This is a genomic window from Pseudomonas sp. GW823-FHT02F05, assembly GCF_058797315.1.
Genome location: NZ_JBXAJM010000009.1, coordinates 55,489 through 111,953, shown reverse-complemented (window position 1 = coordinate 111,953; position 56,465 = coordinate 55,489). Strand labels below are relative to the sequence as shown.

Below are 56,465 nucleotides of genomic sequence, written 5' to 3'. Positions count from 1 at the left end.
GAAGTCTTCACGAGCGTGAGCACCACGGGATTCTTTACGAACCTCGGCGGCGATCGCCGTCGCTTCAGCCACTTCCAGCAGGTTTTGCAGTTCAAGGGCTTCGATACGAGCGGTGTTGAACGCCTGGCTCTTATCGTTGATCTTGACGTTGGCGATGCGCGTGCGCAGGTCAGCCAACTGGGCGATGCCCTTCTGCATGTATTCGCCGGTACGGAACACACCGAAGTAGTTCTGCATGCAGCTTTGCAGCTCGCGACGCAGGGTTGCTACGTCTTCGCCATCAGTGCGCTCGTTCAGAGCGTTCAGACGCGCCAGGGCAGCTTCGATGTTGGCGTCGGTGGCGTCATCGTATTCGATGCCGTCAGTCAGCGCTTTTTCCAAGTGCAGGCCGGCCGCGCGACCGAATACCACCAGGTCAAGCAGCGAGTTGCCGCCCAGGCGGTTGGCACCGTGAACCGATACGCAAGCCACTTCGCCTACCGCGAACAGACCATGGATGATCTCGTCCTCGCCTTCGGCGTTCTGGGTGATTGCCTGGCCGTGAATGTTGGTCGGCACGCCGCCCATCATATAGTGGCAAGTTGGAACCACCGGAACCGGAGCAACTACCGGGTCAACGTGGGCAAAGGTCTTGGACAGCTCGCAGATACCAGGCAGGCGGCTGTGCAGCACTTCTTCGCCCAGGTGATCGAGCTTGAGCAGTACGTGGTCGCCATTCGGGCCACAGCCGTTACCGGCGATGATCTCTTTAACCATCGAACGAGCCACAACGTCACGACCCGCCAAGTCTTTGGCGTTCGGAGCATAACGCTCCATGAAACGCTCGCCGTGCTTGTTGATCAGGTAACCACCTTCACCACGGCAACCTTCGGTCACCAGTACACCGGCGCCGGCGATGCCGGTCGGGTGGAACTGCCACATTTCGATGTCTTGTACCGGTACGCCAGCACGCAGGGCCATGCCGACGCCGTCACCGGTGTTGATCAGGGCATTAGTGGTCGACGCGTAGATACGACCTGCACCACCGGTCGCCAGCACAGTAGCCTTGGCGCGGATGTAGGTGGTTTCACCAGTTTCGATGCAGATGGCGATCACACCGACGAACTCGCCTTGTGCGTTCTTGACCAGGTCTACCGCGTAGTACTCGTTCAGGAACGTGGTACCGGCTTTCAGGTTGCCTTGGTAAAGGGTATGCAGCAGCGCGTGACCGGTACGGTCGGACGCAGCGCAGGTACGGGCAGCCTGCCCGCCTTTACCGTAGTCCTTCGACTGGCCGCCGAATGGACGCTGGTAGATACGGCCTTGCTCGGTACGGGAGAACGGCAGACCCATGTGGTCCAGCTCGAACACCGCGGCCGGGCCTTCCTGACACATGTATTCGATAGCGTCCTGGTCACCGATGTAGTCGGAACCCTTGACGGTATCGTACATGTGCCAGCGCCAGTCATCGTTCGGGTCGGCGGAGGCGATGGCGCATGTGATGCCACCCTGGGCCGATACGGTGTGCGAGCGCGTCGGGAACACCTTGGTGATCACGGCAGTCTTGTGACCGCCCTGGGCCAGCTGCAGCGCAGCGCGCATGCCCGCACCGCCGCCACCAATAATGATGGCGTCGAATGAAATAGTTGGAATGTTAGCCATGAATCAGATACCCCAAAGAATCTGCACACCCCAGACGAAGTAAGCGAACATCGCAACGCCGCATACTGCCTGGAAGAGGAAACGTACTGCAGTCGCGGACTTGCCCAGCGCCATCGGCGTCAGGTAGTCAGTCGCGATGGTCCACATGCCAACCCAGGCGTGAGCGCCCAGGGCTACAAGGGCCAGCAGACTGAAGATTCGCATCGCATTGTGGGAAAACAGGCCGTGCCATTGCTCATAGCCTATGCCCGGGTTTGCGACGAGGTATCCGATCAGGAAAATGAAATAAGCCGCGAGAACGACCGCAGACACACGCTGTGCCATCCAGTCATAGAGGCCCGAACGCGACAGATTCGTTACGCTGGTTACCATATCCAAACTCCTGCCAGAACGATCAGCACCACGGAAATGGCGACGATGATTTTCGAGCCCAGGCGGCCGCCTTCCAGCGTCTCACCGATGCCCATGTCCATGATCAAGTGGCGCACACCGGCTACCAGGTGATACAGAAGAGAGGACAGGAGGCCCCATGCTACGAACTTGGCCAGCGGGCTGGTCAAGCATGCCTTCACCTCGGCGTATCCTTCCTCGGAACCCAGGGATTTGCTCAATGCATAAAGCATGATGCCCAAGCCCAGGAACAGGATGATGCCGGAAACACGGTGCAGGAACGACGTAACGCCGGTGATGGGGAGTTTGATGGTCCTTAGGTCTAGGTTTACAGGTCGTTGGCTATTCACGGCTTTTTTTCACACTGAAGAGCCCCTAACAATCAGGGCAAAGTTGTTGGGGAGTGCGACTGGTCAGGTAAGCACCACCCAGGGAGTGCGACCCCCAATGAAAGCAAGCCCAAAAGCCCTTGGCGGTCGGTGGCCGAGTATAGACAGTTAGGTTACTAATGACAACGCGCACACCTCACCCTAATAGCTGATTGCGCTGGCGGGATAAAAGGCGTAAATGGCAGTCAATTTCGACGAAAAAGTACGGTTAAAGCCTTCTGGCGCAAGACTTTAGGCAAATTGACATCTGGATTTATATCAATATAGTGGTGCGGGCCCTGCGTGGGGGGTCTGTCTGATGATTTGAAGCATAAATAGGAGGCCACATGGCTGACAAAAAAGCGCAGTTGATCATCGAGGGCGCAGCCCCCGTCGAGCTGCCCATTTTAACCGGCACCGTTGGTCCCGATGTTATCGACGTACGGGGCCTGACGGCCACGGGCCGTTTTACTTTCGACCCAGGCTTCATGTCGACCGCTTCCTGCGAGTCGAAGATCACCTATATCGATGGTGACAATGGCATTCTGCTTCATCGCGGCTACCCGATCGAGCAACTGGCTGAAAAGTCGGACTACCTGGAAACCTGCTACCTGCTGCTAAATGGCGAATTGCCAACAGCCGAGCAGAAAGCCCAGTTCGTCAGCACCGTGAAGAACCACACCATGGTTCACGAGCAGTTGAAGACCTTCTTCAACGGCTTCCGTCGCGACGCCCACCCGATGGCCGTCATGTGCGGTGTAGTAGGCGCCCTGTCGGCCTTCTATCACGACTCCCTGGACATCAATAACCCGCAGCATCGCGAAATTTCCGCGATCCGCCTGGTTGCCAAGATGCCTACCCTGGCCGCAATGGTTTACAAGTACTCCATGGGCCAACCCATGATGTACCCGCGCAACGACCTGACGTACGCGGAAAACTTCCTGCACATGATGTTCAACACCCCGTGCGAGATCAAACCGATCAGCCCGGTGCTCGCCAAGGCCATGGACCGGATCTTCATCCTCCACGCCGACCACGAGCAGAACGCTTCCACCTCTACCGTGCGCCTGGCGGGCTCTTCGGGTGCCAACCCGTTCGCCTGTATTGCCGCCGGTATCGCCGCACTGTGGGGCCCTGCCCACGGCGGTGCGAACGAAGCCGTATTGACCATGCTCGATGAAATCGGCGATGTGTCCAACATCGACACCTTCATCGCCAAGGCCAAGGACAAGAACGATCCGTTCAAGTTGATGGGCTTCGGTCACCGGGTCTACAAAAACCGCGACCCGCGCGCTACCGTCATGAAGCAGACCTGCGACGAAGTGTTGAAGGAACTGGGCATCAAGAACGATCCGCAACTCGAACTGGCCATGCGCCTGGAAGAGATCGCCCTGACCGACCCGTACTTCATCGAACGCTCGCTGTACCCGAACGTCGACTTCTACTCGGGGATCATCCTCAAGGCGATCGGCATTCCAACCAGCATGTTCACCGTAATCTTCGCCCTGGCGCGGACCGTGGGCTGGATCTCCCACTGGAAAGAAATGCTCTCCAGCCCGTACAAGATTGGCCGCCCGCGCCAGCTGTACACCGGCTACGAGTCGCGTGACATCACCAAGCTGGAAGACCGCAAGTAAGCATTCAACTGCTTAGCTGCATTGAGAACGGCCTCCCTTAGTGGAGGCCGTTTTTGTTGGTGTGGCCTGATCTACCGTCATCGCAGGCAAGCCAGCTCCCACATTGGACCGCATTCCAACAAAAGGACACGGCCCAGCGTGGGAGCCGGGCTCGCCCGCGATGAGGCCAGCCCAGGCAACACAAAACACCCAGGCAAAAAAATACCCCGGCCTTGTGACCGGGGTATCTCTTATGCAGCTGACGACTTAGTGATTAACCGCCCCACTCGCCCCAAGGCCAGTCTGCGAACGCACGAACTGTGGGAAGTACAGCGCACGCTCTTTCTCTGCCGCCGCCGACTTGTCGGTGATGGAGAAGAACCAGATGCCGACGAACGCAATGATCATCGAGAACAGCGCCGGGTACTCGTACGGGAAGATCGCCTTTTCATGGTGCAGGATCGACACCCAGATGGTCGGGCCGAGGATCATCAAGCCCACGGCGCTGATCAAGCCCAGCCAGCCGCCAATCATGGCGCCGCGGGTGGTGAGGTTTTTCCAGTACATGGAAAGCAGCAGCACCGGGAAGTTACAGCTGGCAGCGATGGAGAACGCCAGGCCGACCATGAACGCAATGTTCTGGCTTTCGAACAGGATACCCAGGCCGATGGCCAATACACCCAAGGCTACGGTGGTGATCTTCGACACGCGAATCTCATCTTTCTCGTTGGCTTTGCCTTTCTTGATCACGCTGGCATACAGGTCATGGGACACCGCCGAAGCACCCGCCAGGGTCAAGCCGGCAACCACCGCCAGGATGGTGGCAAACGCCACGGCCGAGATGAAGCCCAGGAAGATACTGCCACCCACCGCGTTGGCCAGATGCACCGCCGCCATGTTGTTACCACCAAGCAAGGCGCCCGCTGCATCCTTGAACGCCGGGTTGGTGCTGACCAGCAGGATCGCACCGAAACCGATGATGAAGGTCAGGATATAGAAGTAGCCGATGAAGCCGGTTGCGTACAGCACGCTCTTACGCGCTTCCTTGGCGTCGCTTACCGTGAAGAAGCGCATCAGGATGTGCGGCAGGCCAGCAGTACCAAACATCAGTGCCAGGCCCAGGGAGAATGCCGAGATCGGGTCCTTCACCAGGCCGCCGGGGCTCATGATCGCTTCACCTTTGGGGTGAACCTTGATCGCCTCGGAGAACAGCATGTTGAAGTCGAAGTTGACGTGCTTCATCACCATCAGCGCCATGAACGAGGCACCGGACAGCAACAGTACCGCCTTGATGATCTGCACCCAGGTGGTCGCCAACATGCCGCCGAACAGCACGTACAGGCACATCAGGATACCCACCAGGATCACCGCCACATGGTAATCAAGGCCAAACAGCAGCTGGATCAGCTTGCCCGCGCCAACCATCTGCGCGATCAGGTAGAACGCCACCACCACCAGCGAGCCACACGCCGACAGGCTGCGGATCTGGGTTTGCCCCAGGCGATAGGACGCCACGTCGGCAAAGGTGTATTTGCCCAGGTTACGCAAGCGCTCGGCGATCAGGAACAGAATGATCGGCCAGCCCACAAGGAAGCCGATCGAGTAGATCAAGCCGTCGTAACCGGAGGTGAACACCAGCGCGGAAATCCCCAGGAAGGACGCCGCCGACATGTAGTCACCGGCAATCGCCAGACCGTTCTGGAAACCGGTGATCTTGCCGCCCGCCGCATAGTAGTCCGCCGCCGACTTGTTGCGCTTGGACGCCCAATAAGTGATGCACAGGGTGGCGCCGACAAACGCGACGAACATCACAATGGCCGAGATGTTCAGCGGTTGCTTGTGCACTTCACCGGTCAATGCGTCCGCCGCCCAAACGGCAGGAGCCAACAGCGAAGCACCGAATAGAGCCAATAGACGCCGGATCATTGCGCAGCCTCCTTGAGAATCGCATTGTTCAGGTCGTCAAATTCGCCGTTGGCCCGACGCACGTAGATGCCGGTGAGAATGAAGGCCGACACAATCAGCCCGACGCCCAGGGGAATGCCCCAGGTAATCGAGGAACCAGGGCTGATCTTGGCCCCCAGCACTTGTGGCCCGTAGGCAATCAACAGGATGAAAGCGGAGTAAAGCCCTAGCATGATCGCCGAGAGAATCCAGGCGAACCTTTCCCTTTTCCTGACCAGCTCCTTGAAACGCGGGCTGTTTTGAATCGAGAGGTAAATGCTGTCGTTCATTGTTTTTATCCTCGCAGCACAGCTTTTTATTATTTTGGAACGTATCCACTGTATGCGGCTGCGCAATGGGTTCCAGACGACCTTAGTAGTAGATCGAGCTTAGCGAGGATTTGTAAAAAGTGTAGGAGCGAGCTTGCTCGCGAAAAACGTCAACGATAACGCGTTCATTCTGGATGATCGCGGTGCCTGTGCGTTCTTCGCGAGCAAGCTCGCTCCTACAATTGGGGCGGGGTTATTTAGCAGTCCATTCGGCGACGCGCTCGGGGTGCTTGGCTACCCAGTCCTTGGCCGCGGCGTCCGGCTTGGCGCCTTCTTGAATCGCCAGCATGACTTCACCGATTTCATCCTTGGAGGCCCACTGGAATTTCTTCAGGAAGGCTGCGACTTCCGGCGCTTTCTTCTCCAGGCCCTTGCTGCCGATGCTGTTGACGGTTTCAGCAGCACCATAAATCCCTTTTGGGTCGTCCAGGAAACGCAGTTTCCACTTGGCGAACATCCAGTGCGGCACCCAACCGGTGACCGCAATCGACTCCTGCTTGTCTTCGGCGCGGGTCAGTTCGGCAATCATCGCCGCACCCGAGCTGGCTTGCAGTTTGTAGTCCAGGCCATATTGCTTGATAGCTTCGTCGGTCTTGAGCATTACGCCTGAACCGGCGTCGATGCCGACGATCTTGTTCTTGAAGGTGGTATCGGTCTTGAGGTCTTCAATGGACTTGGCCTTGACGTATTCAGGCACGATCAGGCCGATCTTGGCGTCTTTGAAGTTGGGGCCGTAGTCGACCACCTTGTCCTTGTTCTTGGTCCAGTATTCACCGTGGGTTACAGGTAGCCAGGCGGAAAGCATGGCATCGAGTTTGCCGGTGGCGACGCCCTGCCACATGATCCCGGTGGCAACCGCTTGCAGTTTTACGTCGTAGCCGAGCTTTTGCTTGATCACCTCTGCCGCCACGTGAGTAGTGGCCACGCTGTCGGACCAGCCGTCCACGTAGCCGATGCTCAGGGTCTTGCTGTCGGCACTGGCCAGTGTGGAGCCCATCGCAACTACCAGAGTGGCAGCTGCGCCCAAGAGTCGTCGCATCTTCATAGTACTTCCCCGAAAGTGCTGCGCCCGACGGATGCCGAGCGACGTCAAACTGTTGTTATAGGGTGCACCGCGCCCCCTTCACGCGCATCGATCCGGTTGCTGAGGCATCAGTGGAGTACTGACAGTTTTATCTTCAACCTGCGTAGGCATTTGCCCTGCTCTGTCAGCGACCTTGGTTGAGCAGGAAACGACATCACATCGCCAGCAGGATGCTTTGTAGGCGTTATCGCCAGAATCCCGCCCGAAGTTTGCATGTCAAAATTATGCAGCCCCACAGGGCTGCGGCAAATCCGGGTAAGATGCGCGCCTTTGCTCCCCCAGATAAGCCGACCATGCCCGCGACTGCCCGCTTCCCTGCCCTGCCCTATTTCTTCGCCTTGATCCTCGGCGTGCTTGCCCTTGTCGGCTATTGGTACGGCCTCGGCCGGCCCGTGGTGTTGCCAGACGTCGCCAGCGCCAGCCATAAGCTGCAATGTGCGTCCTACACACCGTTCGACAAAGACCAATCCCCATTCGATCAACCGTTCGCGTTGCGCCCCGAGCGCATGGACGCCGACCTCGCGCTACTGGCTACGCGCTTTGAATGCATTCGCACCTACTCCATGACCGGCCTGGAGGCCCTGCCGGACATGGCGCGCAAGCATGGGTTGAAAGTCATGGCCGGGGCCTGGGTCAGCAGCGACCCCGTGGCGACCGAAAAAGAGATCAACGAGTTGATCGCGGCGGCCAACGCCAGCCCGGACGTGGTGACCTCGGTGATCGTCGGCAACGAAGCCCTGCTGCGCAAGGAAGTCACCGCCAAGCAACTGGTGGCGCTGATCCATCAGGTTAAAAGCCAAATCAAGCAGCCCGTCACCTATGCCGATGTCTGGGAGTTCTGGTTGCAACACCCGGAAATCGAGCCTGCGGTGGACTTCCTGACCATTCACCTGTTGCCGTATTGGGAAGATGAGCCGTCCGGCATCGACCAGGCGCTCAAGCACGTGGGCGATGTGCGCCAGACCTTCGGCCATAAATTCGCGCCCAAGGACATCGTGATCGGCGAAACCGGCTGGCCCAGCGAAGGCCGGCAGCGCGAAACCGCCGTGCCCAGCCGGGTCAATGAGGCCAGGTTCATGCGCGGCTTCGTGGCCATGGCCGAAGCCAATGGCTGGCGCTACAACCTGATCGAAGCCTTTGACCAGCCGTGGAAACGTGCGAGTGAAGGCGCAGTGGGCGGTTATTGGGGGCTGTTCGATGCAGACCGTCAGGACAAAGGTATCCTCGCCGGCCCGGTGACCAATGTGCCGTACTGGCGGCTGTGGCTGGGCGTCGGCGGGCTCATCCTGCTGGGCACCCTGGTGCTCGGCGGCCGCGTTCGCAGCACTCGCTCTGCGTTAATACTGCCGTTGCTAGGGGCCGTCGCAGCGTGCTCCATCGGCAGTTGGGCCGAACTGACCCGCGTCACTGCGCGTTTCAACGATGAATGGCTATGGGCAGGCTTGCTGGTGGTCTTGAACCTGCTGGTGCTGGCTCATACCGCCCTGGCCCTCAGCGCCCGGCAAGGCTGGCGTGAGCGCGGGTTCAACTGGCTGGAGCAGCGCGCCGGCTGGTTGATGGCAATCGCCGGGTTTGCCGGTGCGGTGATGATGCTGGCGCTGGTGTTTGACCCGCGCTATCGCAGCTTTCCAAGCGCAGCGCTGGTGTTGCCGGCCCTGGTGTACCTGATACGCCCGGTGACCGGGCCACGTCGGGAGATTGCGTTGCTGGCCTTTATCATCGGTGCCGGCGTTGCGCCGCAGTTGTACCGTGAAGGGCTGCTGAACCAGCAGGCCTGGGGTTGGGCAGTGGTCAGCGTGCTGATGGTTGCGGCTTTGTGGCGTTGCTTGCGAGTGCGCAAGGCGTAACACCGCTATCGCAGGCAAGCCAGCTCCCACAGTTGCCCGTGCTCACAGATAGAAATGTGTGAACACAGTCAACTGTGGGAGCTGGCTTGCCTGCGATGAGGCCACATCAGGCGCCGCGAGGCTTCCTGACCAACCGCAACCCCGCAATCACCACCGCGAACACCGCAAACGTCGTGTTGTACAGCGCCAGCGCCGGCAACCCGAACACCAACCCCACCACCGCCAACGCCCACCCCGCACGCCCCGGTACAAAAAAGCCCAGCACCGAAGTGATCAACGCCGCCCACCCCAGCAGCTTGAAATGAATCATCAAACCCAGGTTCGAACGCACCTGGCATTCCCAGCGGCTGGCCTCATCAGCGCAGATGCCAACCCATTGCCCATCCTCCATGAAGCCATAGCGTGCGGCATAACTGGCGGCCAGCCATAACGGCAGGGCAATAAGCAGCAGGATCAACGGCAAACGACGGGACATGGGGCACTCCGATAGGCAAAAACGGCGCCCAGCTTAATCCCACGGCGGCCGTTAGCAAGGTGTTCGCATAGATATCTGTTCAACAAAGCATGGCAAAGTGTATCGTCTCGCTACTATTACCCCGATTCCGACGTTTTTTCCGACTTTTCGTGCCGAGTGCTGGCACTTCGGTGACAAGGCGGTGGTCATAGCCTGCGAACTTCATTCAGCCCGTTCCTCTTAGGGATTAAGTCATGCTCCGTTCCTTGCGCTGTGCTGCCTTGCTGGGCAGCCTATTTTTGAGTGCGTCAGCACTGGCCGTCGATATCGACCAAGCCAGCTATGGCTACCCTTTGACCAACCCGTTCGAAGCGACCATCGCCACCACACCTCCCGATCTGCGGCCAACCCTGCCGACAGACGACGACATCAACCAGTCCGACTACACCCTGACGATGCGCCCCGAGCGCGAGTTCAGCCTGCCGGACAATTTCTGGGCGGTGAAGAAACTCACCTACCGCATTGCCAAGCAGGACCGCGCCGCGCCTTTGATCTTCCTGATCGCCGGCACCGGTGCACGCTTTGACAGCAGCATTAACGAATACCTGAAAAAGCTGTATTACCAGGCCGGCTACCATGTGGTGCAGCTCTCCTCGCCAACCAGCTTCGACTTCATCAGCGCCGCTTCGCGCTTCGCCACCCCGGGCATCACCCAGGAAGACGCCGAAGACATGTACCGCGTGATGCAAGCCGTACGCGCGCAGAACGCCTCGTTGCCCGTGACCGATTTCTACCTCACCGGCTACAGCCTGGGCGCCCTGGATGCGGCGTTTGTCAGCAAGCTGGATGAGACCCGCCGCAGCTTCAACTTCAAGAAAGTGCTGCTGCTCAACCCGCCGGTCAACCTCTACACCTCGATCACCAACCTCGACAAGCTGGTACAGACCGAGGTCAAGGGCATCAACAACAGCACCACCTTCTATGAGTTGGTGCTGAGCAAACTGACGCGTTACTTCCAGCAAAAAGGCTACATCGACCTCAACGATGCCCTGCTTTATGACTTCCAGCAGTCCAAGCAGCACCTGACCAACGAACAGATGGCCATGCTGATCGGCACCTCGTTCCGCTTCTCGGCCGCCGACATTGCCTTCACTTCGGACTTGATCAACCGACGTGGCCTGATTATTCCGCCCAAGTACCCGATTACCGAAGGCACCAGCCTCACGCCGTTCCTCAAGCGTGCCCTGCAGTGTGACTTCGACTGCTACCTCACCGAACAAGTGATCCCGATGTGGCGCGCGCGTTCCGATGGCGGCAGCCTGCTGCAACTGATCGACCAGGTCAGCCTCTACGCCCTCAAGGACTACCTGCGCGACAGCCCGAAAATCGCCGTGATGCATAACGCCGACGACGTGATCCTCGGCCCTGGCGACCTGGGTTTCCTGCGTAAAACCTTCGGCGATCGCTTGACCGTCTACCCGCTGGGCGGCCACTGCGGCAACCTCAATTACCGCGTCAACGCCGACGCCATGCTGGAGTTCTTCCGTGGCTAAATATCTTCTGCTGCTCGCCGCACTGATGTGCGCAGGCGTGGCCAATGCCGACAACAGCAAGGCCCAAGAACCCGTCAAGGTCGATGCCGACGGCTTCAAGGAGCCGCTGACCAAGCTCAAGTTCAACCCAGGCTTGGACCAGCGCGAATTCGAGCGTTCCACGCTCACCGCGCTCAACGTCTACGACCCACTGGAGTCGTGGAACCGCCGCGTGTACCACTTCAACTATCGCTTCGACCAGTGGGTGTTCCTGCCGGTGGTGAACGGTTACCGCTATGTTACGCCGAGCTTTCTGCGCACCGGCGTGAGCAACTTCTTCAACAACCTGGGCGATGTGCCCAACCTGATGAACAGCTTGTTGCAGCTCAAGGGCCACCGCTCGCTGGAAACCACCGGGCGCCTGCTGGTCAACACCACCATTGGCATCGCGGGCCTGTGGGACCCGGCCACCGCCATGGGCCTGCCGCGCCAGAGCGAAGACTTCGGCCAGACCCTGGGCTTCTACGGTGTACCGGGTGGCGCCTACCTGATGCTGCCGATTTTCGGGCCGTCGAACCTGCGTGATACCGGCGGCCTGCTGGTGGACTACAGCGCCGAATCGCAGATCAACTTCCTCAACGTGTCTGAAGTCAGCTCCAACCATCCGGAAGTCTGGGCCCTGCGCGCCGTCGACAAGCGCTACCAGACCAGCTTCCGCTACGGCCAGATGAACTCGCCGTTCGAGTATGAGAAGGTGCGGTATATCTACACCGAATCGCGCAAGTTGCAGATTGCCGAGTAAACAGCAGCGATAAAAAAAGGCCATTCGATTGAATGGCCTTTTTTATGCCTGCGGTTTCACCCTCGCAGTGCTTTCCAACCTTTACCTGCCACGCTGACCACTGCCAGGACGACTGCGCCGGCGATGATCCCCGCCACCGCATTGAGCAGCGTTGGCATCAGCCACGCCAACGCGCCGGTGCTCTGGCTCACGGTTTCGATCCAGTGATGCACCACGGGCACGCCATGGGTGAGGATACCGCCACCAACCATGAACATCGCCGCCGTGCCGATCACCGACAAGCTCTTCATCATGTAGGGGGCCGCGCTCAGGATCGCGCCGCCAATACTGCGCGCCACCTGGCCCGGCTTCTGCGTCAGCCACAGCCCCAGGTCGTCGAGCTTGACGATACCGGCCACCAATCCATATACGCCGATGGTCATGACAATGGCGATACCCGACAGCACGATCACCTGCTGCGTGAGCTGCGCGTCGGCGACGATGCCGAGGGTGATGGCAATGATTTCGGCGGACAGAATGAAGTCGGTACGGATCGCGCCCTTGATCTTGTCTTTCTCGAACGCCACCAGATCGGTTGCCGGGTCGGCCACCGCTTCAGCCAACTGTGCGTGTTCGGCTTGATCTTCAGCCGTGCTGTGCAGGAATTTGTGCGCGAGCTTTTCGAAGCCCTCGAAACACAGATAGGCACCGCCAAGCATCAACAGTGGTATCACCGCCCAGGGTGCAAAGGCGCTGATCAACAGGGCCGTCGGCACCAGGATCAGCTTGTTGATAAACGAGCCCTTGGCCACCGCCCACACCACCGGGATTTCTCGCTCGGCGCGCACGCCGGAGACCTGCTGGGCGTTCAGTGCAAGGTCATCGCCCAGCACGCCCGATGTCTTCTTGGCGGCCATTTTTGTCATCAGCGCGACGTCATCGAGTACCGCCGCGATATCGTCAATCAACACCAACAAGCTGCTTCCTGCCATGAACCGGACTTCCGTTAGAGAGAGATGGCGCGAGCATAGCGCGGCGCAAGGCCTTGCGGGCAGATTGTTGAGGCTTGCGGATGGCCGGTGCTACCATGCGCAACCGCCTGTCATGGCAAGGAAACGTCTGGTTTATGAGCAGCATTCGCGAGCGCAACAAAGAAAAAATCCTGCGGGCGGCGAGCGAGGAGTTTGCCGACAAGGGCTTCGCCGCGACCAAAACCAGCGACATCGCCGCCAAGGCCGGGCTGCCCAAGCCCAACGTCTATTACTACTTCAAGTCCAAGGACAACCTTTACCGCGAGGTGCTCGAAAGCATTATCGAGCCGATCCTGGCCGCCTCCACGCCGTTCAACCCCGAAGGCGAGCCCAAGGAAGTATTGAGCAACTACATCCGCTCCAAAATCCGCATCTCCCGCGACCTGCCGTTCGCCTCCAAGGTGTTCGCCAGCGAAATCATGCACGGCGCCCCACACCTGAGCGCCGACCAGGTTGAGCAGCTCAACGCTCAGGCCAAGCACAATATCGACTGCATTCAGAGCTGGGTTGACCGTGGCCTGATCGCCGCGATCGACCCCAACCACCTGATGTTCAGCATCTGGGCAGCCACCCAGACCTATGCCGATTTCGACTGGCAGATCTCGGCGGTAACCGGCAAGGCCAAGCTGGATGAGGCCGATTATGAGGCGGCGGCGCAGACGATTATTCGGTTGGTGCTCAAGGGATGTGAGCCGGATTGATAGACCGCGGCGAGGCTATCGCAGGCAAGCCAGCTTCCACACGGATTTGCGCCGGACACAAAATGTAAAATGGTCACAATCCCCTGTGGGAGCGGGCTTGCCCGCGATAGCCTACTCACAGTCAGAACGATTCAAGCCGACACCCCCGCATCCGCCATCAACCCCACTCCCTCTATCGCCGTGATCGCACACTGCTCGTCAATATCGGACGTGTCCCCGCTGATCCCGATCGCACCCAGCACCATGCCGCTCTGATCCCGAATCAATACCCCACCCGGCGCCGGCACGACGCTGCCCTGCCCCAGGCTGTTCAACGCCGCGATAAACGCCGGGCGCTGTTGGGCGTCCAGCGCCAGCAAACGTGAACCCTTGCCCAGGGCAATGGCGCCCCAGGCCTTGCCGATGGCGATTTGCGGCCGTAGCAGGCTGGCGCCGTCTTCGCGTTGCAGGGTGACCAGGTGGCCGCCGCTGTCGAGCACGGCGATGGTCAGTGGCGCAGCCGAAATGGTGCGGCCTGCGGTAAGGGCCTGGGTGGCCAGTTGGGTGGCGAGTTTCAAGGTTAAAGCGCTCATGGGTGCCGTCCTTATCTTGTTATGGGTAACGCGGTGAGGTCTGTTTGATCAGATGCTCGATCACACAAATAGAACACAATGATGTTTATTTTTGTATACAATATTTTCCAACAAAGGCTCCACACGTCGAAAAAAGCGCTTCCGACGAACGCAAAGGTCAGTTTACGAAAGGCATTGACCAACGCCGCTCGCCGTGAATACACTTTGGACAGACACCACTTGTATACAATTACAAAACGCAAGAGGCACCAAAACCATGAGCAAAATGAGAGCAATCGAAGCCGCCGTCCTGGTGATGCGCCGTGAAGGTGTGGATACCGCCTTCGGTATCCCAGGCGCCGCGATCAACCCGCTGTATTCGGCCTTGCAGAAGGTGGGTGGCATCGATCACATCCTTGCTCGCCACGTTGAAGGCGCCTCGCACATGGCCGAGGGCTACACCCGTACCAAGGCCGGCAACATCGGCGTGTGCATCGGCACGTCGGGACCGGCGGGTACCGACATGGTCACCGGCCTGTACAGCGCCTCGGCCGACTCGATCCCGATCCTGTGCATTACCGGCCAAGCCCCCCGCGCCCGGATGCACAAGGAAGACTTCCAGGCCGTGGACATCACCAGCATCGTCAAGCCGGTGACCAAGTGGGCAACCACAGTGCTGGAACCCGGCCAAGTGCCTTACGCGTTCCAGAAGGCCTTCTATGAAATGCGCTCCGGCCGTCCCGGCCCGGTGCTGATCGACCTGCCGTTCGACGTACAGATGGCCGAGATCGAGTTCGACATCGACGCCTACCAGCCGCTGCCGCTGGCCAAGCCGCTGGCGACCCGTGTGCAAGTGGAAAAAGCCCTGGCTCTGCTCGACGCAGCCGAACGCCCATTGCTGGTGAGCGGTGGCGGCGTGATCAACGCCGACGCCAGCGAGTTGCTGGTGGAGTTCGCTGAGCTGACCGGCATCCCGGTGATCCCGACCCTGATGGGCTGGGGCACTATCCCGGACGACCACCCGCTGATGGTGGGCATGGTCGGCCTGCAAACCTCGCACCGCTACGGCAACGCGACGATGCTCAAGTCAGACGTGGTGCTGGGCATCGGCAACCGCTGGGCCAACCGTCACACCGGTTCGGTAGAGGTGTACACCGAAGGCCGTAAATTCATTCATGTCGACATCGAACCGACCCAGATTGGCCGCGTGTTCACACCGGACCTGGGCATCGTTTCCGACGCCGGCTCCGCGCTGACGATGTTCATTGAAGTGGCCCGCGAGTGGAAAGCCGCCGGCAAGCTCAAGGACCGCAGTGCCTGGTTGCATGACTGCCAACAACGCAAGGCCACCCTGCACCGCAAGACTCACTTCGACAACGTGCCGGTCAAGCCGCAACGCGTTTACGAAGAGATGAACCAGGTGTTCGGCAAAGACACCTGCTACGTCAGCACCATCGGCCTGTCGCAGATTGCCGGCGCGCAATTCTTGCATGTGTACAAGCCACGCCACTGGATCAACTGCGGCCAGGCTGGCCCACTGGGCTGGACCATTCCCGCAGCGCTGGGCGTGGTCAAGGCCGACCCGAGCCGAAAAGTGGTGGCCTTGTCGGGCGACTATGACTTCCAGTTCATGATCGAAGAACTGGCGGTGGGCGCGCAGTTCAAGCTGCCGTACATCCATGTGGTAGTGAACAACTCTTACCTGGGCCTGATCCGTCAGGCCCAGCGTGGGTTCGAGATGGACTACTGCGTGCAGCTGTCCTTCGACAACCTCAACGCCCCCGAACTCAACGGCTATGGCGTCGACCATGTGGCGGTTGCCGAGGGCTTGGGCTGCAAGGCTCTGCGTGTGTTCGAGCCAGGCCAGATCCAACCGGCCTTGCGCCGCGCCCAAGAGATGATCGAAGAATTCAAGGTGCCGGTGATCGTTGAGATTATTCTGGAGCGGGTGACCAATATTTCCATGGGCACCGAGATCAACGCCGTCAATGAATTCGAAGACCTGGCCCTGGTCGGCAACGACGCGCCGACTGCCATTTCCCTGCTCGATTAAGGAGAACCCTATGCCGCGCTTTGCTGCCAACCTGTCCATGCTGTTTACCGAACAGGATTTCCTTGCCCGCTTCAAAGCGGCTGCCGATGCCGGCTTCCAGGGCGTGGAGTACCTCTTCCCGTATGAGTTCAGCTCTGCCGACATCAAGGCGCAGTTGGACGCCAACGGCCTGACCCAGGTGTTGTTCAACCTGCCTGCAGGTGACTGGGCCAAGGGCGAGCGCGGCCTGGCTTGCCACCCGGACCGGGTCGAGGAGTTCCGTGCCGGGGTCAAACTGGCAATCGCCTATGCCCAGGTCTTGGGCAACACCCAGGTCAATTGCCTGGCGGGAATCCGGCCACAAGGCGTCGATGACGAGACCGTGGAAAAGACCTTTGTCGCCAACCTCAAGTACGCCGCCGAGAAGCTGCAAGCGGCGGGTATCAAGCTGGTGATGGAGATGATCAACACCCGCGACATTCCCGGCTTCTACCTCAACAACACGGCGCAGGCCCTGTCGATTCGCGAGCAAGTGGGCAGCGCCAATCTGTTCCTGCAATACGACATCTACCACATGCAAATCATGGAAGGCGACCTGGCGCGGACCATGGCGGCGCACCTCGGCGAGATCAATCACATTCAGCTGGCGGACAACCCTGGGCGCAACGAACCAGGTACCGGCGAGATCAACTACCGCTTCCTGTTCGAGCATCTGGACCGCATTGGTTACGCGGGTTGGGTCGGCTGTGAGTACAAGCCGTTGACCACTACCGAGGCGGGTTTGGGTTGGCTCAAAACCCACAACGCCATCTGACACAACACAAAACAAAACAATGTGGGAGCTGGCTTGCCTGCGATGCAGACACCTCGCTGTATCAGGCATACGGGGGTGATGCCATCGCAGGCAAGCCAGCGCACACACTAAAAGAGGTTTTTGATCATGGCTAAAATCGGATTTATCGGCACCGGCATCATGGGCCAACCCATGGCCGCCAACCTGCAGAAAGCAGGCCATCAACTGTTTCTCTCCGAACATCACGGCAAGGCTCCGGCTGAACTGATCAGCGCCGGCGCCGTGGCGCTGGCCAACCCGCAACAAGTGGCCCAGGAAGCCGAGTTCATCATCGTCATGGTGCCCGACACCCCACAAGTCGATGACGTGCTGTTTCGCGCCGACGGCGTGGCTGCGGGCCTGTCGCCGAACAAGGTGGTGATCGACATGAGCTCGATCTCCCCTACTGCGACCAAAGCATTCGCCGCCAAGGTCAACCAGGCCGGCGCGCATTACCTGGATGCCCCGGTGTCCGGTGGTGAAGTCGGTGCCAAGGCCGGCACCTTGAGCATCATGGTCGGCGGCGAACCGCAGACGTTCGAACGCGCGCTGCCGCTGTTCCAGAGCATGGGCAAAAACATCACCCTGGTAGGCGGCAATGGCGATGGCCAGACCGCCAAGGTGGCCAACCAGATCATCGTTGCCCTGAACATCCAGGCGGTGGCCGAAGCGTTGTTGTTCGCCTCCAAAAACGGCGCCGACCCGGCCAAAGTGCGTGAAGCGCTGATGGGTGGCTTTGCATCGTCCAAGATCCTGGAAGTGCACGGCGAGCGCATGATCAAGGGCACCTTCGATCCGGGCTTCCGTATCAACCTGCACCAGAAGGACCTGAACCTGGCCCTCGCCGGCGCCAAGGAACTGGGGATCAACCTGCCGAACACCGCCGGCACCCAGCAAGTGTTCAGCACCTGCACGGCACTTGGCGGCGGCAACTGGGACCACTCGGCACTGATCAAGGGCCTGGAGCATATGGCGAATTTCTCGATTCGCGATAAATAACCCACACCGCTGATCGTTCCCACGCTCCGCGTGGGAATGCCTCTTGTGACGCTCCGCGTCACGCTTTGGGCGCAGAGCGTCCCGGACTGCATTCCCACGCAGAGCGTGGGAACGATCGCAGAGCGTGGGAACGATCGCTGCACCTCTAATAACAAGAATCCCCCGGGAGCCCGCTTATGTCGGTCGATCCGCAACACCTGCTTCGCGAGCTGTTTGCCACAGCCATCGATGCCGCCCACCCCCGGCAAGTCCTTGAACCCTACCTGCCTGCCGACCGCAGTGGCCGTGTGATCGTGATCGGCGCCGGTAAAGCCGCGGCCGCCATGGCATTGGTCGTGGAAGATTGTTGGCAGGGCGAAGTCTCGGGCCTGGTGGTCACGCGCTATGGCCATGGCGCGCCATGCAAAAAAATCGAAGTGGTCGAAGCCGCCCACCCGGTTCCGGATGCGGCCGGCCTGGCCGTAGCCCAGCGCGTGCTGGAACTGATCAGCCATCTGGGTGAAGACGACCGTGTGATTTTCCTGCTCTCCGGCGGTGGCTCGGCACTACTCGCCCTGCCCGCCGAGGGCATCACCCTGGCGGACAAACAAGCCATCAACAAAGCCCTGCTTAAATCCGGCGCCACCATTGGCGAGATGAATTGCGTGCGCAAGCACCTCTCGGCCATCAAGGGCGGGCGCTTGGCCAAGGCTGCGTGGCCGGCCACGGTGTACACCTACGCGATCTCCGATGTACCGGGCGACCAGGCCACGGTGATTGCCTCGGGCCCGACCGTCGGTGACCCTAGCACCTCGCAACAGGCCCTGGCGATCCTCAAGCGTTACCACATCGACACCCCCGCTTCGGTGCGCAGTTGGTTGCAGAACCCGGCCTCGGAAACCGTCAAGCCTGGCGATCCGGTGCTTGCCCGCAGCCACTTCCAATTGATCGCCCGCCCGCAGCAATCCCTGGAAGCGGTGGCGGTCAAAGTGCGCCAGGCCGGTTTCAGCCCGCTGATCCTCGGTGATCTGGAAGGCGAAGCCCGCGATGTGGCCAAGGTACACGCCGGCATCGCCCGGCAGATCGTGCAGCACGGCCAGCCACTGGCGGCACCGTGCGTGATCCTTTCGGGGGGCGAAACCACCGTCACCGTACGCGGCAACGGCCGTGGCGGGCGCAATGCGGAATTCCTGCTCAGCCTCACCGACAGCCTCAAGGGCCTGCCCGGCGTGTACGCCCTGGCCGGCGATACCGATGGCATCGACGGTTCAGAAGACAACGCCGGCGCGATCATGACCCCCTGCAGCTACCGCCGTGCCGAAGCCCTGGGCTTGTCGGCCAGTGATGAGCTGGACAACAACAACGGCTACGGCTATTTCGCCGCCCTGGGCGACTTGATCGTCACCGAGCCGACGCGCACCAACGTCAACGACTTCCGCGCCATCCTGATCCTCGAGACTGCCAACCATGACGCCTGACAAGAAGGTCAAAATCCTCGCCACTCTGGGCCCGGCCACCGACGGTATCGACGATATCCGCGAGCTGGTGGAGGCCGGGGTAAATATCTTCCGTCTCAACTTCAGCCACGGCGACCACGCCGACCATGCCCAGCGCTACCAGTGGATTCGCCAGGTCGAGCGCCAGCTCAACTACCCGCTCGGTATCCTCATGGACCTGCAAGGGCCGAAGCTGCGGGTGGGACGCTTTGCCGAAGGCAAGGTGCAGCTCGTACGCGGCCAGGCCCTGCGCCTGGACCTGGATGAAACCCTGGGCGACCAACGCCGGGTCAACCTGCCCCACCCGGAAATCATCGCGGCCCTGGAGCCGGGTATGGACCTGCTGCTCGACGACGGCAAGCTGCGCCTGCGCGTAATCACCAAGCATGCCGATGCCATCGACACCACCGTGCTCAATGGCGGCGAACTGTCTGACCGCAAAGGTGTGAACGTCCCACAAGCGCTGTTGGAACTGAGCCCACTCACCACCAAGGACCGCCGCGACCTGAGCTTCGGCCTGGAGCTGGGTGTGGACTGGGTGGCGCTGTCGTTTGTGCAGCGCCCGGAAGACATCCGCGAAGCCCGCGAGCTGATCGGCGATAAAGCATTTTTGATGGCCAAGATCGAAAAGCCTTCGGCGGTGCAACGGTTGCGTGAAATCGCCGAACTGAGTGACGCGATCATGGTGGCCCGGGGTGATCTGGGCGTGGAAGTGCCGGCCGAGAGCGTGCCGCAGATCCAGAAAGACATCATCAGCACCTGCCGCCAACTGGGTAAGCCGGTGGTGGTGGCCACGCAGATGCTCGAATCCATGCGCTTCTCGCCGGCACCCACCCGCGCCGAAGTCACCGATGTCGCCAACGCGGTGGCCGAAGGTGCAGATGCGGTGATGCTGTCGGCGGAAACCGCCTCGGGCGAGTACCCGCTGGAAGCGGTGCAGATGATGAGCAAGATCATCCGCCAGGTGGAAAACGGCCCGGACTACCAGGCACAGCTGGATGTCAGCCGGCCCAAGGCAGATGCCACGGTGTCGGACGCCATCAGCTGCGCGATCCGCCGCATCAGCAGCATCCTGCCGGTGGCGGTGCTGGTGAACTACAGCGAGTCCGGCAGTTCCAGCTTGCGCGCGGCGCGGGAGCGGCCCGTGGCGCCGATCCTCAACCTCACACCCAACCTGTCCACGGCGCGGCGCCTGAGCGTGGCGTGGGGCGTGCACTCGGTGGTCAATGATCGGCTGCGCCAGGTGGATGAGGTGTGTTCCACCGCACTGGAAATTGCCCAGGCCCAGGGCATGGCGCAGCGTGGCGATACCTTGGTGATTACCGCAGGGGTGCCGTTCGGGCAGCCGGGGTCCACCAATTCGCTGCGTATAGAGACGCTGATTTAGCGCCTGTCAGGGCCTCATCGCGGGCAAGCCCGGCTCCCACATTTGATCGAGTTTGCATGTCGAACATCAATCAAATGTGGGAGCTGGCTTGCCTGCGATGAGGGCAACTCGGTCTTATTGACTCAACCCAAATGCACAACCCAACCTGCCCCGACTGGGCCGAAGCCCTGCTCAACGGCTTCAGCCAAATCTTCCTGCAGCGCCACCCGCTGTGCGGCCTGCTGTGCCTGCTGGCGATCCTGATCGGTGCCCCGGCCTTGCTTGGCGGTGCCTTGCTGGGGGGCGTCGCAGGGTTGCTCACGGCCCAGCGCCGGGGGTATCCCAAAGCCGAGCGCCAGGCCGGGCTGTATAGCTACAACGGCGTATTGCTGGGCCTGTTGATCAGCCAGCACTTTGCCTGGTCGGCGCTGGTGCCGCCGCTGATCCTGGCGTGCGGCGGCTTGAGTGCCATCCTCACTCGGCACTGGTTGAAACACGCGACCCAACCCCTGGATTTGCCAGCGTACACCGCGCCCTTTGTTGGCCTGGGCTGGTTGCTGCTCGGCCAGGCCCCGGAGAACACCCTTGCGCTGAGCGAGCCCGACACTGTCGCTGTACTGGCAGCACCCTTCACCGGCCTTGGGCAAATCATGCTGCTGGATCAGCCCCTGGCGGGTGTGCTGATCGCCCTGGGCTTGCTGCTGGCCGACCGTCGCGCCGTCGCGTGGGCCTTGGGCGGCGCCACTCTCGGCATGCTGGCCGGCCTGTGGTTGAACGACCCCACTGGCGCCCTGCTCGGCCTGCATAGCTATAACCCCGCGCTGGCCGCGCTGGCCCTGTGCTCGTCGCGTCGCCAGCCTTGGTTGCCACTGCTGGGTATCGGCCTGGCCATCCTGCTCACCCCTGGCTTTTGCGGCCTGCACCTGCCCGCGCTGACCGCGCCATTTATTCTCGCGTGCTGGCTGGTGCGCGCCGGTCAGCGAATGCTGCACAAGCCTCACATGGACAGCCCGTTCGAATCGCCCTAGGCTTGCTCGATATTCGTTTCAGGCAGGGTTTATGGACAGCAACAACGACTGGCGCCAGCGCCTCTACATCATGGTGTTCCAAAGCGACACCGTCGCCGGGCGGCGCTTTGACGGCATCCTGCTGCTGATCATCCTCGCCAGCCTGGTGATCGTGATGCTCGACAGCATCGACACAATCCATCAGAACTACGCCGACGTGCTGGCCTATATCGAGTGGGGCTTCACGCTGATCTTCGCCATCGAGTACGGCCTGCGCCTGTATTGCTCGCCCAAGCCGCTGCGCTATGCCTTCAGCTTTTATGGCTTGGTGGACCTGCTCGCCATCGTCCCCGGCATCCTCGCGCTGTACTACAGCGACGCCCAGTATCTGCTGATCATCCGCATCATCCGGATGCTGCGCATCTTCCGCGTGCTCAAGCTCAGCCCGTATCTCAAGCAGGCCAACTACCTGATGGCGGCGCTGCGCGGCAGCAAGCAGAAGATCGTGGTGTTCCTGGTCAGCGTGTGCACCCTGGTGACGGTGTTCGGCACCTTGATGTACGTGATCGAAGGCCCGGAACATGGCTTTACCAGTATCCCCAAGGGCATCTACTGGGCGATCGTCACCCTGACCACCGTGGGCTTCGGCGATATCGTGCCCAAGACGCCCCTGGGCCAGGTGATTTCTTCGCTGGTGATGATCACCGGTTACTCGATCATCGCCGTGCCGACGGGTATTTTTACCGCTGAACTGGCCAGTGCCATGCGCGGCGAACAGCTGCATACCGACTGCCCAGTGTGCAAGAAGGACAGCCATGAACCCAACGCCGCGTTTTGCGCGCGCTGTGGCAGCAATCTGTTTCGCAAACTGGAATAAGCAAAGTTCGTTTTAATCTTTAAAGCTCTATGCAGGCCCGGCTATAGTCGCTGGCAAATTGCCTCCCTCTTCTCGAACAACAAGGAATGAGCAGTGAAAAAAATCCTCAGCGCCTCTCTACTGGCCGCCGGCCTGGCCTTGGCGGGCTCCGCCCAGGCAGCGACCACCCTGCTCAACGTCTCCTACGACGTGATGCGCGACTTCTACAAGGACTACAACGCCGCTTTCCAGAAGCACTGGGCAGCCGAGCATCCGGACGACAAGCTGACGCTGCAGATGTCCTTCGGTGGCTCCAGCAAACAAGCGCGCTCAGTGATCGACGGCCTGCCCGCCGACGTGATCACCATGAACATGGCTACCGATATCAATGCCCTGGTCGACAACGGCAAGCTGGTGCCGGACAACTGGGTGACACGCTTGCCGAACAACAGTGCGCCATTCACCTCAGCCACGGTGTTTATTGTGCGCAAAGGTAACCCCAAGGCGTTGAAAGACTGGCCCGACCTGCTCAAGGACGGCGTGCAGGTAATCGTGCCCAACCCTAAGACCTCGGGTAACGGCCGCTACACCTATCTGTCGGCCTGGGGTTACGTGCTGAAGAACGGCGGCGATGAAGAAAAGGCCAAGACCTTCGTTGGCAAGTTGTTCAAGCAAGCGCCAGTGCTGGACACCGGTGGCCGCGCCGCCACCACCACCTTCATGACCAACCAGATTGGCGACGTGCTGGTGACCTTTGAAAACGAAGCAGAAATGATCGCCCGCGAGTTTGGCCGTGATCAGTTCGAAGTGGTCTATCCAAGCGTTTCCGCCGAAGCCGAACCGCCGGTGTCGGTGGTGGATAAAGTGGTCGAGAAAAAAGGCAGCCGTGCCGTGGCCGAGGACTACCTCAAGTATCTGTGGTCGCCCGAAGGCCAGGAAATTGCGGCCAACAACTACCTGCGCCCACGGGACCCGAAGGTGCTGGCAAAGTACACCGACCGGTTCCCCAAGGTGGACTTCCTGTCGGTGGAGAAGACCTTCGGCGACTGGCGCACAGTGCAAAAGACCCATTTCAATGATGGCGGGGTGTTTGACCAGATCTACTCTGGCCAATAACCCATCTGACTGAATCAACTCGGTCAAACCTGTGGGAGCTGGCTTGCCTGCGAAAGCGATCTATCAGTCATATTTCTGGTGACTGGTGCACCGCCATCGCAGGCAAGCCAGCTCCCACTTTTTTGCGTAGGGCAGATGTGTCTGAATGTATCATCAGCCGGCATAAGTGATATCACCACAAGCAGCCTACTCACTTGAGAGCCTTGTCTTTACTCTCTCACGCCATCGTCCTTCGCCTTTATGAGTACACCATGAACGCAACCTCTCACGCTGCAGGCACCATGACCCGGGGCATGGTCATGCTGTTCGCGTTTTGCTGCGGCGCCATCGTCGCCAACATCTACTACGCGCAACCGATCATCGAGCTGATTGCCCCAGACATTGGCCTGACGCCGGCAATGGCCAGCCTGATCGTGTCCCTCACGCAAATCGGCTATGCCCTGGGCCTGTTTTTCCTGGTGCCTCTGGGCGACCTGCTGGAAAACCGCAAGCTGATGATCACCACCACCGTCGTGGCGATCGCCAGCCTGTTGGGTGCGGCGTTTATCGAACAGCCGAACCTGTTCTTGCTGGTGTCGCTGCTGATCGGTTTCAGTTCCGTCTCGGTGCAGATCCTGATTCCGCTGGCCGCACACCTGGCGCCGGCCGAATCCCGGGGCCGGGTGGTCGGCAGCATCATGGGCGGCCTGCTGCTGGGCATCCTGCTGGCACGGCCGGTGTCGAGCGTGGTGGCCGACCACTTCGGTTGGCGTGCGATGTTCATGGCGGCCGCCGCACTGATGGCGTTTATCAGCGTGGTGCTGATGCTGACAATCCCCAAGCGCCAGCCCGATCACAGTGCCAGCTACGGCCAGTTGCTGCGCTCCCTGGGCACCCTGTTGCGTGAGCAACCGCTGTTGCGCCAGCGGGCGTTCTACCAGGGTTGCATGTTCGCCGCCTTCAGCCTGTTCTGGACTGCCGTACCACTGGAACTGGCGCGTAACCACGGCCTGAGCCAAAGCGAAATCGCACTGTTTGCCCTGGTCGGTGCCCTTGGCGCCATCGCCGCGCCCATGGCCGGTCGCCTGGCCGATGCCGGCCATACCCACCGCGCCTCGTTGCTGGCGATGCTGTTTGGCGCGCTGAGTTTCCTCCCGGCGTTGGTACACCCGCTCTACAGCGTGATCGGCCTGGCAGTCACCGGTGTGGTTCTGGACTTCTGCGTGCAGATGAATATGGTCCTCGGCCAGCGCGCCATCTACGCCCTCGATGCCAACAGCCGCAGCCGCCTGAACGCGCTGTACATGACCAGCATTTTTATCGGCGGTGCGTTCGGTTCGGCGATTGCCAGCAGCGTGTATGAACATGGCGGCTGGTTGGCCGTCATGCTGGTGGGCAGCGCATTTGCGCTAGTGGCCTTGTTGCGCTTCCTGAGTGCGTCACGTAAAGCCGCGTTGGCCACTGCCCAAGCGTCCTGACGGGGCCTTCGGCGCATAAAAACGTTTCACAACGCACAACGGGGCGGGACTTAATCAATCATTGAGTAAGTCCCGCCCCGCGTTGCGTCAAACAATCGCGCCCCCTGCCGCCCCTGTATAGTGCTCAACGAAGTTCAGCGCTACCTTGCCGTCGCGTGCCATTTGCGACAGGTCGATCTTGTCTTTCTCCGTATTGAAGTCCACCAACAAGTCGGCATGGGTGCGTATTGAGAAATATGAGCTCCGTCTCCGGGTTTTATCTGGGCGCTGGCATTACCCATGCACTACTGGGTCAGGTGTTCACGCTGTGCCCGTGCTCCAGGCAACACAGCAAGCGTTCGACGGTATGCGCCAACGGGCCGGAATTATCCAATACGAACAACCCCGCGCCATGACCGGCAATCAATTCGGCAGTGAACCGCGCATTGCGCGCGAGGCGCTCCTCGATATCCGCCAATGACTCCCGCCCACGCGCAATCAGACGCTGGCGCAGCACCGCTTGGTCCACCGTCAGCAGCAATACCAGCAAGGTCGGATAACGCTCACGGGTTTGCGCCAGGTGCGCACGGGAACCGTTGACCAGAACGTCGTCCCCCGCGGCCAGCCAACCGTCGATTTCCCTGGGGATGCCGTAGGACAAGCCATTAGCCTGCCAGCTCAAGGCAAATGCGCCCTCGGCCTCCATGGCCGCAAACTGCTCGGGGCTCACACCTTGCGCCGCTTCGCCCACCGCCTCCGCGGACCGAGTGATCACCCGTCGCACCATGCGGCACCCACGCTCAACCAGACGTGGGCGTGCGGCATCCAGCAGACTGTCTTTGCCCGAACCCGATGGCCCGATGAGATAGATCAACCTGCCTGCCATTAAAAACCCTCTTCGCTTGTCCCCAGACAGGTGCATCCCCGGGACCACTGCGCAGCGCCTGGTTTGCACCCGGGCGGCCACGTCGTAATAGTCGTAGGAAAGTATACCTAGCAATCCTTCCCACGCCAGGCCAGCGATAGCCACATCACTACAGCGCACTGCGCATTCGGCGCATGCGTCGGGCTTTAATTGCTTGGCCCTACCGTGATCTACACAGTGCGTTTGAAAGCCATGAAAAAGGCGACCCTCAGGCCTAATGCCAGTCAGTTAAGAGCTAGAGCAGACAACCAGTGACTTGTGGCGAGGGAGCTTGCTCCCGCTGGACTGCGTAGCAGTCCCATTTTTGGGGCCGCTTCGCGCCCCAGCGGGAGCAAGCTCCCTCGCCACAGTTACCGATTCTGTCTTAACTGACTGGCATTAACCCTCAGGCCGCCTTTTGTCATTGCGCGTACTGCTTGCTCAACCCCGGCGGCACGCCTTGCACGTTGGTCTCTTCCCATGGCCCGTTGGGGCTGATGGAGCGGCTCCAGCCGTTGCTCCAACGGTAGTAAGTGCGCTGGCGGTAGAAGGTGTCAGGCTGATCGTCGAGCACGTACACCTGCATCTTGCCGTCCCAGTGGCTGGCGGCGCCCGGCGGTGGGGCAAAGGTCGGCGACTTGCTTGGCAGGGGTTTGGCCGGTGGCGTCACCGGGCCGGAAGGTTTGGTGCTGGGCTTGGTGTTCGGCTGGGTCGAGGGGCCAGACGGTGGAATAGTCGGGCCGGTCGGCGCCGGAGGTGGGCGGTGGACCGCACAGGCGCTCAGGCCGAGTACCAGGCTGAGCAAGGTGATGCGTGCAAATGCGGTCATGGGTGTGTCCTCAGAATTACTGGTCCGGAGTGTCGATGGTCAGTTGCTGCAACGCAGTGGTGCTGCTGGCCAACGGTTGGCTGCGGCCGATCCATTCGCCAGTGGTCGGTTGGCCGGCCCGGGATATGCGCGCAACCAGTTGGACTTCGGGGAAGTTGGACAGTTTCAACTGCGGCATCATCGCGTCGGCATCGCCCAGTTCGACGGTGACCGGCAATGCGTCGACGGTCACACGCTTGGCAGCCAAGGGCGCCGGGGGGCCGTTTACGGCGCGGGCAAAGATGAACACGCTGTCGCCTGGCAGGACGTTGGCCTTCACTTCGGCAGATAAGTCCACCCGCACGGTCAGTAGCGCCTTGGGCGCCTGGGCGACGCTGCCACCGCTCTCCTTGAGCTTCTCTGCCGCGCGATCAATCCCGCCTTGCAGGGCGACACGGGAATTGTCTTCTGGCGGCAGTTGCGCGAGCAGGCGGTTCCAGTAGTCGATGGCTTCCTGATAACGCTGGCCCTCAAAGGCAGCGATACCCAACAGGCCAAGACTGGTGACTTCCTTGGGATCGAGCTTCAAGGCTTCGTCGGTCAGCGCCTGAACCTGAGGCGACCATTGTTTGTTGTCAGCAAAGTACTGCGCCTGGGCCCATTGCCCGAGCAGTTCCGGTTGGCGCCCGGCCAACGCAACCGTACGTTCAAAGACTTTGGCGGCATCGCCGGCACGGTCTTGGGCCATATAGGCGCGCCCAAGGAAGTACAAACCTTCTGCCGAATCCGGTTGTGCAGCGGCGGCGCGTTCCAGGCGGCGGGTCATGTCGGCCATGGACACCGGCGGTTGGGAAAACTCACGGGTCAGTTCAACCTTGTCGCTCGCGCCATAATGCAGGTACAGCGCAACGCCCAGCACAGGCACCAGAAACGCCGCCAAAAACGGCAGCGGTTTGCCTAACCGCGATTCGCGGGGCTTTTCCACACCTTCAGTGTCGGCCAGCAACTCACGGGCCGCTTCGGCGCGGCCGGTGTCGAGCTGCGCGGTATTCAACACACCTTCGTCCTGCTGCGCTTGCAGCTCGGCGACGCGTTCCTGGTACAGCGCCACGTTCAACGCGGTGCGATCCTCTTCACGCTGGGCACGACGGCCACGCAACACAGGGATCAACAGGAAACTCAGGGCAATCAGTAGCAGCAAACCGGCTGCGAGCCAGAAATCAATCATCAGTCTTGGTGTCCAGCAATTGGTCGAGGCGTTTACGCTCTTCAGGGGACAGCGCATCGGCGCCATCAATCGGTGCGACACGGCGCCGACGCACGATCACGGCCATTACCACCACACCGGCCAGCAGCAGCCCGGCCGGGCCAAACCACAGCAGCGCGGTCTTGCCGGTGAGTGCCGGTTTGTAGCGTACGAAATCACCGTAGCGGTCGACCATGAAGTCGATGATCTGCTGGTCGTCCTTGCCCTCCCCCAGCATGCGGAAAATCTCTCTGCGCAGGTCGGTGGCGATCGGGGCGTTGGAGTCGGCGATGTCCTGGTTCTGGCATTTGGGGCAGCGCAGTTCCTTGGTCAGGTCGCGGAAACGCTCACGCTGCGCGTCGTTGGCGAATTCATAGGTGTCGATGGCGGCGTGGGCCACGCCGGCCAGGCCCAGGGCTAAAACGGCAGCGGTCAACCAACGCTTCATGGCTTGGCCTCATCGACCAGGGCCTGGTACTTGGCGGCCAGTTGCTCACGCCACACCGTTTCGTCGATCACACCGACGTACTTGTCGCGGATCACACCTTTGGCGTCGATGAAGAAAGTTTCCGGCGCGCCGTACACACCCAGGTTCAATCCCAGGTTGCCGTCTTCGTCGCGGATATCCAGCTGGTACGGGTTATGAAATTCCGCCAACCACTTCAAGGCCGACGCATTGTCGTCCTTGTAGTTGATGCCGTAGATCACCACACCCTTCTCGGCCAGCTTGTTCAGCACCGGGTGTTCGACGCGGCAAGAGATGCACCAGGTGGCCCACACGTTGACCAGCGCCGGCTTGCCCTGCAAGTCTGCCTGGGTCAGGGTCTTGTCACCCTGCACCGTTGGCAGGTTGAAGGCGGGGAACGGCTTGCCAATCATCGCCGAAGGCAGCTCGGCAGGGTCCAGGTACAACCCGCGATACAGGAACACCGCCACCAGCAGGAACAACGCCAGCGGCACAACCATCAACCAACGCTTCATACCGCAGCTCCCGAAAGGCCAAGCGCTTCACGCACCCGGCTCTTGACCTTGACCCGATAGCGCCGGTCCAGCGCTGCGAGCAACCCGCCGAACCCGGTGAGCAAACCGCCGAACCAGATCCAGCGCACGAAGGGTTTGACATGCACGCGCACGGCCCAGGCCCCGTCGCCCAAGGGTTCACCGAGGGCCACATACAGGTCACGGGTGAAACCGGCGTCGATACCAGCCTCGGTCATCATCGAACTCTGCACGGTGTACAGGCGTTTCTCCGGGTGCAGCACGGCGATTTCCTTGCCATTGCGCACTACGCGCACCGTGCCTTTGTCGGAAGTGAAGTTCGGCCCTTCGAAGTGCTTGGCACCTTCGAAGATGAAGTGGTAACCGGCCAGGTCCATGGACTCGCCCGGCGCCAGGCGCAGGTCGCGCTCGGCGCTGTTCTGGCTGGACAGCACTACCCCAAGGGCGCACACCGCGATACCAATGTGGGCGATCTGCATGCCCCAATAGCTGCGGGTCAGGGTGGGCAGGCCCTTGAGCAAACCCTTGTGGCGCGTTTTGTCGACGATGTCCCGCGCCCCCGCGAGCAACACCCAGGCTGCCAGCAGGAACGTCGCGAGTACCGCCCAATTGAAGTCGCCGTAGGCAAACCCGGCGATCACCGCCAGGGCCACGCTGCCGAGCAGCACCGGCATCAGCATGCCCGCCAGCCATTTCACCGGGGTGTCTTTCCAGCGCACCAGCACGCCGACCGCCATCACCACCATCAACAGGCCCATCAGCGGGATGAACAACGCATTGAAGTACGGCGGCCCCACGGACAGCTTGGCGCCGCTCAAGGCGTCCAGCACCAGCGGGTAGAGGGTGCCGAGCAGGATCATCGACGCGGCTACCACCAGCACCAGGTTATTGCCCAACAACAGGGTTTCCCGCGACCACAGGTTGAAACCGACCTGGCTCTTGACCACCGGTGCGCGCAGGGCAAACAGGGTGAGCGAGCCGCCGACGACAAACAGCAGGAAGATCAGGATGAACACGCCGCGCTCAGGGTCTGAGGCAAACGCATGCACCGAGGTCAGCACGCCCGAGCGCACCAGGAAAGTGCCGAGCAGGCTGAGGGAAAACGCCGCGATGGCGAGCAGTACCGTCCAGCTCTTGAACACGCCACGTTTTTCGGTGACGGCCAGGGAGTGAATCAGCGCGGTACCCACCAGCCACGGCATGAAGGAGGCGTTTTCCACTGGGTCCCAGAACCACCAGCCGCCCCAGCCGAGTTCGTAGTAGGCCCACCATGAGCCCAGGGTGATACCGATACCGAGGAAGGCCCAGGCAACGATGGTCCATGGCCGTGACCAGCGCGCCCAGGCGGCGTCGAGACGCCCGCCGAGCAAGGCGGCGATGGCAAACGCGAAGGCCACGGAGAACCCCACATAACCCATGTAGAGCATCGGCGGGTGCACGATCAGGCCGATATCCTGCAGCAACGGGTTGAGGTCGTGACCGTCCACCGGGATCTGCGGCAGGATGCGGGTGAACGGGTTGGAGGTCATGATCAGGAACAGCAGGAAGCCGATGCTGATCATGCCCATCACCGCCAGCACCCTCGCCAGCATCACTTGCGGCAATTGGCGCGAGAACACCGAGACGGCGAAGGTCCAGCCGCCGAGGATCAAGGCCCACAACAGCAATGAACCTTCGTGGGCACCCCACACGGCGCTGAACTTGTAGTACCAGGGCAAAGCGCTGTTGGAGTTGTTGGCAACGTAGGCAACCGAGAAATCGTCGGTCATGAAGGCGTAGGTCAGGCACCCAAAGGCGAACAGCAAGAACGCAAACTGGCCCCAGGCGGCCGGCTGCGCCAGGCTCATCCACAGGCGGTCGCCGCGCCAGGCACCGAGCAAGGGCACCACGGCCTGGACCACGGCAAAGCACAGCGCGAGGATCATCGCCAACTGGCCCAGCTCCGGAATAAACAGTGCGGACGTCATGGCTCAGCCCTCCTTGACTGGGGTGGCGGGAGCGGTTTGGCCGCTGTCTTTCAAGGCTTTGGTGACCTCGGGCGGCATGTATTTTTCATCGTGCTTGGCCAGCACTTCGTCAGCCACTACCACGCCATCGGCGTTGAGCTTGCCCAGGGCGACAATGCCCTGGCCTTCCCGGAACAGGTCCGGGAGGATGCCGCGATAGGTGATGGTCACAGCCTTGTTGAAATCGGTGACGACGAAGGTCACGTCCAACGAATCGCCGGAACGCTTCAACGAGCCCTGCTCTACCATGCCGCCAGCGCGGATGCGCGTATCGACCGGTGCCTCGCCATTGGCGATCTGGGTGGGCGTGTAGAACAGGTTGATGTTCTGCTGCAGGGCGCTCAGGGCCAGGGTCACGGCAATGCCGACGCCGGCCAGGATGGCAAGGATGATCAACAGACGCTTTCTACGCAGCGGATTCACTTTTCGGTCTCCCGGCGCAGACGTCGCGCCTCTTGTTGCAGGTAACGCTTGCGGGCCAGGATCGGCGCGGCGACGTTGAGGGCCAGCACCGCCAGGCAGATGCCATAGGCCGTCCAGACATACAGGGCGTGGTGGCCCATGGCGAGAAAATCGCTGAAAGAAGCAAAACTCATCCACGTGCTCCCAGGCAATTTTGCACTTCGACTTTCACCCAACTGGTACGGGCTTCACGCTTGAGCACTTCAAGGCGCATGCGCAGCAGCAATACGGCGCCGAAGAAACAGTAGAAGCCCAGCACCATCAACAGCAACGGCGCCCACATCTCCACGGGCATCGCCGGTTTTTCGGTGAGGGTGAAGGTGGCGCCTTGGTGCAGGGTGTTCCACCACTCCACCGAGTACTTGATGATCGGGATGTTGATCACGCCGACAATCGCCAGCACCGCGCAAGCCTTGGCGGCGCTGTCACGGTTGCTGATGGCGTTGCCCAGGGCAATCAGGCCGAAATACAGGAACAGCAGGATCAGCATCGAGGTCAGGCGCGCATCCCACACCCACCACGAGCCCCAGGTCGGTTTGCCCCAGATCGCACCGGTCACCAGTGCCACGGCGGTCATCCATGCACCGATCGGCGCGGCGCATTGCAGGGCCACGTCGGCCAGCTTCATCTTCCATACCAGGCCGACGATGCCACACACCGCCAGCATCACATAGCAGGACTGGGCCAGCATCGCCGCAGGTACGTGGATATAGATGATGCGAAAGCTGTTGCCTTGCTGATAGTCCGGCGGCGCAAAGGCCAGGCCCCAGACCAGGCCAGTGCCGATCAGCAGGATGGCGGCGATACTCAACCACGGCAGCAGCTTGCCACTGATGCCATAAAACCATTTGGGCGAGCCGAGCTTGTGAAACCAGGTCCAGTTCATTGCTGTTTCCATCACGGTGCTTTTCGTCGTGGCGAAAAGCTCAGGGTCTTTACTGACTCAGCGTCATTGACGCCGGGTCAGACCTCATTATTCACCGACGCTGATTTTCAGGCCGGCGGCTATAGCAAAAGGTGTCAGGGTTACCGCCAGGGCGGTCAGGCTACCCAGCCACAAGAGGTAACCGGTCGCCGGCATACCCATGAGCGCGGCTTGCAACGCGCCACTGCCCAGGATCAACACCGGGATATACAAAGGCAGAATCAACAGGGCCAGCAACAGCCCGCCACGCTTCAAGCCGACCGTCAACGCTGCGCCCACCGCCCCCAACAGGCTGAGCACCGGCGTGCCGAGTAACAAAGACAGGAGCAGCACCGGCAGGCATTCAACGGGCAACCCAAGCATCATGGCAAGCAGTGGCGAGAGCAAGACTAGCGCCAAGCCGGAAAAAACCCAGTGTGCCAGCACCTTGGCCAGTACCAGAAGTGGCAACGGGTGCGACGAAAGGACCCACTGCTCCAGGGAACCGTCCTCGAAATCACTGCGAAACAGCCCGTCCAGCGAGAGCAGAACCGATAAAAGCGCGGCGACCCACACCAGTCCTGGGGACAAGGTTTGCAACAGTTTAGTCTCCGGACCAACCGCCAGCGGGAACAGCGCGATCACGATGGCAAAGAACACCAGCGGGTTGGCCAGTTCGGCGGGGCGACGGCACAACAGCCGGGCTTCGCGGGCGACCAACAGGGCGAACACACTCATAGCGACCACCGCCCCAGGTCCAGCTCACGGTAGCCAGCAGGCATACGCGCCAAGGTGTGGTGGGTGGTGAGCACCACCAGGCCGCCTTGCTCGCAGTGCTGGGCCAGGTGTGCTTCGAGTTGAACCACGCCTTGTTTGTCGAGGGCGGTGAAAGGTTCGTCGAGAATCCACAACGGCGGGCCGGGCAAGTACAAGCGGGCCAAGGCCACGCGGCGCTGCTGGCCTGCGGACAGGGTGTGGCAGGGAACGTCCTCAAAGCCCTTGAGGCCCACGGCGGCCAGGGCCTGCCAGATGGCGTCACGGGAAGCAGGATGATGCAGGGCGCTGAGCCAACTGAGGTTTTCTTCAGCAGTGAGTACGTCTTTGATGCCGGCGGCGTGGCCGATCCAGATCAGGTTGCGCGCCAGCTCGCTACGCTGTTCGTTCAAGGGCTTGCCGTTGAGATGCACCACGCCGGCCGTCGGCTGCATCAGCCCGGCCAGCAGGCGCAGCAGGCTGGTCTTGCCGCTGCCATTGGGGCCACTGATTTGCACCATGTCCCCACCCGTCAGCCGCAGGTCGAGTTGCTCGAACAGCAGGCGCAGGTCGCGTTCACAGGCAAGCGCTACGGCTTCAAGAAGAGGGCTGGTCAAAAGATCGCGGGCCTTTACGGTTCAAGTCGGCGGTGCAGCGGCCGTTATAGAGAGATGCACAATAACGGCTTTGGCGACCGATTTTAGAGAGCTGGATCAAATAGTTGTGAGGTTTTTACCGCTCTCTTTGCAGACGGGCGGCATTATACATGCGATGCCCTACTCTAAAGAGGGCAATTTCCCCAGAGACGATGCGCACGATGACCGGCGAGATCAACCTTCCTCCACTGCCGCCAACCTCCGCACCCGGGCCCACTCCGCTGCCTGGGGCCGGCGCATTGCTCAAACTGCTGGAGCCGCAGGCCGGGTTGATCGACCCGGGGAAAACCGTGAACGCTGAGGTCATCGCGCTTAAACAAGGCGGCGAGGCCTTTCAGTTACTGCTCAAACTGACCCTCGAAGGCGGTCGCCAGGCGCTGGTGCAGGCCAGCAGTGCCCAGCCCTTGCCTCTAGGCAGCAATGTGGCGGTGAGCCAGACGCCTGCGGGCAACCTGGCCCTTACCTTGCAGCAAGCCATGAGTGCCAACGTGGCCGCTCTCACTCGCCTCGACACCCACCAGATGCCGGTGGGTACGTTGTTGCAAGCCAAGGTGCTGACCACGCAGATGCTGCCCCAGGGCACGGCGCAACCGGCGATCTATCGCTCGCTGGTGAGTGTGCTCAATAACGCCCTGGCCGGTGCCACCCTGACCTTGGAAAGCCCTCAACCGCTAAGGGTGGGCAGCTTGCTCAGTGCTGTGGTGCAGAACGCGCAGACCCTGAACTTCGTACCGCTAAGCGGCCTGAAGGACCAACTGGCCGTGACGCAGCAACTTGCCACTCAGCAAAGTCGCCAAGGCTCGCTGGATGCGGTGTTCACCGCCTTGCAAAACCTGCCCCGTGGCGACAGCACATCGGCCGAGCTGCGGGCCGCCGCCGAGCGATTGTTGGCGGCCTTGCCCGATCTGGCACAGGTCAGCAATCCCAAGGTGCTGGCCCAGGTGGTGCAGAACAGCGGCGCCTTTCTGGAAGCCAAACTGCTCGCCGGCCAGAACCCGCAAATCCCACCGTTGGACATGAAAGGCGCGCTGTTACGCCTGGTCGCAGACCTGCTGCCCGCCCTGCCCGCCAGCACCAACCTGAATGCGATCCTCGCCGCCAATACCCTGGCCCAGGTGTTGCCGCACTTTGTGCGCAGCCCGCTGAACACCCTCGGCCAGGTCGGCGCCCGGCAGATACCCGCCGGCTTCCCGCTGCCCGAGCGGCTCATGGCAAAACTGGAAGGTGAAGGCGACCTGGAAAGCCTGCTACGCCTGGCCGCCGGGGCGATCTCGCGCTTGCAGAGCCATCAACTGTCGAGCCTGGAACAGACCGGCACCACCGCCGACGGCCGCCTGCAAACGACCTGGCAGTTAGAGATCCCGATGCGCACTCTGCAAGACATCGTGCCGCTGCAGGTCAAATTCCAACGCGAGGAGCCCGCGCCAGACAAGGACCAGCCCGAGCGCAAGGATAAAAAAGATCCGAAACAAATGCTTTGGCGCGTCGAACTGGCCTTTGACATGGAGCCGCTGGGGCCGTTGCAAGTTCAGGCGCAGCTGTCTCAAGGCAAACTGTCCAGCCAGCTATGGGCCAGCCGCCCTTTCACGGCCAGCCTGATCGAAAGCCACTTGGGCAGCCTGCGTGAGCGCCTGGTCTCATCCGGGCTCAACGTCGGCGACCTGGATTGCCACCTAGGCACCCCGCCACGCGGGCCAAAAACCGGACTGGAGCAACGCTGGGTGGATGAAACCGCATGAGAAACGCCGACCCGCCCCGCCAGGCCATCGCCCTCAAGTACGACGGCCAACAGGCCCCTACTCTGACAGCCAAAGGCGATGATGCCCTGGCCGAAGCCATCCTCAAGCTGGCACGGGAGAATGAAGTACCGATCTATGAAAACGCCGAGTTGGTGAAGCTGCTGGCGCGCATGGAACTGGGGGACAGCATTCCGGAAGAGTTGTACCGCACGATTGCCGAGATCATTGCGTTTGCCTGGACGTTGAAGGGCAAGTTCCCGGCCGGCTACGACCCGGAGGCGGGGCCGGTGGAGCGGGATGTCACTGAGCAGGGTGACGATTACTGATTGCTCATAGGGCACATACACATCCAAATGTGGGAGCCGGCTTGGCTGCGATAGCCATCGGTACCTACACAACTTCGGCGCGACGCTGGATCTGTGGCGAGGGAGCTTGCTCCCGTGACGGCCTACCAACCGACGCAAATCTCCCTGACGCACCACGATCCAAATGTGGGAGCGCGGGGCGGCAGGTAAATAAGCGTCGGCTGGTCGGTCGTCACGGGAGCGAGCTCCCTCGCCACAGGTTTTGCGTCGTTCAGAGGTTGTGTAAATACCTATGGCTATCGCAGGCCAACCAGCTCCCACATTTTTAGCGCGCGGTCAGTTAAGGACTTCGCTCAAAGGAATGAAGTTGACCCGGTCGCCGATGGCCAGCGTGGTCCCTTCCAGCACCTCCACAAAGCCTTCAGCCCACGCCGCACTGCGCAGCACCCCGGAGCTTTGGTTGCGGTAGATGATCGCCTTGCCCTGTTCGATCCGCCCGCGCAGGTACTCGCGGCGGTTGCCGGGCTTGGGCCAGACGAACCCTGCCGGCACTTCGAAGCGCAGCGGCTGCACCTCCTGCACCCCTTGACGGCGCAGCAGATACGGGCGCGCCAGCAGCGCAAAAGTCACCAGGGTCGAGGCCGGGTTTCCCGGCAGGCCGATCACCGGCACGCCACGAAAATGCCCGAAGGTCAGCGGCTTGCCCGGTTTGATCGCCAGCTTCCACAGCGCCAGTTCACCCTCTTCCCGCAAGGCAATGCCGAGGAAGTCCGCTTCGCCCACCGACACACCGCCGGTCGAGAGGATCAGGTCAACGCTGCCCAGCCCCGCCAGGCGCGCGCGGGTCTGTTCCAGATCATCCGGTAGAATCCCGGCATCGATCACTTCGCAGCCCATGCGCACCAGCCAGCTGCACAGCACGCGACGGTTGCTGTTGTAGATCTGCCCAGGGCCGAGCGGCAACCCTGGCTCGATCAGTTCGTCGCCGGTCGACAACACGGCCACGCGTACGCGCCGCACCACCTCGAGTCGATCACGTCCAAGAGACGCGGCCAAACCGAGTTCGATAGGGCCCAGGCGGGTGCCGGCACTGAGTACGGTCTCACCGACCGTGGTCTCTTGGCCCTGAGGCCGGATGTTGTCGCCCATCTGCAATGGCTCGGTGAAACTCACGCGCTGGTCGGTATGCACCACGGCGTTTTCCTGCATCTGCACGCAGTCAGCGCCTTGGGGCACCGGCGCGCCGGTAAAGATGCGTGCACAGGTGCCGGCCGCCAAGGGTTCAGGGGCAGTGCCGGCGAAAATCCGCTGGCTCACCACCAAGGGCTCGCCGGTCCAGTCCGCCAGGCGCACGGCGTAGCCGTCCATGGCACTGTTGGGCCACGGTGGCAGGTCGAGTGTGGAGATCAGGTCCAGGGCCAATACCCGGCCATCACACTCAGCCAGAGGCAGTACTTCCTGCTCGCGGATCGGCGCGGCGGCGGCCATGTCGAGCAAACGCTGCAGGGCTGCTTCCACCGGCATCAGGGCGCCGGTCTTGCCGGGCTTATCCACGGGATTCACAAGGTTCGGCCAGCTTCAGATGCGGAACGAAGTTGCATGGGCGGTGACGGTTATCCAACTGCTCGGCGAGGATGCCGTCCCAACCGGTGCGCACCGCATTGGTGGACCCTGGCAGGCAGCACACAAGAGTGCCATTGGCCAACCCCGCCAAGGCGCGCGATTGCACGGTGGAGGTGCCGATATCGGCCACGGAGATCTGGCGGAACAGCTCGCCAAAACCATCGACCTGCTTGTCGAGCAGGCAGCTCACTGCTTCAGGGGTACTGTCGCGACCGGTGAAGCCGGTGCCGCCGGTAATCAGCACCACCTGCACCACGTCTTCGGCGATCCAGTGGGCCACCTGGGCGCGAATCTTGTAAAGGTCGTCCTTGAGCAGCACGCGCTCGGCCAGGCGGTGGCCGGCGGCGGCAAGACGATCGACGAAGACCTGGCCGGAGGTGTCGGTCTCCAGGGTGCGGGTGTCGCTGACCGTCAATACAGCAATATTCAGGGGTACAAAGGGCGCATCGGCCTTGGCTTTCATGGCACGGTCCGGTTGTCGAAGGAACAGCCCGATGTTATATCACAGGCCCCTGTTTCCCTGCCGCAGCGCAACCACCATGACGTTTGAATTTTCTTCCCTGCCGTGTTCGATCCTGTTGCTGGCCGGTGGTCGCGGCCAACGCATGGGCGGGCAGGACAAAGGGCTGCTGGAATGGCAAGGTCAGCCCTTGATCGCCCACCTGCACCAGTTGGCCCGGCCGCTCACCGATGACCTGATCATCTCGTGCAACCGCAACCATGAACGCTACGCGCTCTATGCCGACCAACAGGTGAGCGATGACAACCCGGGCTTCCCCGGCCCGCTGGCAGGTATCCGTGCAGGACTCTTCGCCGCACGCCATGAGCATCTGCTGATATTGCCTTGCGATGTGCCGCAGATCGATGCGCGACTGCTCGCCGACCTACGTGCGACCGCACGACGCAATCGGCAGCTACCGGTGATGGTGCGCCAGGGTGACTTCTGGGAACCCTTGCTGTGCGTCATCCCCACTCGCCTGAAAAACCAGGTGGAACAGGCGTGGCAAGCGGGGGAGCGCAGCCCGCGCAAGCTGTGGCTGCAACTGGGTGCCGTGGCGCTGGAATGTCCGGCCGATGACCCGCGCCTGGCCAATCTTAATACGCCCGAGCTGTTGCACCCCGGGGCTGGCATGTCAGAATGAACCCTGCACAAGGAACTTTGCCGGCGTCCCGTACGTCACAAGGTCAGCAATTTAAAAGTATTCTCTCGGAGACAAACTCATGACTCAACGGACCATCGCCGCTCTCATGCTTGCACTGGGCCTCGCCACCCTCGCCGGTTGCGCTTCGCCAACAGTGATCACCCTGAATGACGGTCGCGAAATCCAGGCCGTCGACACCCCGAAGTACGATGAAGATTCGGGCTTCTACGAATTCGAACAACTGGACGGCAAGCACACCCGTATCAATAAAGATCAGGTTCGCACCGTTAAAGACCTGTAAGCCTCAGCGCTTGCACACAAGGCCCGCCTAGCGCGGGCCTTGCTGTTCCTGGGGTTTACCAGTCCAGGGTGATCTGGCTGCGAAAGCTGCGTTGTTCACCGCTTACCGGGTCGATAAAGCGCACGCCCTGGGCCAGTAGCTTGAGTGGCTTGGCGTAATCGTCCTCGGCATCCTTGATCACTTCGGGGTAGAACGGGTCATTACAGATGCTCGCCCCGAGCGCCGTCATATGCACGCGCAGCTGGTGCTTCTTGCCGGTCACCGGGAACAGGCCGTAGCGCCATAGATCAGCGTTTTTCTCGCGCACCTCTACCGCCGTCTCGGTGTTGCTGGCACCCGGCCCTTCCTGCATGCGAAAGAAAGGTTCGCCATCCACCAAACGGCTTTTGTGCACCAACGGGAAGCTGAGGTGCGGCAAGGCCGGAGCGATGGCTTCATAGAATTTGTCGATACGTCGCGTGGGAAACAATTGCTGATAGGCCGAACGGCTGTGCGGGTTGGCGGAGAACAGCACCAACCCCGCCGTATGTCGGTCGATGCGATGCAGGGGCACCAGGGCGGGATTGTCCAGGCGCCGGATCAAGCGTCGCAACAAGGTGTGCTCGACGTACTCGCCAGCGGGTGTCACTGGCAGGAAATGCGGTTTGTCCGCCACCACCAGGTGCTCATCCGCGTACAGGATGTTTTCCAGCACCGGAATCACTTTCTCGTTGGGCACTTCGCGAAAGTAATAGATGCACAAGCCTTCCTTGTAGCCCAGGCCCAGGCTGATCGGGCTGCCATTGACATCCAGCACCCGGCCGCGGGCAATGCGGTCCAACCATTGTTCGCGGCCGATGGCCGGAAAGTGTGCGCACAGGCAATCGAGCACCGTCACCCAGGAGCCCGGCGGCAAGTACAGGGTGCTGGCTTGGTGCTGGGAGGGGGAAAAAACGGAAGTGGACATGCCGACGCTCAAAGCCTGGAAAACAGGCGGGCATTATCGCCCATGGCGCGCGATTGCCTAGGGCCTATCTCAGGCCTTGGCCAGTTGAGCTCGCAGCACTGGCGAGGCGCTTGCCGCCTCGGTGAATTCCTTGAGCCAGCGCAGCACGTCCACCGCTTCCCAACGACCCGGGTCATACAACGCGTAGAGCAAGCCCTGATAACCCACCACATCCAGCTGCTTGTGATAACCGGCGCGCTGGAACAGCGCCTCGATTTCCGCGAAGCAGGTGTTGAAATGCACTTTGTTAAACGGCGTCTTGCCTTCCGTGACCAGGCCATCGAGGCGCAGTTCGTTCACCGCGTCACGCACCACATCGGCGGACATGCGATTGACGCTGCTTTTAAGTTGTTCAACATTCACCACGGGCGTTCCCTCTATTCAATCGCTGTACGAATATACAGTAACTTAATATTTGGAAAGCCGCCATCGCATAAATCTCAGCGCAGGAAGGTAACCACCTGCGCGGTGTCGAACGGCCAGTCCAGTTCCGCCCCGGTGTCCGTGCGGCGAAGCACCGGAATCCGCAGGCCGTAGACGTCTGTCAGGTCCTCCGGATCGGCGATATCCACCAACTCCACCAACAACCCGTGCTCGACGAGCGGCATGACTTCGGCTTCGGCAATCTCACACAGATGGCAACCCAGGGTGCCGAACAGCTGGCATTCAGGAAGCATGATGAAAAGACTCGAACAAGAAACGAACGTCCATTCTAATCCCAACAAGCCCCTGTAGGAGCGAGCTTGCTCGCGAAAAACTCCCGCGCGCCGCGTTCACTCAGGAACCCCGCGTTATCGTTGACGTTTTTCGCGAGCAAGCTCGCTCCTACGGTGCAAAAAGCCTGATCCAGATCACCATGGCCTATAACTGATTCAGCGATTCTTGCGGCTTTTTGCCGCTCGCCCCGCAACGGAGATGCCTGTGTTCGCCAACCTGCTGATTATTCTGGCCTCATCCCTGGTGGTGATTGCACTGTTTCGCCGGCTGCAGCTGCCGCCCGTGCTGGGCTACCTGTGCGTAGGCCTGGCAGTGGGCCCCACCGCGCTGGACTGGGTCAATGACAACGAAGACCTGCCGGACCTGGCCGAGATGGGTGTGGTGTTCCTGCTGTTTTCCCTGGGGCTTGAGTTTTCCCTGTCGAGAATGTTGGCGCTGCGCAGCGTGGTATTTGGCCTGGGCAGCCTGCAAGTGCTGGGGTGCGGGGCATTGCTGGGCGCGTTATTGATGAGCTTTGGCCTCGCACCTGGCGTCGCGTTGTTACTGGGCGCAGGGCTGGCGTTATCGTCCACCGCCATTGTCAGCAAGGAGTTGACCAGCCTGGGTGAAGTCTTCAGCAGTCATGGGCAGAATGCGATCGGCGTGTTGCTGTTCCAGGATGTCGTAGCGGTGTTGCTGCTGACATTGGTACCGGTATTTGCCGGCAGCAGCGACCAAGCCTGGTACTGGGCGCTGCCGCTGACCTTGGGCAAGACCGTGGTGCTGTTCGTGGGCCTGTTGTTCGCCAGCCGCTGGTTGCTGCCACGCCTGTTCCGTGAAGTCGCCGCGTCTCATTCGGCGGAACTGTTTGTGCTGCTGGCGCTGGTGATTGTCTTGCTCACCGCCTGGCTCACCCACCTGCTGGGCCTGTCCCCTGCCCTCGGTGCATTCCTGGCCGGCATGCTGCTGGGGGAAAGTCATTACCGACACCAGATCGAAGCCGATATCCGCCCGTTTCGCGACATCCTGCTGGGGCTGTTTTTTGTCAGCATCGGCATGCTCATCGATCTGCAGTTGTTCGTCAGCCACAGCCTGTTGATCCTCGGCCTGACGCTCACGCTGATGCTGGTCAAAGGCAGCGTCGTCGCGGCGCTGGTCAAGTGGCGTAACAGTGACACCGAAACAGCCTGGCGCAGCGGTCTGGCGCTGGCCCAGGGCGGCGAGTTCTGTTTTGCGCTGATGGCGCAGATGCAGCAGAGCCGGTTGATTCCCGATGAGTTCAACGGCCTGCTACTGGCTGCCACCTTCTGCTCGATGCTGCTGACACCGCTGCTGTTACGTGCGGCACCGGCCATCGCGCTGCGCCTGCATCGCAAGCCCAACCAGCAAGTGCAACTGGAACACATCACCGCGCTCAACGCTCAATTGCACGGACACGTGGTGATTTGCGGGTATGGCCGGGTAGGCCAGTCCATCGGGCGCTTTATGCGCCGCGAACAACAGGCTTTTATCGCCCTGGATGATGACCCCGAACGGGTGCAGGAAGCCGCCACCGAGGACAGCAGTGTGCATTACGGCGACTGCCGCCGTGGTGCATTGCTCAGCGCCGTCGGCCTGGAACGGGCGCGGTTGGCGGTGATCGCGGTGGACAACAGCGATGTCGCCCTGGTGGTGCTCAAGGAGGCGCGGCAGATCAACCCAGACGTGCCGATCCTGGTGCGCACACGCGATGACAGCCAGTTGGCTGAACTCAAGGCCGCGGGCGCCAGCGAGGTGGTGCCCGAGTTGCTGGAGTCGAGCCTGATGCTCGCCTCCCACGCCCTGATCCTGCTGGGCCTGCCGGACCAACAGGTGCAGGCGCGAGTGAATGAAGTACGGCGCAACCACTATCGCCTGCTGCACGGTTTCTACCCACCGCCACACACTGACGAAGACGCGCCGATCAGTCCTGACTGACCGCGCCGATCTTGTGGATCGACAGGTCCGCACCGTAATACTCCTGTTCCTGGCTCAAGCGCAGCCCTTGCACGCGCTTGATCACGCCGTACACCAGCAAGCCGCCGCCAAATGCTACCGCCACGCCCAGCCCGGTGCCGATCAACTGGCTGATCAGGCTCACGCCGCCCAGTCCACCCAGGGCAGCCTGCCCGAAGATGCCGCAGGCAATGCCGCCCCACACGCCACACAAGCCATGCAACGGCCACACGCCCAGCACGTCGTCGATCTTCCAGCGCACCTGGGCAGCGATAAAGCACCACACGAACAAGCCGCCAGCGACCACGCCCGTGACCAGCGCGCCCACCGGATGCATCAGGTCGGAACCGGCGCAGATTGCCACCAACCCGGCCAACGGACCGTTGTGCAGAAAACCGGGATCATTACGGCCAATTACCAGGGCAGCCACGGTGCCGCCGACCATGGCCATCAGCGAATTGACGGCCACCAGACCACTGACGCCATTGAGGGTTTGCGCGCTCATCACGTTAAAGCCGAACCAGCCCACGATCAGAATCCACGAGCCCAGCGCCAGGAAAGGAATGCTCGACGGCGCAAACGCCACCAGGCGCCCTTCACGATAACGCCCATTGCGCGGGCCCAGCAGCAACACCGCCGCCAGCGCCAGCCAGCCGCCCATGGCGTGAACAACCACGGAACCGGCAAAGTCGTGGAAGCTGGCGCCAAAGGTTGCGAGCAGCCATGCTTGCAGGCCAAGGTTGCCGTTCCATACCAGGCCTTCGAAGAACGGGTAGATAAACGCCACGATCAGCGCGGTGGCACACAGTTGCGGGGCAAACTTCGCACGCTCGGCAATCCCGCCGGAAATAATTGCCGGAATCGCCGCGGCAAACGTCAGCAGGAAGAAAAACTTCACCAGGCCGTAGCCATGATCGGCGCTGATCACCGCGGCCGGTTGCAGGAAGCTCACCCCGTAGGAGATCCAATAGCCTATAAAGAAATAGGCCAGCGTTGAAATCGCGAAATCACTGAGGATTTTCGACAAGGCGTTGACTTGGTTCTTCTGCCGTACCGTGCCAACTTCAAGGAAGGCAAAGCCGGCGTGCATGGCCAGCACCATGACCGCGCCAATCAGAATGAACAAGGTATTGGAGCTGTGGACGAGGGTGTCCACCGCGCTTTGCAAGTTTTCCATGGAGGTTGGCAGGCCTGCATCAAGGCAAAAAGCACCAAAGCGGTTCAAGCCAGGGTTAAGCGCACTAAATTGGCACCGCCGGCTCCGCCTTTCTTCAGAGGGCGTGAACCGCTTTAGCGCAGCGATCAACACAACAGGCCGTTGCCGAAAGGGTTTTTCCGCGAAATTAAGTGATTTAGGGTAAGGTTTTCCAAGGTTTTCACCTCGACCGCCCGGATTCAGCGCAGGCTCCAAGGCCTGCGCACCAAGGCAAAGCAAAAGCTGTACCACACAATTGCAATGAACCTTCAGCGAACGCCGCGACTCGAAACCACACGTACAGATCAGCTACCCACGGAGATAACCATGGCCGGTAAAACAGCAAAGACTGCTCAAGAGATACTGATGGAGGATTTTCAAACCCTGGTCAGCGATACCGAAAAGCTGCTGGACGACACTGCCGTGCTGGCCGGTGACCAGGCTGACGAGTTGCGCACCAAGATCCACGAGAGCCTGCTCAAGGCCCGCGAGACCCTGCAACTGACCGAAGACTCATTGCGCGAGCGCGGCCAGGCGGCAATCACCGCCACCGAAGACTACGTGCAAGCCAACCCATGGCAGTCAGTCGGCATTGCTGCCGGCGTAGGCTTTTTGATCGGTCTATTGGCTACAAGGCGCTAACCATGTCTATCGGCGAATCCAGCTCATCCACGAGCGCACATTCCTCAGCAAGCGGTTCAACTTCCCGACGCCTGGGCGCAGCTGTGCTGGGCTTGCTGCACAGTCATGTCGAGTTGTTCGGCATTGAATTACAAGAGCAAAAGGCCCGTACCGTCAGCCTGTTGCTATTTGCCGGCCTGGCATTGGTGTTTGCCCTGCTGTTGCTGGTGGGGTTGTCGACGCTGGTGATGATCTTAGTGTGGGACACGGGCTATCGCCTGACCGGCATCATCTGCCTCTGCGTGTTCTACAGCCTGGCCGCTGCGTTCTGCGGTGTGCGCTTGAAGGCGGCGGTATTCGATGAGTCCACGCCCTTCCACGCCACGCTCGAAGAACTGGCCAATGACCGGGAGCGCCTGCTGCCATGAGCATGACTGAAATCCCGCAAAATACTTCTCGCCGGGAAATGCGCAAAGCCTTGATTCGCCTGCGCATGGAAATGCACCGCCAGGAAATCCGTCATGAGTCCCAACAACTCATGGCGCCCCTGCACAAAATGCGCAACATGCGCCACAACTGGCAGGACAGCCTGGGCATCAAGCACGCGCCGTTGTGGGGTGTGGCGGCGGTTACGCTGATGGGCTTCTTTACCGGCAAGGGCGCCAAGGGCGGCAGTATCAGCAGCATCACGCGCCTGGTGCGGCTGGGTGCCGGCTTGATCCCCCTGATCAAGTTGGCCATGCAAGGCTCTTCGCGCAAAAGCTGACCCTCGTTAGCCGATGACCGCAATGACCAGACACCTGCTGGTCATTGCGGTTTTTTGCGCTGCCTGTTAATTGATACCCACGCGGCCGACCGCTGGATTCGCCTGCCCTTGAAGGCCGAACCGGGAAGCTGGAACTGTCATTCACACTACGGAGAGCCTGCGCCTTGGATTGGCCCACCCTGCTAACCCGCGAACGTCTTGGAAAACCCCTGCACAGCCCTGAAGAACTGGGCCGCAGCCCCTTCCACAAAGATCACGACCGCATTATTTTCTCCGGCGCATTCCGGCGCCTGGGACGCAAGACCCAAGTGCATCCGGTTTCGAGCAACGACCATATCCACACACGCTTGACCCACTCCCTGGAAGTCAGCTGCGTGGGGCGCTCACTCGGCATGCGCGTGGGCGAAACCCTGCGCAGCGCCCTGCCCGACTGGTGCGACCCCAGCGACCTGGGCATGGTGGTGCAATCGGCCTGCCTGGCCCATGACATCGGCAACCCGCCATTCGGGCATTCCGGCGAAGACGCCATTCGCCACTGGTTCCAACAGGCCGCCGGGCGAGGTTGGCTGGATGGCATGAGCAGCGCCGAACGCAATGACTTCCTTAACTTCGAAGGCAATGCCCAGGGCTTTCGGGTACTCACCCAACTTGAATACCACCAGTTCGACGGCGGCACGCGGCTGACCTACGCCACCTTGGGCACGTACCTCAAATACCCCTGGACTGCCCGTCACGCCGACTCGCTGGGCTACAAGAAACACAAGTTCGGCTGTTACCAGAGCGAGTTGCCAATTCTTGAGCAGATCGCCCACAAGCTTGGCTTGCCCCAGTTAGAGGAACAACGGTGGGCGCGTCACCCGCTCGTCTACCTGATGGAGGCAGCCGACGACATCTGCTACGCGTTGATCGACCTGGAAGATGGCCTGGAAATGGAGCTTCTGCAGTACAGCGAAGTGGAGTCGTTGTTGCTCGACCTGGTCGGTGATGACCTGCCACAAACCTATCGCCAGCTGGGCCCATTGGACTCTCGCCGACGCAAGCTGGCGATCCTGCGTGGCAAAGCCATCGAGCACCTGACCAATGCGGCTGCGCAGGCGTTTGTCGAACAGCAGGACGCCCTGCTGGCCGGCACGCTGCAGGGAGACCTGGTGGAGCATATGCACGGCCCGGCAAAGCGCTGCGTGCTGGATGCCAAAGACATGGCGCGCAAGAAAATTTTCCAGGACAAGCGCAAGACATTGCATGAAATCGGCGCTTACACCACCTTGGAAATCCTGCTGAACGCGTTCTGCGGCGCGGCCCTTGAACAACATGGAGGGCGAACACCGTCGTTCAAGAATCGGCGCATTCTCGATTTGCTGGGCAACAGCGCGCCGGACCCCGCCTGGCCACTGCACGCCTCGTTCCTGCGAATGATCGACTTCATTGCCGGTATGACCGACAGCTACGCCACCGAAATGGCACGGGAAATGACTGGGCGTTCCAGCCCTCAGTAACGCTTGCATCCGACCGCCTGTTCCCTGAAACGAATTGCCCTACGATGGGAACAGAGCGGACTGATCGAATTCGTACAAGCATCCGAAGAATAATCACGCGTTCCCAACCGACCGAGCAATTCTACTGCCCCCATCGACGCTTGCCTCACTGTGTGCTTTCTATGCCCAGATACTCTCTTCGTATTCTTTTGGTGGAGGATCACCCGTTTCAACTTCTGGCCACCCAATGCCTGCTCAACAGCTTCGGCTTCGATCAACTGACTGCGGTGGAAAACGCAGAGCAGGCCATACGCACAATGAGCCAGTCCGAACATCCCTTTGACCTGATGTTGTGCGACCAATGCCTGCCCGACCTGCCCGGACTTGAACTAGTGGAAATCGCCAGCCGTCGGCGCTTCATTACCAGCGCTATTCTGTTAAGCGGGTTACCCACGCCAGAACTGATGAGCCTGACAAAACAAGCCTCGCAACGAAGTCTTCCGCTTCTTGGCTATTTATCAAAACCGTTGAACAAGGACGAACTTGAAAAGTTAATCGGCTTAACTTTTACCCTCCCTACGTAGGACTTTAAACATCTTCTTCGACGAAATACGCTACGAAGCCCGCCGTAAAAACTCAAGCCTATCACCATGCCACGATTGCGTTTGAAACGCTCACATGCTCTGTCACGACTACCCATCAACTTGTAGGCGTATACCTTTTTAATTGTAGGAACTTTCCTGTTTTGCATCTACTGCTCGTGCGCTTCATGCCGTGCCCTTATCTTCTGAGCTAATGTGCCCGCTTTATTTGCACCTGCATGGAATGTGATTATGAACTCAGTTTTTATTATCGATGACCACCCCGTTATCCGGCTTGCTATTCGAATGTTGCTGGAGCACGAAGGTTACAAGGTCGTCGGCGAAACAGACAACGGGTGCGATGCCATACAAATGGTCCGTGAGTGCCTTCCAGACTTGGTGATTCTGGATATCAGCATCCCGAAACTCGACGGTCTCGAGGTGCTCTGCCGATTCAATGCCATGAACACCTCAATGAAGACCCTGGTGCTCACGGCCCAGTGCCCGACGCTATTTGCTACGCGGTGCATGCGCTCGGGCGCCGAAGGCTACGTGTGCAAGGAGGGTGACCTGAGCGAATTGCTGAGCGCCATTCGCGCTGTCCTGTCCGGCTACAACTACTTCCCCAGCCAGGCATTGAGTGGCCCCGGAGCCGAAGGCATGGATGTCCAGGAGCTGGAACTGTTCAAGTCAGTTAATGACCGAGAGTTGATGGTCCTGCAACTTTTTGCGCAAGGTCGCACTAACAAGGAAATTGCCAAAGGTATGTTTTTAAGCAACAAGACGGTCAGTACTTATAAAAAGAGACTCATGCAGAAACTCAAAGCCAAATCCTTGGTAGAACTCATCGAGATGGCAAAACGAAACGCGCTAGTGTGAGAAAGCGGATGCCCAGGCGTATAAAGGACTATCTGATTATATAGTGCCGGTTTGTACTTCAGCACTACCGTGCTGGCGGAGCACCAAACCAGCCCGGAACGTTTCACCCTCTTGAGTCGTGCGGGAGCTGTTCAACTGGACACTCATTTTGACAAGGCCCAGCGCCAGTGGCTGCAGAACAAACGTGAACTCACGCTGGGGACATCCACACCTGATTACCCGCCCTTCGACCTCACTTCCAGCGGCCATGACTACGAAGGCCTTACCGCCGACTACGCAGGATTACTGGCCAAGGCACTCTCCCTGCCAATCAATGTGATGCGCTACCCCTCCCGAGCGGCGGCCATTCGCGCCCTGGAAGACGGGGAAATTGACCTGCTGGGCTCCTCAAACGGGTTTGAAGCTGCGACGCCAAATCTTATCCTCTCCGAACCTTATGCCGTGGACCAGCCGGTGCTGGTCACGCGCGAGGGAGAAACCCGCAGCCTCAGCGAAGGCCTCGATGGGTTGCGCCTGAGCCTTGTCTATCACTACCTGCCGCTCAATGAGGTGGAGAAGCTGTACCCCAAGGCGAGCATCCGCGCCTACCCGTCCTATCAGAATGCCTTGAATGCAGTGGCCTTCGACCAGGCGGATGTGTTTCTCGGTGACACCATTTCCACCCATTACATGATCAACAAGGGCTATCTCAAAAACATTCGCATGGCCAACTTCGGCAAGCATGAAGCTTATGGCTTCAGTTTTGCCATGCGCCAGGACAACCGGATGCTCCTCAGCATTGTCGATTCAGTCCTGGCCTCGGTGCCCATCAACGAAAGGGAAAGCATTGCCAAGCGCTGGAGCGCCGGCAGCGACATCCTGCTGACCGACAAGAAGCTGCAACTGACCCAGCGCGAAGAGCGCTGGCTCAAAGAGCATCCGGTGGTCACCGTGGTCGTCAACGAAACTTTCGCGCCCCTGACGTTCTTCGATGCAGACGGCAACTTTCGCGGCATCACCGCCGACTTGCTTGAGTTGATTCGCTTGCGCACCGGCCTGCGTTTTTCGGTGCAGCGCGGGCGCGATGTCAGCGCGATGATCGACCAGGTCGCGACCCAGAAAGTCGATATGATCGGTGCCATCGTGCCCAGCAACGAACGAGATTCGCAGCTTAATTTCAGCCGCCCCTACCTGGAAAACTCCTATGTATTGTTGACACGCAGAGAGCAAGGTGCCCCCTCGAACATGGAGCAGATGGCAGGAAAGCGTCTGGCAATCACCCGAGGCAACCCACTGGCCGCGACCTTGAGCAAAGACTTCCCGCAGGTTCAACTGGTGGAAACCAGTGATACGTTCAGAGCATCGGAGCTGCTAGCACAGGGACAAGTGGATGGGGCAGTGAATACCTTGGTGATCGCCAACTATTTCCTGTCATCCCAGGTCTTCCAGGATAAATTGCAAATAAGCGCCAGCATCGGCACAACCCCAGCGACCTTCTCTCTTGCTACCTCGCGCCAAGCCACGGAGTTGAGCTCGATACTCGACAAGGCGCTGCTCAGCATTGCCCCGGATGAAATGGGCGTAATCAACAGTCGCTGGCGTGGCTACACCGCCGCATCGGACAGCTACTGGCGTAATTACCATCAACTGATCGCGCGAATCATCATCGGCACCGGGCTGTTGCTGTTGATATCCCTAGCCTGGAACGCCTACATGCGTCGCCAGATCAAGCATCGAAAAATGGCCGAACGTGCCCTCAACGATCAGTTCGAGTTCATGCGTGCACTGGTCAATGAGACGCCCCATCCGATCTACGTGCGCGACCGCAATGGGTTGTTGCAGACCTGTAACGACAGCTACCTGCAGGTGTTCGACGTCAAGCGCGAAGAGGTGATCGGCAAAAGCGTGACCCAGATGACCATGGCGCTGGCGTCGGAGGCAGCCCAGTATCATGCTGACTATCTGCGTGTGGTGGCCGAGGGTAACCCGCTGATCCTCGATCGCAGCCTGCATATCCACGACAAGAAACTGACCATCTATCACTGGATCCTTCCCTACCGCGACTCTACGGGTGAAGTCCAGGGCATCATCGGTGGCTGGATCGATATCAGTGACCGACGCCAGCTATTCGATGAACTACGCGCTGCCAAGGAGCGCGCCGACGAAGCCAACCGCGCCAAGAGCACGTTCCTGGCTACCATGAGCCACGAGATTCGTACCCCGATGAACGCTGTGATCGGCATGCTCGAACTGACGCTCAAGCGCGCCGACCAAGGACACCTTGACCGTCCGGCGATCGAGGTGGCGTACAACTCGGCCAGAGACCTGCTGGAGCTGATCGGTGACATTCTCGACATCGCGCGTATCGAGTCCGGCCGCCTCAGCCTGGCGCCGGAGCGCGTCAACCTGCGGGAGGTAATTGAATCAGTGGTGCGCGTCTTCGACGGTCTCGCACGGCAGAAAACCCTCAGCCTGCTGCTGGAGTTCAAACCCGACCTGAACGATATCGAGGTGCTGATAGACCCGCTGCGCTTCAAGCAGGTGCTATCGAACCTTGTGAGCAACGCGATCAAGTTCACCGAACAAGGGCAGGTCAAGATCAAGGTCGAGCTGCAGCCTACCCAGGCCCCGGAGCAGATCGAGCTGAAACTGGTGGTGGAAGACACCGGCATCGGCATCAGCCGGGATGACCAACAACGCCTGTTCGAACCCTTTGCCCAGGCGGACAACTCAGGGCAACTGGCGCGCAGTGGCGCGGGCCTGGGTCTGGTGATCTGCCGCAGCCTGTGCGCGATGATGGGCGGCCAATTGAGCCTGAGCAGCGTGCCCATGGTCGGCACCCAGGTGCACGTCAACCTGAGCATGCCTCGCCTGCAAGCGATCCAGGCGGTGGGTGAACACACGCCGCCAACGCCGGCCACCGCACGGGTGCTTAACGTACTGGTGGTAGACGACCATCCGGCGAATCGCCTGCTGATGTGCCAGCAATTGGGCTACCTGGGGCATAAATTCATCGCTGCCGAGCACGGAGCCGCAGGGTTCCAGGCCTGGCGTAAAGAGCATTTCGACCTGGTAATTGCCGACTGCAACATGCCCATCATGAATGGCTACGAACTGAGTCGTTCAATCCGTGAATATGAGCAACGCGAACAATTGGTGCCCTGCGTGGTACTGGGCTTTACCGCCAACGCCCAGCCGGAGGAAAGGCAACGGTGCGTGCAAGCCGGCATGGATGACTGCCTGTTCAAACCCATCAGCCTTACCGTATTAGAGCGCCAACTGGCACATATCGCCCCTGAAACCGTGCCCCAACGGCTGGACCTCGAATGCCTGGAAGCGCTGACCGGCGGTGATCCACAGTTGAGCCGACGCTTGCTGGAGGAGCTGCTGAGCAGCAGCCTTCACGACCGCAAGGTCCTTATCGAACTGCGGGATCGACACGCGCCCCCCTCGGACATCATTGAGCAAGCCCACAAGATCAAGGGTGCCGCCCGCATCGTTCAAGCCCATTCGTTGGCGGGGCAATGCGAAGCCTTGGAGCAAACCTGTTCTCGCAATGAGGAGTGGGCCGTGATCGAAAGCGGCATCAGGGCCCTGGAACAGCTCATGCTGGAATTGGAGAAGATGCTGCGGGTTCAACTCGATGAACTGCAAGCCCCATAGCACCAGGGCCCGTCGTGGCGGGAGCGAGCAAATGCGCTCCTACCGCGACCAGCATAAGTACCCACTGCTTCAGCAGTCGGTCAACTGCAGGAAAATCTCCGCCAGCCGCTCAATCCCCTCCTGGTCCTGAGGGGTAAAGCGGCCCAGCAATGGGCTGTCGAGGTCAAGGACACCAATCAGTTGGCCGTCCTTGACCAATGGCACCACCAATTCACTGTTCGAAGCGCTGTCGCAGGCGATATGGCCTGGGAACGCGTGCACGTCCTCCACGCGCTGGGTTTTCCGTGAGGCCGCAGCCGCACCACACACGCCGCGACCAAACGGAATGCGCACACAGGCGATCTGCCCCTGAAAGGGCCCAAGCACCAGCTCTTCGTTACGATTGAGATAAAAGCCAGCCCAGTTCAAGTCATCCAACTGGTTGAACAGGAACGCGGAAAACTGCGCACTGTTGGCAATAAAATCGCGCTCATAAGCCAGCAATGACTCCAGTTGCGCGCAGAGCATGGCATAGCCATCAAGGCCGCTGCCGGCCTGTTGTAAATCGATCATGGTTGACGTTCCAGCAATTTAAGACCCACCCAGTAACGGGCGAATTGATAGGCGCACCGGCCATTGCGGTTGCCGCGCCCAGTGGCCCAACGCACCGCGAGAACGTCAAGCTGCTCATCGCGCTGCCACTGCAAGCCGGCCTTGCTGGCCAACTCACCGATCCAGTGTTCCACCACATCCAGGAAATGCTCCTGGGTAAAGGGGTAGAACGACAACCACAAGCCAAAACGATCCGATAAGGCAATCTTGTCTTCAACCGCCTCGCTCGGGTGCAATTCGCCGTCCACGCGTTTCCAGTTGTCATTGTCGCTCTGGTTTTCCGGCACAAGGTGGCGACGGTTGGACGTGGCGTACAGCAGCACGTTTTCCGGCGCCTGTTCCAGGGAACCATCCAGCACGCTCTTGAGCACGCGATAGTCACCTTCGCCGGCCTCGAACGATAGGTCATCGCAAAACAAAATGAAGCGTTGTGGTAGCTTGACCAGTTGCTCGACCACCCGCGGCAGGTCAGCCAGGTGGTCACGCTCGATCTCGATAAGACGCAGGCCGGCGTTAGCGTGCTGGGCGAGCAAGGCCCGGACCATGGAAGACTTGCCGGTGCCACGCGAACCCCATAACAGGGCGTGGTTGGCGGGTAACCCATCAAGGAACTGTTGGGTGTTGCGCGCCAGTTGTTCACGTTGTTTGTCGACACCGATCAGGTCCGACAGGCGCATGTCCAGGCTCACTTCCAACGGTAACAGGAAGCCATTGCGACCTTCGCGCTGCCAGCGGGCGGCCAGGCATTGGTGCCAGTCGATCGCCTGGCGTGGGGCGGGTAACAACGGTTCCAGGCGAGCCAGCACCGCATCGGCGCGCTCAAGAAAGGCATTCAATCGAGAATCCACAGCTATTCCTCTGGCAACTTCTTGCAAAAGATGGCGTATTGGCAACCCTGCGGCAAACTGTAGGGCTGCATCAAACAAACGATTCATGCCGGGCGAGCCAAAGCTTGTGGATGTTCAGCTATGCTTGCCGGGCGAAGGGAAACGCTAAGTGGTTCAACACTCGATGGATATCAAGTTCGCCCACCGCTTGTCTTATAAACAAGCCAGATTGACTGTGCTGGTCGGTTTCGTCTTGGGAACCCTGCTCAGTCTGATCCAAATCGGCATTGATTATGCCAGTGAAGACGCATCCATCAACCGTGAAATACGCTCACTGATTGAAATCAGCCATAACCCGGCGTCAAGAATCGCCTACAACATCGATGCCGAACTCGCCCAGGAACTGACCTTGGGCCTGCTGCACTCCCCCGCCATCATCCGCGCGCAGTTGATCGACAACAATGGCGTGGTGCTGGCCGACGTCAACCGTCCGCGCAAGGAAAGCAACTATCGGCCGGTCAGCGATTTTCTGTTTGGTGCCAATCGCCAATTCGAAGACCGACTGTTTCTCAGCCATATGCCCAACGACTCCCTTGGTGTGTTACGCCTGGACGTCGATACTTATGCCTTTGGCAGCCGTTTCCTGCATCGCGCCGAGATCACTCTGCTCAACGGCTTCGCCCGCAGCCTGCTGCTCACCGGGATTTTGCTCGGCCTGTTCTACGTAATGCTCACCCAACCGCTGGTGCGCATTATCCGCGAGCTGAGCACACGCAAACAGGCGCGCCTGGATTGCCCACCGGGGCATGAACACGATGAAATCGGCGTGCTGGTCAGCGTCGCCAACCAACAATTCGAAAACATGGAAACCGAGATCCAGCAACGGCGCCATGCCGAAGATCGCCTCACGGAGTATTTGGGGCAACTGGAAAATATCGTTTCTGCGCGCACCCTCGAACTCAAGGCCAGCAACCAACGCTTGAGCCAGTCCAACGATGAGCTGGAGGCGGCGAAAATGACTGCGCTGGGCATGGCTCAGGCACGGGCAGCATTCCTGGCCAATATGAGCCATGAAATTCGTACGCCGCTCAATGGGTTGCTGGGCATGATTGCCCTCTCACTGGATAGCCCGCTGACCGCCGAACAGCGCCAGCAACTGTCCATTGCCCATGACTCAGGCAAAGTGCTGGTGGAGTTGCTCAACGATATTCTTGACCTGTCCAAGTTCGACGCCGGCCAGCTGGAACTGGAGCATATCCCGTTCGACCTGGGTTCATTGGTGGAAGACACCGCCAACCTGCTCTCGCAAAATGCTGCTCCGAGCGTGGAGCTGACCTGCCTGATCGACCCGCAATTTCCCGCCCAGGTGGTCGGCGACCCTACCCGTGTGCGGCAGATCGTCAGTAACTTGCTCTCCAACGCCTTGAAGTTCACCCGCTTTGGCCGCGTCGATGTGCGCCTGCGCGCCTTGGAAGGTCGGGTCAGCATTGAAGTATGCGATACCGGCATTGGCATCGCCCAGGAAGCCCAGGTGAAAATCTTCCAGCCGTTCACCCAGGCCGGCGCTGGCATTACCCGCCAGTTTGGCGGGACGGGATTGGGCCTGGCGTTGACTCATAACCTGTGCGAAGCCATGCAAGGCCGCTTGAGTATCAGCTCGGAGGTGGGCTTTGGCAGCCAGTTCTGCGCCGACCTCCCACTGCCCGCGCATTTGCCTGCCATGCGCTATGCACCGCTCACGGGCGAGGTGATCGCCATCACCAACGCCGGCGGCGGGCTGACGGAGCTGCTCACCACGCTATTGCCCTCTTGGGGGCTGACACCGCGCTGCTATTCCCAGGACGATGATTTGAGCGGGCTGGCGCCCGACCTGTTGATCACCGACTGCCCTGAATGCTTGTTCCGCTTGCGCCCGGGCATCAGCGCGCCGATTCTGCTGGTTACCGCCTATGGTAACTTTTTGCCCAGCGAAGAAGTCACGGCCCTGGCGCCGCTGCAGCAACAAGCGCGCCCATTGAGCCGCAACGCGCTGTACCAGATCCTGCAACGCAACCTGCGCAGCGGCGCGCAACTGGTGCTCGACCCGGTCCAGATAGAAACCGCACCGCTTGCGCACCGCGCGCGCATCCTGCTGGTGGAGGACAACGCGGTCAATCAACTGGTGGCCAAGGGCATGCTCAGCAAGCTCGGGTGTGAGGTGATCGTCGCGGCCCATGGCGGCGAAGCCCTCAAGCTTCTGGAGGACCAGCGCTTCGACTTGGTGTTGATGGACTGCAACATGCCTGTGATGGATGGCTATGAAGCCAGCCGACAAATTCGCCGCAGCGGGCGTTGGCCGGACTTGCCCATTGTTGCCTTGACCGCCAACGCGATGGCCGAAGAACGCGAGCGTTGCCGGGCCGCAGGAATGAACGATTACCTGGCCAAGCCGTTTCGCCGGGAAGAACTCAACGCCTTACTGGAACTGTGGGTACCTAAAACAACCAGCCTCTGATGGGTACCCGCAATATTGCGGTCATTTGAGCAGGGCTTCAATCTCCTGGGTCAAGTCCTGAGGCTTGGTGGTTGGCGCAAAACGCTTGACCTGCTTGCCATCACGGCCGATGAGAAACTTGGTGAAGTTCCACTTGATGTTCTTGAAACCTAGCAGCCCCGGGGCCTGTTTTTTCAACTGCACAAACAACGGGTGGGCATCGCTGCCATTGACGTCGATTTTCTTGAACAGCGGAAAACTGACACCGAAGTTCAGCTCGCAGAACTCGGATATCGCGCCTTCATTGCCGGGTTCCTGCTTGCCGAACTGGTTGCAGGGAAAGCCGAGCACCACCAGGCCCTGGTCCTTGTATTGCTGCCAAAGTTGCTCGAGGCCCTTGTACTGCGGTGTGAAGCCGCATTTGCTCGCGGTGTTGACCACCAGAATGGCCTTGCCGGCAAAGTCGGCCAAGGTCTTTTGCTCACCCTTGATGGTGGTGCAAGGGATGCTCAGCAGGGAGTCGC

At 60.4% G+C, this 56,465-nt stretch carries 56 protein-coding genes and 1 pseudogene (2 of these 57 only partly in view); 27 read left to right on the top strand and 30 right to left on the bottom strand.

The annotated features are described in order from the left end of the window. The 3 genes in view from sdhA to sdhC are tightly spaced (at most 3 nt apart) and all read right to left on the bottom strand, a layout consistent with a single transcriptional unit that may run on beyond the window. Positions 1–1,641: the 5' portion of a succinate dehydrogenase flavoprotein subunit gene (gene sdhA / locus AC1RAC_RS12915; protein WP_054920095.1), read on the bottom strand. It extends 132 nt beyond the left edge of the window; 1,641 of the gene's 1,773 nt are visible here — the first part of the coding sequence; it begins with the start codon at positions 1,639–1,641; its stop codon lies beyond the left edge, outside the window. Positions 1,642–1,644: 3 nt separating this feature from the next. Next, positions 1,645–2,013, bottom strand: a complete 369-nt coding sequence (gene sdhD, locus AC1RAC_RS12910; protein ID WP_003172805.1) for a succinate dehydrogenase, hydrophobic membrane anchor protein — start codon at positions 2,011–2,013, stop codon at positions 1,645–1,647. Continuing rightward, a complete protein-coding gene (gene sdhC / locus AC1RAC_RS12905) occupies positions 2,007–2,381 on the bottom strand; it encodes a succinate dehydrogenase, cytochrome b556 subunit (protein ID WP_014717729.1) in 375 nt (124 codons plus the stop codon). Before sdhC ends, sdhD begins: the two co-directional genes overlap by 7 nt. Positions 2,382–2,746: 365 nt before the next feature. Between sdhC and gltA the strand changes: the two genes are divergently transcribed. Next, positions 2,747–4,036 (top strand): citrate synthase, encoded by a 1,290-nt coding sequence (gene gltA, locus AC1RAC_RS12900; RefSeq protein WP_014717728.1) that lies wholly within the window; start codon positions 2,747–2,749, stop codon positions 4,034–4,036. A 246-nt stretch (positions 4,037–4,282) separates the two neighbouring features. Here gltA and AC1RAC_RS12895 read toward each other — a convergent pair whose 3' ends face one another. The 3 genes from AC1RAC_RS12895 to AC1RAC_RS12885 form a co-directional block, all read right to left on the bottom strand. Next, complete coding sequence (locus tag AC1RAC_RS12895) at positions 4,283–5,941, bottom strand: cation acetate symporter (RefSeq protein WP_014717727.1); 1,659 nt, start codon at positions 5,939–5,941, stop codon at positions 4,283–4,285. Beyond that, on the bottom strand, positions 5,938–6,249 hold the full coding sequence (locus AC1RAC_RS12890; RefSeq protein ID WP_003190001.1) for a DUF485 domain-containing protein: 312 nt from the start codon (positions 6,247–6,249) through the stop codon (positions 5,938–5,940). Before AC1RAC_RS12890 ends, AC1RAC_RS12895 begins: the two co-directional genes overlap by 4 nt. 232 nt (positions 6,250–6,481) lie before the next feature. Beyond that, on the bottom strand, positions 6,482–7,333 hold the full coding sequence (locus AC1RAC_RS12885) for a glycine betaine ABC transporter substrate-binding protein (RefSeq protein ID WP_003233255.1): 852 nt from the start codon (positions 7,331–7,333) through the stop codon (positions 6,482–6,484). Positions 7,334–7,665: 332 nt separating this feature from the next. On the opposite strand from AC1RAC_RS12885, the gene AC1RAC_RS12880 reads away from it, so the two are divergent. Next, entirely contained in the window at positions 7,666–9,219 is a 1,554-nt protein-coding gene (locus tag AC1RAC_RS12880) for a glycoside hydrolase family 17 protein (protein WP_057976703.1), read from the top strand. 106 nt (positions 9,220–9,325) lie between these two features. Here AC1RAC_RS12880 and AC1RAC_RS12875 read toward each other — a convergent pair whose 3' ends face one another. Next, positions 9,326–9,694: a hypothetical protein gene (locus AC1RAC_RS12875; RefSeq protein ID WP_014717724.1), complete on the bottom strand. Its 369-nt coding sequence runs from the start codon at positions 9,692–9,694 to the stop codon at positions 9,326–9,328. A 233-nt stretch (positions 9,695–9,927) separates the two neighbouring features. Here AC1RAC_RS12875 and AC1RAC_RS12870 point away from each other — a divergent pair, with 233 nt between their 5' ends. Further along, positions 9,928–11,226, top strand: coding sequence for a serine/threonine protein kinase (locus AC1RAC_RS12870; protein WP_200583536.1), 1,299 nt, complete (start codon positions 9,928–9,930; stop codon positions 11,224–11,226). Beyond that, positions 11,219–12,007: an MlaA family lipoprotein gene (locus AC1RAC_RS12865; protein ID WP_003189993.1), complete on the top strand. Its 789-nt coding sequence runs from the start codon at positions 11,219–11,221 to the stop codon at positions 12,005–12,007. The genes AC1RAC_RS12870 and AC1RAC_RS12865 overlap by 8 nt, the downstream gene beginning before the upstream one ends. Before the next feature lie 56 nt (positions 12,008–12,063). On the opposite strand, the gene AC1RAC_RS12860 is transcribed toward AC1RAC_RS12865, so the two are convergent. Continuing rightward, positions 12,064–12,978: a DUF808 domain-containing protein gene (locus AC1RAC_RS12860; protein ID WP_492616632.1), complete on the bottom strand. Its 915-nt coding sequence runs from the start codon at positions 12,976–12,978 to the stop codon at positions 12,064–12,066. 134 nt (positions 12,979–13,112) lie between these two features. Between AC1RAC_RS12860 and AC1RAC_RS12855 the strand changes: the two genes are divergently transcribed. Continuing rightward, complete coding sequence (locus AC1RAC_RS12855) at positions 13,113–13,718, top strand: TetR/AcrR family transcriptional regulator (RefSeq protein WP_032897537.1); 606 nt, start codon at positions 13,113–13,115, stop codon at positions 13,716–13,718. 131 nt (positions 13,719–13,849) lie between these two features. On the opposite strand, the gene AC1RAC_RS12850 is transcribed toward AC1RAC_RS12855, so the two are convergent. Continuing rightward, on the bottom strand, positions 13,850–14,290 hold the full coding sequence (locus AC1RAC_RS12850) for a GlcG/HbpS family heme-binding protein (protein ID WP_020302584.1): 441 nt from the start codon (positions 14,288–14,290) through the stop codon (positions 13,850–13,852). A 256-nt stretch (positions 14,291–14,546) separates the two neighbouring features. Between AC1RAC_RS12850 and gcl the strand changes: the two genes are divergently transcribed. From gcl to AC1RAC_RS12805, 9 genes are all read left to right on the top strand, one after another. Then, positions 14,547–16,322: a glyoxylate carboligase gene (gcl, locus tag AC1RAC_RS12845; protein ID WP_492616631.1), complete on the top strand. Its 1,776-nt coding sequence runs from the start codon at positions 14,547–14,549 to the stop codon at positions 16,320–16,322. Between the two features lie 10 nt (positions 16,323–16,332). Further along, on the top strand, positions 16,333–17,115 hold the full coding sequence (hyi, locus tag AC1RAC_RS12840) for a hydroxypyruvate isomerase (RefSeq protein ID WP_014717718.1): 783 nt from the start codon (positions 16,333–16,335) through the stop codon (positions 17,113–17,115). Between the two features lie 126 nt (positions 17,116–17,241). Beyond that, positions 17,242–18,132 carry a 2-hydroxy-3-oxopropionate reductase gene (locus AC1RAC_RS12835; RefSeq protein ID WP_198790738.1) on the top strand — a complete coding sequence of 297 codons (891 nt, stop codon included), beginning with the start codon at positions 17,242–17,244 and terminating at the stop codon, positions 18,130–18,132. Between the two features lie 176 nt (positions 18,133–18,308). Then, a complete protein-coding gene (locus AC1RAC_RS12830) occupies positions 18,309–19,589 on the top strand; it encodes a glycerate kinase type-2 family protein (RefSeq protein ID WP_197901431.1) in 1,281 nt (426 codons plus the stop codon). Next, positions 19,579–20,994: a pyruvate kinase gene (pyk, locus tag AC1RAC_RS12825; protein WP_034127184.1), complete on the top strand. Its 1,416-nt coding sequence runs from the start codon at positions 19,579–19,581 to the stop codon at positions 20,992–20,994. The genes AC1RAC_RS12830 and pyk overlap by 11 nt, the downstream gene beginning before the upstream one ends. 131 nt (positions 20,995–21,125) lie before the next feature. Next, a complete protein-coding gene (locus AC1RAC_RS12820) occupies positions 21,126–22,001 on the top strand; it encodes an urea transporter (RefSeq protein ID WP_054920108.1) in 876 nt (291 codons plus the stop codon). A gap of 31 nt (positions 22,002–22,032) precedes the next feature. Continuing rightward, a complete protein-coding gene (locus tag AC1RAC_RS12815; protein WP_014717713.1) occupies positions 22,033–22,857 on the top strand; it encodes an ion transporter in 825 nt (274 codons plus the stop codon). 93 nt (positions 22,858–22,950) lie between these two features. Beyond that, the gene (locus tag AC1RAC_RS12810; RefSeq protein ID WP_034127182.1) at positions 22,951–23,952 is read left to right on the top strand and encodes a sulfate ABC transporter substrate-binding protein; all 1,002 of its coding nucleotides are present in this window, start codon (positions 22,951–22,953) and stop codon (positions 23,950–23,952) included. Positions 23,953–24,203: 251 nt separating this feature from the next. Then, positions 24,204–25,409 (top strand): MFS transporter, encoded by a 1,206-nt coding sequence (locus AC1RAC_RS12805; protein ID WP_054898370.1) that lies wholly within the window; start codon positions 24,204–24,206, stop codon positions 25,407–25,409. Between the two features lie 87 nt (positions 25,410–25,496). Here AC1RAC_RS12805 and AC1RAC_RS12800 read toward each other — a convergent pair whose 3' ends face one another. The 12 genes from AC1RAC_RS12800 to ccmA all read right to left on the bottom strand — a co-directional run bounded on the left by AC1RAC_RS12800 (position 25,497) and on the right by ccmA (position 34,087). Then, positions 25,497–25,637, bottom strand: coding sequence for a M10 family metallopeptidase C-terminal domain-containing protein (locus AC1RAC_RS12800; protein WP_089042702.1), 141 nt, complete (start codon positions 25,635–25,637; stop codon positions 25,497–25,499). Between the two features lie 64 nt (positions 25,638–25,701). Beyond that, positions 25,702–26,274 carry a phosphonate metabolism protein/1,5-bisphosphokinase (PRPP-forming) PhnN gene (phnN, locus tag AC1RAC_RS12795; RefSeq protein ID WP_089042701.1) on the bottom strand — a complete coding sequence of 191 codons (573 nt, stop codon included), beginning with the start codon at positions 26,272–26,274 and terminating at the stop codon, positions 25,702–25,704. A gap of 439 nt (positions 26,275–26,713) precedes the next feature. Beyond that, entirely contained in the window at positions 26,714–27,121 is a 408-nt protein-coding gene (locus AC1RAC_RS12790) for a lipoprotein (RefSeq protein WP_034127179.1), read from the bottom strand. A 16-nt stretch (positions 27,122–27,137) separates the two neighbouring features. Next, a complete protein-coding gene (ccmI, locus tag AC1RAC_RS12785) occupies positions 27,138–28,328 on the bottom strand; it encodes a c-type cytochrome biogenesis protein CcmI (RefSeq protein WP_054920117.1) in 1,191 nt (396 codons plus the stop codon). Further along, positions 28,321–28,794, bottom strand: a complete 474-nt coding sequence (locus AC1RAC_RS12780) for a cytochrome c-type biogenesis protein (protein ID WP_020301388.1) — start codon at positions 28,792–28,794, stop codon at positions 28,321–28,323. Before AC1RAC_RS12780 ends, ccmI begins: the two co-directional genes overlap by 8 nt. Further along, positions 28,791–29,327, bottom strand: a complete 537-nt coding sequence (locus AC1RAC_RS12775; protein WP_057976695.1) for a DsbE family thiol:disulfide interchange protein — start codon at positions 29,325–29,327, stop codon at positions 28,791–28,793. Before AC1RAC_RS12775 ends, AC1RAC_RS12780 begins: the two co-directional genes overlap by 4 nt. After that, positions 29,324–31,312 (bottom strand): heme lyase CcmF/NrfE family subunit, encoded by a 1,989-nt coding sequence (locus AC1RAC_RS12770; protein ID WP_032892675.1) that lies wholly within the window; start codon positions 31,310–31,312, stop codon positions 29,324–29,326. Before AC1RAC_RS12770 ends, AC1RAC_RS12775 begins: the two co-directional genes overlap by 4 nt. Before the next feature lie 3 nt (positions 31,313–31,315). After that, positions 31,316–31,774: a cytochrome c maturation protein CcmE gene (ccmE, locus tag AC1RAC_RS12765; protein WP_014717703.1), complete on the bottom strand. Its 459-nt coding sequence runs from the start codon at positions 31,772–31,774 to the stop codon at positions 31,316–31,318. Continuing rightward, positions 31,771–31,947 carry a heme exporter protein CcmD gene (gene ccmD, locus AC1RAC_RS12760; RefSeq protein ID WP_034127174.1) on the bottom strand — a complete coding sequence of 59 codons (177 nt, stop codon included), beginning with the start codon at positions 31,945–31,947 and terminating at the stop codon, positions 31,771–31,773. The genes ccmE and ccmD overlap by 4 nt, the downstream gene beginning before the upstream one ends. Beyond that, positions 31,944–32,699 (bottom strand): heme ABC transporter permease, encoded by a 756-nt coding sequence (locus AC1RAC_RS12755; protein ID WP_096142955.1) that lies wholly within the window; start codon positions 32,697–32,699, stop codon positions 31,944–31,946. The genes ccmD and AC1RAC_RS12755 overlap by 4 nt, the downstream gene beginning before the upstream one ends. Positions 32,700–32,786: 87 nt before the next feature. Then, entirely contained in the window at positions 32,787–33,455 is a 669-nt protein-coding gene (ccmB, locus tag AC1RAC_RS12750) for a heme exporter protein CcmB (RefSeq protein WP_014717701.1), read from the bottom strand. Beyond that, complete coding sequence (ccmA, locus tag AC1RAC_RS12745) at positions 33,452–34,087, bottom strand: cytochrome c biogenesis heme-transporting ATPase CcmA (RefSeq protein WP_034127172.1); 636 nt, start codon at positions 34,085–34,087, stop codon at positions 33,452–33,454. The genes ccmB and ccmA overlap by 4 nt, the downstream gene beginning before the upstream one ends. Positions 34,088–34,287: 200 nt before the next feature. Here ccmA and fliK point away from each other — a divergent pair, with 200 nt between their 5' ends. Further along, positions 34,288–35,865: a flagellar hook-length control protein FliK gene (gene fliK / locus AC1RAC_RS12740; protein ID WP_492616630.1), complete on the top strand. Its 1,578-nt coding sequence runs from the start codon at positions 34,288–34,290 to the stop codon at positions 35,863–35,865. Further along, positions 35,862–36,191 (top strand): EscU/YscU/HrcU family type III secretion system export apparatus switch protein, encoded by a 330-nt coding sequence (locus AC1RAC_RS12735; RefSeq protein ID WP_054899079.1) that lies wholly within the window; start codon positions 35,862–35,864, stop codon positions 36,189–36,191. The genes fliK and AC1RAC_RS12735 overlap by 4 nt, the downstream gene beginning before the upstream one ends. Positions 36,192–36,506: 315 nt before the next feature. On the opposite strand, the gene AC1RAC_RS12730 is transcribed toward AC1RAC_RS12735, so the two are convergent. Together AC1RAC_RS12730 and moaB are read right to left on the bottom strand one after the other, a co-directional pair. Beyond that, positions 36,507–37,733 (bottom strand): molybdopterin molybdotransferase MoeA, encoded by a 1,227-nt coding sequence (locus AC1RAC_RS12730; protein WP_057976687.1) that lies wholly within the window; start codon positions 37,731–37,733, stop codon positions 36,507–36,509. Beyond that, positions 37,717–38,256: a molybdenum cofactor biosynthesis protein B gene (gene moaB, locus AC1RAC_RS12725; protein WP_034127168.1), complete on the bottom strand. Its 540-nt coding sequence runs from the start codon at positions 38,254–38,256 to the stop codon at positions 37,717–37,719. Before moaB ends, AC1RAC_RS12730 begins: the two co-directional genes overlap by 17 nt. 76 nt (positions 38,257–38,332) lie before the next feature. Here moaB and mobA point away from each other — a divergent pair, with 76 nt between their 5' ends. Continuing rightward, on the top strand, positions 38,333–38,935 hold the full coding sequence (gene mobA / locus AC1RAC_RS12720) for a molybdenum cofactor guanylyltransferase MobA (protein WP_057976736.1): 603 nt from the start codon (positions 38,333–38,335) through the stop codon (positions 38,933–38,935). Positions 38,936–39,014: 79 nt separating this feature from the next. Next, positions 39,015–39,236, top strand: coding sequence for a YgdI/YgdR family lipoprotein (locus tag AC1RAC_RS12715; RefSeq protein ID WP_003189935.1), 222 nt, complete (start codon positions 39,015–39,017; stop codon positions 39,234–39,236). A gap of 55 nt (positions 39,237–39,291) precedes the next feature. Here the strand turns inward: AC1RAC_RS12715 and AC1RAC_RS12710 are convergent, their stop codons facing one another. The 3 genes from AC1RAC_RS12710 to AC1RAC_RS12700 form a co-directional block, all read right to left on the bottom strand. Next, complete coding sequence (locus tag AC1RAC_RS12710) at positions 39,292–40,182, bottom strand: pseudouridine synthase (protein ID WP_054920131.1); 891 nt, start codon at positions 40,180–40,182, stop codon at positions 39,292–39,294. A 69-nt stretch (positions 40,183–40,251) separates the two neighbouring features. Further along, positions 40,252–40,587 carry a hypothetical protein gene (locus AC1RAC_RS12705; protein WP_003189932.1) on the bottom strand — a complete coding sequence of 112 codons (336 nt, stop codon included), beginning with the start codon at positions 40,585–40,587 and terminating at the stop codon, positions 40,252–40,254. Between the two features lie 74 nt (positions 40,588–40,661). After that, positions 40,662–40,898, bottom strand: coding sequence for a glutaredoxin family protein (locus AC1RAC_RS12700; RefSeq protein ID WP_034127166.1), 237 nt, complete (start codon positions 40,896–40,898; stop codon positions 40,662–40,664). A gap of 238 nt (positions 40,899–41,136) precedes the next feature. Here AC1RAC_RS12700 and AC1RAC_RS12695 point away from each other — a divergent pair, with 238 nt between their 5' ends. Further along, positions 41,137–42,873, top strand: coding sequence for a cation:proton antiporter (locus AC1RAC_RS12695; RefSeq protein WP_034127165.1), 1,737 nt, complete (start codon positions 41,137–41,139; stop codon positions 42,871–42,873). Here AC1RAC_RS12695 and AC1RAC_RS12690 read toward each other — a convergent pair. Then, entirely contained in the window at positions 42,860–44,068 is a 1,209-nt protein-coding gene (locus tag AC1RAC_RS12690; RefSeq protein WP_034127164.1) for an ammonium transporter, read from the bottom strand. The two genes, AC1RAC_RS12695 and AC1RAC_RS12690, sit on opposite strands and share 14 nt — an antisense overlap. Positions 44,069–44,413: 345 nt before the next feature. On the opposite strand from AC1RAC_RS12690, the gene AC1RAC_RS12685 reads away from it, so the two are divergent. The 7 genes and pseudogenes from AC1RAC_RS12685 to AC1RAC_RS12655 all read left to right on the top strand — a co-directional run bounded on the left by AC1RAC_RS12685 (position 44,414) and on the right by AC1RAC_RS12655 (position 52,050). Continuing rightward, positions 44,414–44,728 carry an ElaB/YgaM/YqjD family protein gene (locus tag AC1RAC_RS12685; RefSeq protein WP_003189926.1) on the top strand — a complete coding sequence of 105 codons (315 nt, stop codon included), beginning with the start codon at positions 44,414–44,416 and terminating at the stop codon, positions 44,726–44,728. 2 nt (positions 44,729–44,730) lie between these two features. After that, the gene (locus AC1RAC_RS12680) at positions 44,731–45,135 is read left to right on the top strand and encodes a phage holin family protein (protein ID WP_005786473.1); all 405 of its coding nucleotides are present in this window, start codon (positions 44,731–44,733) and stop codon (positions 45,133–45,135) included. Further along, entirely contained in the window at positions 45,132–45,473 is a 342-nt protein-coding gene (locus AC1RAC_RS12675) for a hypothetical protein (RefSeq protein WP_034127163.1), read from the top strand. Before AC1RAC_RS12680 ends, AC1RAC_RS12675 begins: the two co-directional genes overlap by 4 nt. Positions 45,474–45,637: 164 nt before the next feature. Next, a complete protein-coding gene (locus AC1RAC_RS12670) occupies positions 45,638–46,969 on the top strand; it encodes a deoxyguanosinetriphosphate triphosphohydrolase (RefSeq protein ID WP_034127162.1) in 1,332 nt (443 codons plus the stop codon). 161 nt (positions 46,970–47,130) lie between these two features. Beyond that, positions 47,131–47,532 carry a response regulator gene (locus AC1RAC_RS12665; protein WP_089042696.1) on the top strand — a complete coding sequence of 134 codons (402 nt, stop codon included), beginning with the start codon at positions 47,131–47,133 and terminating at the stop codon, positions 47,530–47,532. Between the two features lie 249 nt (positions 47,533–47,781). Further along, complete coding sequence (locus AC1RAC_RS12660; RefSeq protein ID WP_034127160.1) at positions 47,782–48,408, top strand: response regulator transcription factor; 627 nt, start codon at positions 47,782–47,784, stop codon at positions 48,406–48,408. 8 nt (positions 48,409–48,416) lie between these two features. Beyond that, a pseudogene (locus tag AC1RAC_RS12655) lies at positions 48,417–52,050 on the top strand (transporter substrate-binding domain-containing protein). Between the two features lie 69 nt (positions 52,051–52,119). Here the strand turns inward: AC1RAC_RS12655 and AC1RAC_RS12650 are convergent. Both AC1RAC_RS12650 and AC1RAC_RS12645 read right to left on the bottom strand, forming a co-directional pair. Beyond that, entirely contained in the window at positions 52,120–52,602 is a 483-nt protein-coding gene (locus tag AC1RAC_RS12650; RefSeq protein WP_054920140.1) for a GAF domain-containing protein, read from the bottom strand. Next, positions 52,599–53,489, bottom strand: a complete 891-nt coding sequence (locus tag AC1RAC_RS12645) for an ATP-binding protein (RefSeq protein WP_034127157.1) — start codon at positions 53,487–53,489, stop codon at positions 52,599–52,601. The genes AC1RAC_RS12650 and AC1RAC_RS12645 overlap by 4 nt, the downstream gene beginning before the upstream one ends. A gap of 163 nt (positions 53,490–53,652) precedes the next feature. Here AC1RAC_RS12645 and AC1RAC_RS12640 point away from each other — a divergent pair, with 163 nt between their 5' ends. Beyond that, the gene (locus tag AC1RAC_RS12640; RefSeq protein ID WP_034127156.1) at positions 53,653–55,962 is read left to right on the top strand and encodes a hybrid sensor histidine kinase/response regulator; all 2,310 of its coding nucleotides are present in this window, start codon (positions 53,653–53,655) and stop codon (positions 55,960–55,962) included. 21 nt (positions 55,963–55,983) lie between these two features. On the opposite strand, the gene AC1RAC_RS12635 is transcribed toward AC1RAC_RS12640, so the two are convergent. Then, a protein-coding gene (locus AC1RAC_RS12635; protein ID WP_314548425.1) for a glutathione peroxidase crosses the window boundary here: on the bottom strand, positions 55,984–56,465 show its 3' portion. It continues 4 nt past the right edge of the window; only the last 482 of its 486 coding nucleotides appear in the window; its start codon lies off the right edge, out of view — the gene reads right to left on this strand; it ends in the stop codon at positions 55,984–55,986.

Coding starts and splice junctions, on each gene's coding strand:
- phnN (WP_089042701.1), bottom strand. CDS start 26,274: ATGGCAGGCAGGTTGATCTATCTCATCGGGCCATCGGGTTCGGGCAAA.
- AC1RAC_RS12735 (WP_054899079.1), top strand. CDS start 35,862: ATGAGAAACGCCGACCCGCCCCGCCAGGCCATCGCCCTCAAGTACGAC.
- AC1RAC_RS12755 (WP_096142955.1), bottom strand. CDS start 32,699: ATGAACTGGACCTGGTTTCACAAGCTCGGCTCGCCCAAATGGTTTTAT.
- AC1RAC_RS12870 (WP_200583536.1), top strand. CDS start 9,928: ATGCTCCGTTCCTTGCGCTGTGCTGCCTTGCTGGGCAGCCTATTTTTG.
- fliK (WP_492616630.1), top strand. CDS start 34,288: ATGACCGGCGAGATCAACCTTCCTCCACTGCCGCCAACCTCCGCACCC.
- AC1RAC_RS12660 (WP_034127160.1), top strand. CDS start 47,782: ATGAACTCAGTTTTTATTATCGATGACCACCCCGTTATCCGGCTTGCT.
- AC1RAC_RS12860 (WP_492616632.1), bottom strand. CDS start 12,978: ATGGCAGGAAGCAGCTTGTTGGTGTTGATTGACGATATCGCGGCGGTA.
- AC1RAC_RS12790 (WP_034127179.1), bottom strand. CDS start 27,121: ATGACCGCATTTGCACGCATCACCTTGCTCAGCCTGGTACTCGGCCTG.
- gcl (WP_492616631.1), top strand. CDS start 14,547: ATGAGCAAAATGAGAGCAATCGAAGCCGCCGTCCTGGTGATGCGCCGT.
- AC1RAC_RS12685 (WP_003189926.1), top strand. CDS start 44,414: ATGGCCGGTAAAACAGCAAAGACTGCTCAAGAGATACTGATGGAGGAT.
- AC1RAC_RS12715 (WP_003189935.1), top strand. CDS start 39,015: ATGACTCAACGGACCATCGCCGCTCTCATGCTTGCACTGGGCCTCGCC.
- AC1RAC_RS12830 (WP_197901431.1), top strand. CDS start 18,309: ATGTCGGTCGATCCGCAACACCTGCTTCGCGAGCTGTTTGCCACAGCC.
- sdhD (WP_003172805.1), bottom strand. CDS start 2,013: ATGGTAACCAGCGTAACGAATCTGTCGCGTTCGGGCCTCTATGACTGG.
- moaB (WP_034127168.1), bottom strand. CDS start 38,256: ATGAAAGCCAAGGCCGATGCGCCCTTTGTACCCCTGAATATTGCTGTA.
- AC1RAC_RS12700 (WP_034127166.1), bottom strand. CDS start 40,898: ATGCTTCCTGAATGCCAGCTGTTCGGCACCCTGGGTTGCCATCTGTGT.
- mobA (WP_057976736.1), top strand. CDS start 38,333: ATGACGTTTGAATTTTCTTCCCTGCCGTGTTCGATCCTGTTGCTGGCC.
- AC1RAC_RS12710 (WP_054920131.1), bottom strand. CDS start 40,182: ATGTCCACTTCCGTTTTTTCCCCCTCCCAGCACCAAGCCAGCACCCTG.
- AC1RAC_RS12665 (WP_089042696.1), top strand. CDS start 47,131: ATGCCCAGATACTCTCTTCGTATTCTTTTGGTGGAGGATCACCCGTTT.
- AC1RAC_RS12890 (WP_003190001.1), bottom strand. CDS start 6,249: ATGAACGACAGCATTTACCTCTCGATTCAAAACAGCCCGCGTTTCAAG.
- AC1RAC_RS12780 (WP_020301388.1), bottom strand. CDS start 28,794: ATGAAGCGTTGGTTGACCGCTGCCGTTTTAGCCCTGGGCCTGGCCGGC.
- pyk (WP_034127184.1), top strand. CDS start 19,579: ATGACGCCTGACAAGAAGGTCAAAATCCTCGCCACTCTGGGCCCGGCC.
- AC1RAC_RS12880 (WP_057976703.1), top strand. CDS start 7,666: ATGCCCGCGACTGCCCGCTTCCCTGCCCTGCCCTATTTCTTCGCCTTG.
- AC1RAC_RS12850 (WP_020302584.1), bottom strand. CDS start 14,290: ATGAGCGCTTTAACCTTGAAACTCGCCACCCAACTGGCCACCCAGGCC.
- hyi (WP_014717718.1), top strand. CDS start 16,333: ATGCCGCGCTTTGCTGCCAACCTGTCCATGCTGTTTACCGAACAGGAT.
- ccmD (WP_034127174.1), bottom strand. CDS start 31,947: ATGAGTTTTGCTTCTTTCAGCGATTTTCTCGCCATGGGCCACCACGCC.
- ccmB (WP_014717701.1), bottom strand. CDS start 33,455: ATGAGTGTGTTCGCCCTGTTGGTCGCCCGCGAAGCCCGGCTGTTGTGC.
- AC1RAC_RS12775 (WP_057976695.1), bottom strand. CDS start 29,327: ATGAAGCGTTGGTTGATGGTTGTGCCGCTGGCGTTGTTCCTGCTGGTG.
- AC1RAC_RS12650 (WP_054920140.1), bottom strand. CDS start 52,602: ATGATCGATTTACAACAGGCCGGCAGCGGCCTTGATGGCTATGCCATG.
- AC1RAC_RS12695 (WP_034127165.1), top strand. CDS start 41,137: ATGCCTGTGTTCGCCAACCTGCTGATTATTCTGGCCTCATCCCTGGTG.
- AC1RAC_RS12875 (WP_014717724.1), bottom strand. CDS start 9,694: ATGTCCCGTCGTTTGCCGTTGATCCTGCTGCTTATTGCCCTGCCGTTA.
- gltA (WP_014717728.1), top strand. CDS start 2,747: ATGGCTGACAAAAAAGCGCAGTTGATCATCGAGGGCGCAGCCCCCGTC.
- AC1RAC_RS12885 (WP_003233255.1), bottom strand. CDS start 7,333: ATGAAGATGCGACGACTCTTGGGCGCAGCTGCCACTCTGGTAGTTGCG.
- AC1RAC_RS12895 (WP_014717727.1), bottom strand. CDS start 5,941: ATGATCCGGCGTCTATTGGCTCTATTCGGTGCTTCGCTGTTGGCTCCT.
- AC1RAC_RS12820 (WP_054920108.1), top strand. CDS start 21,126: ATGCACAACCCAACCTGCCCCGACTGGGCCGAAGCCCTGCTCAACGGC.
- AC1RAC_RS12680 (WP_005786473.1), top strand. CDS start 44,731: ATGTCTATCGGCGAATCCAGCTCATCCACGAGCGCACATTCCTCAGCA.
- AC1RAC_RS12835 (WP_198790738.1), top strand. CDS start 17,242: ATGGCTAAAATCGGATTTATCGGCACCGGCATCATGGGCCAACCCATG.
- AC1RAC_RS12770 (WP_032892675.1), bottom strand. CDS start 31,312: ATGACGTCCGCACTGTTTATTCCGGAGCTGGGCCAGTTGGCGATGATC.
- AC1RAC_RS12815 (WP_014717713.1), top strand. CDS start 22,033: ATGGACAGCAACAACGACTGGCGCCAGCGCCTCTACATCATGGTGTTC.
- AC1RAC_RS12805 (WP_054898370.1), top strand. CDS start 24,204: ATGAACGCAACCTCTCACGCTGCAGGCACCATGACCCGGGGCATGGTC.
- ccmI (WP_054920117.1), bottom strand. CDS start 28,328: ATGATTGATTTCTGGCTCGCAGCCGGTTTGCTGCTACTGATTGCCCTG.
- AC1RAC_RS12675 (WP_034127163.1), top strand. CDS start 45,132: ATGAGCATGACTGAAATCCCGCAAAATACTTCTCGCCGGGAAATGCGC.
- AC1RAC_RS12640 (WP_034127156.1), top strand. CDS start 53,653: ATGGATATCAAGTTCGCCCACCGCTTGTCTTATAAACAAGCCAGATTG.
- AC1RAC_RS12690 (WP_034127164.1), bottom strand. CDS start 44,068: ATGGAAAACTTGCAAAGCGCGGTGGACACCCTCGTCCACAGCTCCAAT.
- AC1RAC_RS12855 (WP_032897537.1), top strand. CDS start 13,113: ATGAGCAGCATTCGCGAGCGCAACAAAGAAAAAATCCTGCGGGCGGCG.